Here is a 57671-nt window from a genome sequence, read left to right on the forward strand (position 1 = left end):
AACTGATACACACTTCACTCACAAAGCATGGCACGACCACTCTGAAGCAATCAGCAAAATCGAGTACATCATGATTGGCGATCCATCTCAAAGACTTACTCGCAACTTCGATGTATTGAATGAAGAAGATGGTCTTGCAGAGCGCGGAACTTTCATCATCGATCCAGACGGCGTTATCCAGACTGTTGAAATCAACGCAGGCGGAATCGGCCGTGACGCTAGCCAGGTAGTTAACAAGCTGAAAGCAGCACAATATGTACGCAACAACCCAGGCGAAGTTTGCCCTGCTAAATGGAAAGAAGGCGGCGAAACTCTTAAGCCAAGCCTTGATCTTGTAGGAAAGATTTAAGGGGAACACTCCCATGTTATTAGATGCAGAAATTAAGGCACAATTAGCCCAATATCTTCAAATGATGGAGGGCGATGTGCTGCTTAAAGTTAGCGCAGGATCGGATGATGTATCACGAGACATGCTGGCTTTAGTCGATGAATTGGCAACAATGTCATCCCATATTAAAGTGGAGCATGCCGAATTAAATAGAACACCTAGCTTTAGTGTCAACCGTGTCGGTGAAGACACTGGAGTGACTTTTGCGGGCATTCCTTTAGGACATGAATTCACTTCATTAGTCCTTGCCCTGCTCCAGGTCAGCGGCAGAGCGCCAAAAGTTGATCAGAAAGTCATTGACCAAATTAAAGCGATCAAGGACGAATATCGTTTTGAGACATATGTCAGCCTTAGCTGCCACAATTGCCCTGATGTAGTACAAGCCTTGAACGTGATGAGCACTTTGAATCCTGGCATTTCACATACCATGATTGATGGTGCAGCGTACAAGGAAGAAGTTGAAAGCAAGGATATCATGGCCGTACCAACGGTATTCCTGAATGGCGAGCCATTCGGAAGCGGACGTATGTCCCTTGAGGAGATTCTTGCAAAATTGGGTTCTGGTCCAGATGCTTCCGAATTGGCGGACAAAGATCCTTATGATGTCCTTGTTGTTGGCGGCGGACCAGCTGGTTCAAGTGCAGCCATCTATGCAGCGCGAAAAGGCATCCGTACAGGGATCGTTGCTGAGCGCTTCGGTGGCCAGGTAATGGATACTTTAGGCATCGAGAACTTCATCAGTGTCAAGCACACTGAAGGCCCTAAGCTTGTTGCCAGCCTTGAAGAGCATGTGAAAGAGTATGGCGTCGATATCATGAACCTTCAGCGTGCCACACGCCTGGAGAAAAAAGACCTTATCGAGCTGGAACTTGAAAATGGTGCAGTCCTGAAGAGTAAAACTGTCATCATTTCGACTGGTGCCCGCTGGCGCAATGTCAACGTACCAGGAGAAGCTGAATTCAAGAACAAAGGCGTTGCCTACTGCCCTCACTGTGATGGACCATTGTTCGAAGGAAAAGATGTAGCTGTCATCGGCGGAGGAAACTCTGGCGTTGAAGCAGCAATCGACCTTGCAGGTATCGTAAAGCATGTAACAGTGATCGAGTTCAATCCTGAACTCAAAGCTGATGCTGTTCTACAAGATCGCCTGCACAGCCTTCCAAACGTCACAGTAGTGACAAACGCACAAACAAGCGAAATTACCGGAACTGACAAAGTGAACGGTATTACGTACATTGACCGTGCATCAGGCGAAGAACACCATGTTGAATTACAAGGGGTATTCGTACAAATCGGTCTCGTACCAAACACAGAATGGCTCGGTGACACGCTTGAACGCACTCGCTTCGGTGAGATTGTCGTAGACAAGCAAGGTGCCACAGACCTGCCTGGCGTTTTCGCTGCTGGCGATTGCACGGACAGTGCATACAAACAAATCATCATTTCAATGGGATCAGGTGCAACCGCAGCATTAGGTGCGTTTGATTACTTGATTCGTAACTAATAGGAAGCCGCTTTACTGCCTGGATTGATGGCAGTGGAGCGGTTTTTTTGTGGGCTGACAGGTTTTCTTGACAGCTTTACGCTCGCCACCCGCAAACCTGTCTAAATACCGAGGGTTTCTTGACAACTTTACGCTCGCCACCTGCAAACCTGTCTAAATAACGAGGGTTTCTTGACAACTTTACGCTCTTCACCCACAAACCTGTCAAAATAACGACCGTTTCTTGACAGCTTTACTCTCTTCACCCACAAACCTGTCAAAATAACGACGCTTTCTTGACAACTTTACTCTCTACACCTGCAAACCTGTCAAAATAACGAGGGTTTCTTGACAACTTTACGATCTTCACCCGCAAACCTGTCAAAATAACGAGGGTTTCTTGACAACTTTACGATCTTCACCCGCAAACCTGTCAAAATAACGACGCTTTCTTGACAACTATCCGCTCATCACCCGCAAACCTGTCAAAATAACGAGGGTTTCTTGACAACTTTACTCTCTACACCTGCAAACCTGTCAAAATAACGAGGGTTTCTTGACAACTTTACTCTCTTCACCCGCAAACCTGGCAAAATAACGAGGGTTTCTTGACAACTTTACGCTCGCCACCCGCAAACCTGTCAAAATAACGACGGATTCTTGACAGCTTTCCGCTCATCAACTGCAAACCTGTCAAAATAACGAGGGTTTCTTGACAACTTTACGATCTTCACCCGCAAACCTGTCAAAATAACGACCGTTTCTTGACAGCTTTCCGCTCATCAACTGCAAACCTGTCAAAATAACGAGGGTTTCTTGACAACTTTACTCTCTTCACCCGCAAACCTGTCAAAATAACGACCGTTTCTTGACAGCTTTACTCTCTTCACCCGCAAACCTGTCAAGATAACGACGGATTCTTGACAGCTTTCCGCTCATCAACTGCAAACCTGTCAAGATAACGACGCTTTCTTGACAACTTTCCGCCCATCACCCACAAACCTGTCAAAATAACGAACGCATATCCCAATTATCCCCCCTCCCAGGCAAATGCCTGATTAATTTCTAACCAACAAAAAAACCTCCAATCCCACCCTGGATTGAAGGTTTTGATTTATTATCCATTTAAAATAAATCAGCTGTAAACTCGCTCTTTATCGCTCAATCCCAGCGTTTGTGCTGTGGATTCATGGATTTCATGGAATAGTTCGGGATTGGCCGCTAAAGATACTCCATACGAAGGGACCATTTCCTTAATTTTATCTTTCCATTCGAACATTTTTTCTGGGAAGCATTTTTCCAGCACTTCAAGCATGACGTTTACAGCAGTTGATGCACCAGGGGATGCTCCCAGTAATGCAGCAACAGAGCCATCCGAAGCACTTACGACCTCTGTGCCGAATTGTAGTGTGCCTTTGCCGGAATCTGTGTCTTTGATGACTTGTACACGTTGTCCCGCGACTACGACTCCCCAGTCCTCGTTCTTGGCGTTCGGAATGAATTCGCGCAGTTCTTCCATGCGCTTTTCATGGGAAAGCATCACTTGTTCAATCAGGTATTTCGTCAAAGCCATCTCCTTCATTCCTGCAGCAAGCATAGTCATGACGTTATTCGGTTTTACAGAAGCAATCAAATCCAAATTAGATCCTGTCTTCAGGAATTTAGGCGAGAAGCCTGCAAAAGGTCCAAACAGCAAGGACTTTTTGTTATCGATGAATCTTGTGTCCAGGTGCGGCACAGACATCGGTGGTGCTCCCACCTTCGCTTTTCCATAAACTTTTGCGTGGTGTCGCTCGACAACTTCAGGGTTGTTGCAAACCAAGAATAAGCCGCTCACAGGGAATCCGCCAATCTGCTTTGATTCAGGAATGCCTGTTTTTTGCAGCAATGGCAGGCTTCCTCCACCGCCTCCGATGAAGACGAACTTGGTTTTATGGAGTTCCTCTTTGCCGCTATCAAGGTTTTTCACCTTGACTTCCCATGTCCCATCGCTGGCACGTTTGATATCTTTCACACTATGCTTATAGTTAATCTCAACATTCTTGCTCTCCAAATGCTCAAATAACATCCGCGTCAAGGCGCCAAAGTTAACATCTGTTCCCGAGTCAATTTTGGTTGCTGCAATCGGGTCATTAGATGTGCGGCCCTCCATGACTAAAGGAATCCACTCCTTGAGCTTCTCTGGGTCCTCTGAGTACTCCATTCCCTCAAACATCGGAATAGCTGAAAGCGCTTTAAATCGTTTTTTCAAGAAGGTAACATTTTTCTCGCCTTCTACCAGGCTCATATGTGGCAGCGGCCTAATGAAATCCTGGGGATTGCGAATTAAATTGCTCTTTACAAGATAAGACCAAAATTGTCTTGTAAGCTGAAATTGTTCATTTACATTGATGGCCTTAGTTATATCGATCGATCCATCAGGTTTTTCAGGTGTATAGTTCAACTCACAAAGGGCTGCATGTCCAGTACCCGCGTTATTCCACTCATTGGAGCTCTCTTCACCTGCTGAAGGAAGTTTTTCGAAAACTTTGATTTCCCACTCTGGTGCTAACTCTTTCAGTAATGACCCCAACGTCGCACTCATGACTCCGGCACCAATTAAGATAACGTCTGTAGCTTTCTGTACGTTGCTCATTTTATCCTTCCTTGTCCCATATATTTGAGTAGGCGCGTCGGATTGGGACACACCTTCTGCCTTTGTTAAAACCGTAACATAATCTATTATAATGATTTGAGGATTAAAATTTCTACTATTTACTGATAATTATAAACTATTTTGCCACTGTAAAAAAGTGTGAAGTCTTCCCAACGGTTTTATTGGCCGCCAAAGCCCGATAAATCCCCGTTTACACAAAGGGAATTTTAAGAGCCTATATTGAAATAACAGAACTATAGTTAGAGCTCCAAAAAGCATAAGGGTATAGATTACAGCGATTACTTGGTCAGGAAAAAACATTTTGGTTTTATACAAAGAAAAGGCCGAACTTATATAAAATAGTTCAGCTAGTTTAATTTATCCTGTTTGAAAACAGAAATCGTAAAATTGAATTGGTTTATAACAACAGGTTTATGTATTCCATTATCTGCTCCCACTGCCCTTCCGTGAATTTCCCAGGGGATTGTCCGATTATATTAAAAGGACGGATTCGTAAGAGAACCGGCCTTTCTGCTAGAGGTTGTAGTTGGATTAACTCCTCGTTCATTTATCCCTGAATTTCAGCATAAACTTTGTAAACCAATAAGCAGTGTACGCAATAGCGATGTCTATAAGAAAAATATAAAATTGATGCATGCCTCTCTCGATTTTCACCAAACCCATATACTTTTCGAAAGAAGCAAAGACAAATGCAAAAACAGCGCTTAGCAACGCGGAATAAACATAAAAATTCTTATGATGATTCGTACAATATTGATATACAAGCAAAAAACCCACTGGCAATGCAGAGGCTGTCATACTAAGAGCTGGAGGGAACCAGGGCGAGAGAAAGTATGTATGAATAAAATGACTGTAATTTGCAAGGACCTGTTCGACGTATGTCCATAGGATATGAACCGTATAACCAAAGAAAAAAATCTCAAATAATCTTTTTCGATCGAGTAAAAAATACAATAAGATCAATGGCAGCAGCAAAAAAGCCAAAACCATCCAGAACTGCCAGTTCCCCATATCGGAGTATTGATGCCAATATGAGGAGATTAACTTTGTCATCTCATCATTTTTTTCAGTTATTTGCTTCCAATAATCCTGGTAACTCAATGAAATAACCCCCAAATCATACAGGCAATAGTCCTCTTTTAGTAAGTTTCCGCTAAAGATGGAGGTTATATACCAAGCGCTGACATAATTCGACGTAATCTAACGGACCCGGCAGGTATGATGATTATAAAAGCAATTGTCTCCATATAGCCTACTCCTTCTTCGCCTTAAAAATGGCAAAAAAAGTTAAAGATACTGTTTTGACACAGTATCTCTTCTATAGTTTATATTCAATACTGTGGTTTTTCTCGAAACCATAGGGTCGCAATCCATTTCTCTCCAGCTATTAAAGGACGGGATCCATGCTTTGAGAGTAAATGGACTTGATTTGTTTCTTTACTAAAATTTTCAAAAACCAATAAGTTTCCCTGGATTGGGGTAATATCGAGAGAAAGAGCAGGAAAGAACGTTTCTCCTCCAGCATCCACACTATTTAAGTAAAGAAGTGCTGTATAGGTTCGTTGCCCACCTTTAAGTAAGTACTCTCTCCCAAGTTTGCCAGAGGATTTAAAAGTATCCAAATGCGTATTGAACTTACCACCAGGTTGATATCTGACAATTTGCAGCTTCTCCGCATAATTAAGTGGCTGCCCTACAATGGAAGCAATCCGCTCAGATATGTGCAGAACATTTTCGTTGATATTGTGATGTAACCAGGCATGTTCTGACTTCCGTGCACTTGAAAATGACTTTTTCGAGTCTCCGACAACAGCTGACGGTTTTAGTTTTCCTTTGGCTAAATCTATCAGTTCTTTACATTCTTCCTCGTTTACCACATTTTCATAATAAGCTATAAAGGGGCTTTTATCATGGTACATAATAGTCGGCTCCTTCATTAAATTCACCTCCATTGTAATTAATCTATTCTTTAAATTATGTAGTGGAAGTGTTTAATGTGAATAACTTAATGAACCATCCCTATAACTCAATAAAAAGAGAGCAGTACAATTACTACTCTCTTGTCCAGTAACGATATTCATACCCACATTGCTGACCGAATCAATATCTAATATCCATTTACAAAGTCGGTGATTGTTTCTATTTCATCTTCTGTAAGTTCCCTTTTCACATGCTTTTCGTATTCTTCAATGATTTTTTGCTGATCACCAAGGCAATTATCTGTATATTGGGCAATGGTTCTTAGCTTAGCTGCTTCCTTATTAAATTCATCTTTCGAAATCGCCCTTTGATGTGAAAGTATATATGTTTCTGCATCAAAAGCTTCTAATTCATTCAACAGCCGCAGCGTTTCATTGATTGTGTAGTTTTGTTTTTCGGAAAAAATATCTGGATAAATACAATCACCAAGAAAGAGAATTTTTTCTTCTTTAACATACACGATCACAGAATCTGAAGCGTGATCTCCTCCAACGTGCTGCACGACGCAAGTTACACCGCCAAGGTCGATTTCAACGCGTTTTTCAAACGTTAAATCCGGCAAGACAATGGTGATATCCCTGTGATCTGGGAATTCCTCCTTGATTGCTTTCGCACAAAATTCAATTTCCGATCCTTCCCTAACTCGTGCATCTAATGCTTCATCTGACCATGAAAGCGGGATTAGCTTCTCCATTTCTTGTTTCGTTTCTTTGGAAGCAATAGAAACTATTTTAGGGAATGCTGAAAGCCCAAAAATATGATCCCAATGCCAGTGAGTAAGAACGACCATATCAGGATCAGGGATTCCCCTTTTTAAAAGTTCTTCCAGAAAATAATTTGCATGGTCCTCCGAGTTGCCTGCATCAATCATTAAGGTCTTTTTCTTGCCCACAACCATCCCTAAAATTGGCCGGTCGGTCAGCGAAACTGGAGTGATATACCAAAAACTATTGCCTATCTTGTTTATTGAATGCATATAGGATTCCTACCTTCTTTATTTTATATTTAGTGAATTTTCCCTAGCCCATTTGTGACATTCAGCAACTACACTTTTTTTAAAAATAAAACTCCAATCCTTTATGGTATAGTTCACTGCAAACTACTACATGAGGTTATATAATTTAAAACTCATCCCATTTTCTATAATACATAAATGTTAAGCAAATACTAAATGCAACTTGTTTTTCATGGAGTGATTTGAATGTCACATAAAATGAATAGTTCTTCGATTCATTTTTTCTTGTTATTGGTTGTTTTACTTGTACTTATTTGGTCCCTGATTAAACCGGAAGAAGGATATATGGTTTTGTTGGTGGAGGTTTTACCTTCAATATTGGCAATACTGTTTTTAGTATTAACATATAATCTGTTTCGCCTCACCACTGTTTCCTATGTCATCATTACCTTTCTTGTCATTTTGACGTTTGTAGGGGGGCATTATTCTTATTCAAAAGTTCCACTCTTTACATGGATCAAAGATTATTTTGATTTACAGAGAAACCACTACGATCGGTTTGGTCATTTTCTTAAGGGGTCTATTGTGATAGTGATAATAGAGATATTATTAAGGAAAACGGCTTTATCGAAAAGTAAAACCACAAATTTTATTGCTTTATGTATAACCCTAGCAATCGGGGCTTTCTACGAAATCATTGAGTGGGCAAGTGCAAAAATAGGGAAAGAAGGGAAAGTCACAAAAGATTTTTTAGGGATGCAGGGAGACATATGGGATGCCCAGTGGGATATGGCACTTTTACTTGTAGGTTCCATTCTTTCGCTATTTATTATAAAAATCCTTTATAAAGAATTAGAAAGATCCAGATAATGGGTTGATATCTATTTAAAATAACCCAGGTACAACATTTGAGCAACAAGATAGATGGCCAAATAAACCGAGTTATTATTCATAACTTGGCTTTTTGGGCATTGTTACTATTTTATACATCTAGACCTCAACTACTTATGGTAAGGTTCACCCTAACATGGCTAAAGGCGGTTTTTATACAGCACTTCAAGATAAAACCAACGAAGCTTCAGCTTCATTTGCAGCTAGCTAGTCTTCATATGCGCGTTATCTAAAGCATTGTCGTAGGCTAATGGATTTTCAACTTGAACACTAATCAGTATATGCACAGGGCCTGGAACAATGGTTTTATAAATGAAATCATTTAAAATGGATATAATAGGTCAAGGAAGGTGTATTCAAATTATGGAGCATTATAATAATCATGGGCAACAACAAAGCGAAAATAACAATCGAAAAGTAATCATGTGGACGTTTTTACTTATTACATCATTTATGATTGTTGAAGTTATTGGCGGGTTTATGACAAATAGCCTGGCACTTTTATCAGATGCAGGGCATATGCTGAGTGATTCTGCGGCATTAGGGCTTAGCTATGCAGCACTTATTATTGGTCAACGTGCTGTATCAGGGCAAAAAACATTTGGATACCGACGCTTTGAAATATTTGCAGCATTTATAAACGGTTTAACGTTAATTGCAATTTCTATCTATATTTTTTTTGAAGCTGTAAAACGTTTTTCAGCACCTCCAACTGTTGCGAGTACAGGCATGCTAATAGTAGCTGTTCTCGGTCTAGTGGTAAATATTGCGGCGGCATTTATTTTAAATCAAGGCGATAATGAAAATTTAAATGTAAAGAGTGCATTTTTACATGTTATTGGTGATATTCTTGGCTCTGTTGGCGCGATTACAGCTGCATTACTTATTTTATTTTTCCAATGGAATCTAGCCGATCCAATTGCTAGTATCATTGTGGCTATTTTAATTATTATTAGTGGATATCGCGTAACGCGCGACTCTATTCATATTTTAATGGAAGGTGCTCCAGAAGATTTAAATAAAGACAAAATTGAAGAAAAATTATTATCTATAAAAGAAGTAATAAGAGTAACGGACCTTCATATTTGGTCTATTACATCTGATTTTCCATCATTAACATGTCACGTAAGCGTAGGACAAGATGTAGATGAACAGGTCGTATTGCGTAAAATTCAAACATTACTTCATGATGAATTTAACGTGCATCATATGACAATTCAAATTGAAAAGTGGTAGAAATAGAAAGTGAACTGCCTAATTGAAACCTGTATAGCTGTAGTTAGGACACTTGAAAAAGGATGTTGAGCTGCAGGTATCATATGTACTCTTGAATTACTTTTTTATGTCGACCGAAATTCATCGGGCTACTCTTTCCTTTTAAATAACCCTTAAAAGCAAATACAATTTACTTCGATAGAATACTTACCAAACATATGTATGTGATCTGGACATACAGTTGCCTCACTTATTTCTATATAATTCGTATATAAACTTCCGATGTATATAAATTTTCGTTTAAAAAGGGATTTAACAAAAAATGCAGAAATAGCGAAAGCAGAAACGTTGTTTTAACAACATTTCTGCTTTTCAATTTCGCATAAATTCACTTCAAAAAGGCTTATTGGACAGCTCTTAAAAAACCTCATTTACTTATGGTACGGTTCACCCCGATTAATCCGAAATGCCCGATAAATCTGTTCCACTAATATCAGCCTCATCAGCTGGTGTGGAAAGGTCATTTTTGAAAAAGATAACTGTTCATCCGCCCTTTTCAACACTTCATCGCTCAGTCCCAGAGACCCGCCGATAACAAAGGCGATTTTACTTTTCCCATAGGTGGCGAGTTTGTCCATGCTGTCTGCAAGTTCTTCGGAGGATTTCAGCTTGCCGTTAATGGCCAGGGCGATGACATAGGTATCCTGGCCAATCTTAGAGAGGATTCGCTCTCCTTCTTTTTGTTTGACCTGGACCATTTCGGTATCACTTAATTCCTCCGGTGCTTTTTCATCTGGTACTTCGAAAACTTCTACTTTTGCGTAGCTTCCGAGTCGTTTAAGATATTCTTCTATTCCCTGTTTGAGGTATTTTTCTTTCAATTTGCCAACCGTCACGATTGAGATATTCACAGGCATCCCCACTTTACAAACAGATTACAAACAGTTTACAAACAATCTATCCACAAGAGTTATCCACATATTCACATCGATATCCACATTTAGTAGGCGATCATTCGTTCGCCACAATATATACAGCAGGTTGTCCACAGTATCCACAGACAAACCCCGACTTATCAACAGCCTCTATCTTCGTTAATTGAGGCGCAACTTCAAACTCATCAACTGCCTCATCCAGTGCCAACTCTACATGTTCAGCGCAGCAATACTTCATTTTTCTCTTCCTTTCAGCTTCTTTTTATAAAATTATCATTTGCTTAAATTCATTATTAAATTTATCCACAAGGACCATTTTAACACAAAAAACAGGAAGCTTTCCGCCTCCTGTTTTTATTGACAACGACTATAAAGTTTCTCCACCCAGCTTCATTGTTGTTTCTTGCAGCTGGCCGTTTCGGTAGTACTTGACCTGCATATCGTCGCCGACCTTCTTTTTGTTATACAGATGCTTTCGCAAATCGACGACATCGCGAATTTCCTCGCCGTCCATTTCGACAATGACATCATATTCCTTCAGGCCAGCCTTGTCTGCCGGGGAATTCGGCTCAACGCCTCTGATTGCAACACCATAATTCACTTCCTTAGGAAGCTTCAATGTATTCTGTTGATGATAGGATGAAATCTCATTAACAGAAGCCAATTCGACGCCCATGAAAGGTCTTTTCACTTCACCTGTCTTCTCAAGGTCATCAATGATGGGAGCGGCGTAATTGATAGGAATCGATAATCCGATTCCTTCTACAGCACTCTGGGCAATTTTCATCGAGTTGATGCCAATGACCTGTCCCTCGATATTGATCAAGGCTCCTCCACTATTGCCAGGATTGATGGCTGCATCTGTCTGAAGCACTTCAGCCTGCCAGTCAGGTGTCCCGTCCTGGTTGACGTCGACCGGAATGGCACGCTCCAGGCCTGAGATAATTCCCTGAGTAACGGATCCTGAAAAAGTAAGGCCCAGCGGATTTCCGATGGCGATGACGGGTTCACCAGGCTTCAGCTTCTCAGAATTCCCAAACTCAGCTACGACCTTTATTTGTTCCGCAGGCACTTCCAACACCGCCAGATCCGTCCAGATATCGCTTCCTAAAAGTTTGGCTGGGATTTTTGTCCCATCGCTAAGGCTGACCTCAAGCTCAGAAGCCTCTGCTACTACATGGTGATTCGTGACAATATAGGCTTTGTCTCCTGCCTTTTTATAAACCACGCCGGACCCTGTTCCGCCTGCTTCCTGGGTTTGTCCCCAGAAGTTTGTGCTTTCCTGGATATTCGTGATGCCTACAACCGCATCTCCGGCCTTGTCGACAGCATCGGTAATCTGGGAATAAACATCAATCGAAACATTCTTTTTCGCAGTAATATCTTCTTTATCGTCTTCAGACTTCTGTTCATCTGTTACGGCTGATTGATTATTTGGTTGAATCTTATATGGCAGCACATCCAAGTTCGATAACAGGGGAATCGAGAAAATCACCAATAACGCCCCAATGACTGCGCCTGCCAGGCTGGCCCAGAAAAAGCCGCCTTTCCTGCCGTTTTGCGGTTTATACCTGCCTTGATAATCCTGATCATCGTAATAACCCAATGTCCACCAACCCTTTCATTGACCAATAGATACAATCATTTTTATACAAAATATTATACTACCTGTCATGATAATTTCTAAATCATAAGCCTTTTTAAGAATTGAAAAAGGAGTAAAGACGTTGTTCATGCCTTTACTCCTTTACCTATAAATCTATTTACATAAACGCTTTAAATGGCTGTTAGAGGCGTCGGAGTCTTTGGATCCGTGTCAATCAAATCGAACTGTTCGCCTACAAGGATTCCCTTGCCCTCTAATGTTTGTGCGACTGACATCCTTGCAAGGTCCTTCATATTATTATCCTTGCTCAAATGGGCAAGATAAATCCGTTTAGTTTGATCTCCTGCTACTTCGCTCATTGCGACTGCGGCATCCTCATTCGAAACATGGCCGTAATCACTCAGGATCCGCCGCTTGACGCTCCATGGATACCTTCCCATCCGCAGCATCTGGACATCATGGTTGCTCTCGAACACATACGCATCAGCATTCGAGATGATTCCCTTCATCCTGTCACTGACATAGCCTGTATCAGTAATCAGCACCAATTTTTTGCCGTCTTTATGGAATACATAGAACATCGGCTCTGCTGCGTCATGTGAAACACCAAAAGATTCGATGTCCAATCCGCCGAATGATTTGACACTTTCCATGTTAAAAGAAAACTTCTGGTCCAGCGGGACTTCCCCAATCAATCCGTCCATCGCTTTCCACGTTTTTTCATTCGCATAGATTGGCAGTTTATATTTACGGGCAACGATTCCTATGCCTTTTATATGATCGCTATGTTCATGCGTCACTAATATACCAGAGAGGTCTTTCATGTCGCGGCCGATTTGCTTGAATAAAGCCTCCATCTGTTTGCCGCTCAATCCGGCATCTACCAAAAAGGATTGGCCCTCCGTCTCCACATAGATCGCATTTCCCGTACTCCCGCTGGCGAGAACACTAAAATGCAAACTCATATCTCTTCACTCCGTCGTTTTATTTTCTCCGTCTGTCAACGGGATGACCCGACCTTCGAATGCATGTACAAACAGGTTTTCCTTGCCGTTGACTTCAATTCTCCATGTCGGTGTTACTACAAGGGATGTTGGCAATGGAACAAGCGTGGAGTATCCCAATTTAACATCGGTAATCTTGCTCTTTGGCTTGATCAAGCCTTTTTTATATAAAGTTTCCAGCGCCCTTAATGGCGGCAGCAATTCCTCTGCATCCGACAGTTCATCGATGATTTCCAAATACGTCTGTTTATACGAAGTCACTTCATTATCTTTATTGAAAAAGAAAGTTAATTTTGCATTGCTGTTATAGTAAAACGTTTTGCTGTCATATTCCTGGTAATACGTAATTGTCCCGTCCTCATCATTTTTGCTCCAGAACTTATACTGTTCACCAGCAAAGATATTCTCTTTCATAAAGGCAGACAGTTCGGCTGGCTGGAACTTGGTCGTCAGTTTCACTTGCTTTTCGAGTTTGGCTTCAATTGATGTACCATCCCCGAGATTTATGGATTGTCCCTTGATCTTCGCCATTTCCTCCGTCGTGAATACCTTGGTTCTTACACTTAGATACTGTTCTTTCTTTTTCGTCTCAGGGAGTTCACCATAAGTGATATCATCATTCTTCAACTTTTCCTCAAGTGTCGCTTCCTTGGGTATTTCATACTGGGCAGCATCCCTAGTATTCATGAACTGATATACAAGGTAAACATCAAGGACGAGGAATGTCAGAATAAAGATGGTTTTGATCCTACTCCAATCCATTATTCAATTCCTCCTCCCATATCAGCTGCCGCCATTCCTGATCGTATAAGTAAAACCATCCCGGTTCCAGCAGAATCACTTGATCCCCCGGCCCTTGTGTCATATAGTAACCCGGCATCATATTCTGCAGCAAAGCTGGTTTAAAATCTTTTTTTCGCTGAAGATAATCAAGTGCCTGATAACCAGATGGCAGTGTTTTCGTTACGACTTCCGGATTTAAAGGGAGCTCCAGGTGGAATCCAGGGCGTACATATCGGCTGATTTCCGATTGCCTCCACTGCTGGTAAATCTCCGACATGCCGATCTGATTGAACACAGGATATCCTTCCTTGCTGTACAGACGAAAAAGGACATTCTGGCTAAAATCGTCCTTATACACGTAACGGTACGATTCCGTCCAGCCGCCATGCTCGTTAACAAACTCAATGCTTTTCTGTAAAACATTGTTCGTACCGATGACCGAATCCCCACTCCGGACAGGATTCACATAGTTAATCATATTTGTTTGCGTATCCACAATCATTTTGCTGGCATCATCGGTATATTCCTCAATGCCATCTACCACGCTTCGCTGTACAAAGCTTGGATCCGTGAAAAGAGCTTCTTTGAACAGGTCTGAATCCAGAGGATTTTGATAATAAGTGTGCATGACCATCTCAACTTTTTCAGTTGGTAAATAGATCTTCTTGATATCAGATACCGTATAAAGGAAATACGGAGTCAGCCTTCTGGCAGACTCATAGAATTTGTCAGTAAAATCATTTATATAGGTCGGACTGACATTGCTGACATAGACTTCCTGGTTTTTTTGCGAATAAAAGTAGACAATTCCTTCCTGCTTTTGCTGTGTCTCGGAATTGATGATAATGCGGTCGAAATCAAATTTCGGGATATCCTTTTCGTTAATATTCAATACCCTTTTATAGAGTTCGATAGGCACCTCATCTGGAAAAATTATTTCGGTGTTGTCCCCCTGGACGATTTTCTCATTAAATTCAGTGACCCGTCCAGGATACTTTTCGACATCAAAATACTTCCACTTTGCAATAACACCAATAACCCCATCAATATAAGCATTATCCACAGAACCAAACTGCTTGCCGCCCACATGATAAATAACCTGATGTGGCTTGACTATTTTCTTCAGTTCCTTCTGAGTGGCTATATTCACTTCTTCTACCGTCCTTTGATTATTGACTAGCTCATAGGCCGGCTGATAAGTCCAGATATTCCATGTTAAAAAACCACTTAATGCTACGAGAAATGTTAAAATAACAGTTTTTATATTTTCATATGTCATGACCAATCATCCTCTGCACTCCGGTCATAAGGAAGAGTGAACTGAACGGTTGTTCCTTTCCCTTCCACACTGTCCGCCCATATCTTTCCTCCGTGGGCATTGACCATTTCCTTGGCAATCGCCAGTCCAAGACCGGTTCCGCCAAGTTTTCGTGTCCTGGCCTTATCGACTCGGTAGAAACGATCAAAAATCTTATCAAGATTATCCTTAGGAATGCCGACACCTTCATCTGAGATACTTGCGACAATCTGATCATCCAGTTCTTTTACCTTGAATGTAATCGTCCCGCCCTCTGGTGAGTATTTCATTGCATTGGAAATGATATTGTCCAGTACCTGGGTGATTTTGTCTTCGTCTATTTCTACGAAAATGGCTTCACTGGGTAATTCCCTTACAAAGGCTACATTTTGTTCCTTTGTCATTTCAAACCGATCAATGATTCGGTTAAAGAACACCGGAAAGTCCACCCACTCTTTTGAAAGACGGTAATCCACACTGTCCAGCTTGGAAAGCTGCAGCAAATCGTTAACCAGACGGATCATCCGCTCTGTTTCTCCTCTGGTGGTCTCCAGGAAGTTCGGGGCAATCTCCTCATCACGCCATGCACCATCAGCCAATGCCTCCAAATAACTGCGCATAGTTGTCAGCGGAGTCCGCAATTCATGGGATACATTCGCAACGAATTCCCGTCTTTCCATATCGATTTTTTCTTGTTCAGTAACATCATAAAGAACCGCAATCAATCCATTTACAAAGCCGCTTTCCTTCTGGATAACCGAAAAATTCGCACGAAGGATAAATGGTTTACGTTTCGTACTGTAATCAAGGATGATAGAGTCTTTTTCCTGAAGCAAATCTTCAAAGCTATAATTTTCATCCAATCCAAGTACGGAAACCAAAGGCTGTGAAAGCACTGTTTCACGTGAAACACCCAGCATTTGCTCAGCAGGATCATTGATCAGGATGATCCGCCCTTTGCGGTCCGTTGAAATGACGCCATCCGTCATATAGGAAATAACGGAGCTGAGCTTTCTTTTCTCGCCTTCCGTAGTGGCCTGAGCCTCCTGCAGCTTCTTCGTCAGATTGTTAAAAGTAATCGCGAGTTGACCAATTTCATCGTAGCCATAAACTTTAACCTTCCTGGAAAAATTACCGCGTGTCATCGCCAGTGCCTGCTTGCGCATATCGGATATCGGCCTGGTGATTGTTTGTGCCAGTAAGATTCCCAGAATAGCTGTGAAAATCAGAGCGATCGCCGTTCCGGTAGCAAGGATTTTATTGATATCATTCATCTGTTTAAAAATATTATCAATCCTCGCCACAAGGTAGACCGCACCAATTGCTTCACTGTTATGCATGATAGGTGTGGATAGTACCCAAACTCTCTTATTCGATTTTGGGTCCCACTGGATGACATCTTCATCTTCTTCAAAGATGATCGAACGCTTAATCTTGACATCAGGTGTTCTTTGGCCAACCAGCCCCTGATTGCTAGTGCTTGATGTTCCAAGTATTTTGAAACTGCTGCCGTCAATTACCCGGATTTCAGAAATATCATTGGTCTTATTATAATCACTTAATATTTGCCTAATTGCTTCCTCTTTCGTGGGATCTTCCTTCCCGCGTTCCTTGACCATTTCCTCCTGGAGATCATAGACCAGCAGGTCCACTCGGGATTTTACAGATTCCTGGTAATTGGTCATTAAGGTCGTCTCGAGCTTGCGGACAAAATAAACTCCGATGATCTGCATCGCCACGAGAATAAGCAGGACATATATAAGCACAAATTTAAGGTGTATGGAGCGAAAAAAACCGACTTTTTTCATCCCTGTTCTTACTCCTGCTCAGAGTTTCTTAAATAGTAGCCTACTCCTCGTCTTGTCACGATCCACGTTGGATGACTAGGATTATCTTCGATTTTTTCACGAAGACGTCTTACAGTAACGTCAACGGTACGAACGTCGCCATAATAATCATAACCCCAAACCGTTTGAAGAAGATGCTCCCTCGTCATGACTTGTCCAATATGCTTGGCAAGATAATGGAGCAGTTCGAATTCACGATGCGTCAATTCAATTGTTTCTCCTCGTTTGGAAACAACGTAAGCATCAGGATGGATCGTCAAAGAACCGACACTAATTTCATTTGATTCCTCTTGCTCATCCTCTTTGACTGCATTCGCCTGGTGGCGGCGAAGATTCGCTTTTACCCTTGCAATCAATTCTCTCGTGCTGAACGGCTTCGTGACATAATCATCCGCTCCAAGCTCAAGGCCGAGAACCTTATCGATCTCTGAATCCTTGGCCGTCAACATGATAATTGGCATCTCATACTTCTTGCGGACTTCGCGGCAGACTTCCATGCCATCGCGCAAAGGCAGCATGATATCAAGCAGGATCAAATCAGGCTGTACTTCCTCGACCATTTCAACTGCCTGATTTCCATCATATGCACAGTAAACATCGTAACCTTCCTTTTTTAAATTGAACTGCAGGATATCTGCAATTGGTTTCTCATCATCTACAACCAGAATTTTCTTCTCCATACCAATTCTCCTTTTAAAAACATATTATCATTCGTATATGAAAAATCTTCTCTTTTTTAAAAATGCTATCTTATCTATTTTACTGTAAAACAGAGAAAAACTGAATTTTTCTGTTATACAACTTCTATTCTTCTCTTCCCAATTGTACCAATCCTGCCCATAACATTAAAATAACTGGCTTATATCCGTACTATACCAAAGAGGGACCTGTAATAAAAAAAGTCTCTAGTTTGGCTAGAGACTTTTTTATGTTTCAATTTTATCTGCTTAATTTAGACAACGGGTCAATAATCCTGCCGTTTTGATAAACTTCAAAATGAAGATGGATACCAGTGGAGTTTCCGGTTCTTCCCATAACACCGATTTGTGAACCGCGAGCAACTGTCTGACCTACGTTTACAGAGATGGATGCAAGGTGAGCATACATAGTACGGTAGCCGTTATTGTGATCGACAATGATTTTATTGCCATATCCATCGCCCTTGTTACCAGCATATACTACGGTTCCGTTATCCGCTGCCTTGATTGTGTAATTACTCGGCCTAGCGATATCGATACCTTTGTGCATCCTGCTCCAGCGGTAACCCTGACGGCTTGAGATGTAACCGCCATTCGTCGGCCATGCAAATGTACCGTCTCCACGGGAAGGCATAACCTTGGTTCCTTTGACGATAACTTCCTTCACAGGCTCCTCAAGTACAGATTCTTTGATGACTTCCTTCTTGATTACCCTGCCATTTTGTTCAGTCAGTGAGTAGGTGATGCCCTTCATACCAACTTTGCCTTCCTGCTTCTTCTTAGTATCACCCTTAGGCATTGCAGGATCTTCAATGACTTCTTTTTCGAAAGCCACTTCTTCCTTAGCATATACCTGACGGTCGACAACCACTTCAACGAAAGGCTTTAAAACAGTTACATTCAGCTCTTGACCAGGCTTAAGGACGGAATTTTCATCCAACCCTTTATTTAATGAAAGCAACTGGGCAAGCTCCAGATTGTGGTCACTTGCAATGCTTCCCAATACATCTCCTTCTTTAACCCGATACTTCTGTTCTTCAAGAGTACCTTTTTTAAGTAGCTCTACAGCTTCCTTAACAGAAAGTATCTTCTCAGGAGCAACTTTTTCTTTTGATTGTGAAACTTCCTGGGTAAAACTAGCGTCTAATAAACGAGTTTCATTTTCTTTTACTTCGGGTAATGGTAGATTAGGAGAATTTTTTTTACTCTCCACTTCAGCCAACTCTTCTTTGGTAATGTATTCAAGCATTAAGGTTTTGAGTACTTCATCAGCTGCTTCCTGGTCTTTTAGATAAGCAACAGGTTTGTCACCAATCACTAAAGCTGAAGCATCTGCCTGGACATTAATCTGGCTCTTAAGTTCAGCCAATACTTCACTTGTATTGGAGTCTTTTGCAGAACTGAACACTTGCTCAGGAATATAAGATACATCTACCCCTAGATCGACATCCAGGTCCGCATAATCCTTCTTGGCAGCTGCTAACTCAGCTTCAACCAGTTTCTCCACTTGCGTTTTGTCTGCTACAGTTCCTACAAATTTATCATTTACATATACGTAAAATACGGTCGTTGTTGTTAATTTAGATTCTGCCGCATGTGCCGCATTTCCCGCACCAAAAGACAATGCAGCTACAGTAACCGCAGCCATGATTGACTTTTTTATTGCTGGCTTCATCTCTTTAGATGTTTTGCCGGCAAGATTGGACAGCCTATGTTTTAAATTATTCATCCTGATCCTCCTACAACGGTCAAACACTATTAGTCTAGTTCTATATAACTATTATCTGATAATTGTACCTTTATACTTTACCATATAATGTCTCGCAGGGAAGATTAGTCTTCATTATGTAACAAAAATGTATAATAGCTGACATTTTATTACGTTTTTTGTCAGATAAATGCCATTTTGTATCGATCTATTTTCCTATCTTCCACGCGCAAAATAAGCCAAAAACCTAGTAATATCGGGGTATTCCCCTACTTTTGAATGAAAGTTTTTGAACCTTCTTGTTAAATCCAATACAAACATGTTAATAATAGGAAGATTACCGACTTTATTACAAAAGTATTACAAAAAAAGAGAGCATGTCTTTAGACACGCTCCCTTTTTTAATGGCTCAGGACGGAATCGAACCGCCGACACAAGGATTTTCAGTCCTTTGCTCTACCGACTGAGCTACTGAGCCAAGATGATATTATGTTCCCTAAACTATGTGTTGATTAAGTCCTTTGCTCGAATGACCTTCCGGTCTTTCTCGCAGGTTGCCGCTGGAGCTTAGTCGAGGATGTGAGCAACCTGCTCTACCGACTGAGCTACTGAGCCATAATACTATTCAATTAAATATGTAATAAGGTGACCCCTACGGGATTCGAACCCGTGTTACCGCCGTGAAAGGGCGGTGTCTTAACCGCTTGACCAAGGGGCCATATAAAAATAGCAACCAAAATGATTGACCTGAAAAAGCAATGGTGAGCCATGAAGGACTCGAACCTTCGACCCTCTGATTAAAAGTCAGATGCTCTACCGACTGAGCTAATGGCTCGCTATATAATCTTACTCCCATAACTGGGTTGGAGGTGGAACCTGTGCTCAAAAGACCTTCGGTATTTCTCGCAGGTTGCCGCTGAAGCATTTTCAGTGAAGTTAGCAACCCTCTACCGACTAAGCTAATGGCTCCTATAAATGTTTATCATTTTTTGTCGAATTAGTGACAACGTTGTTTATATTACCATAGCAATTTGTCTTTTGTATATATTTTTTATAAACTTTTTTTACTTTTTTCTTTTATCCTGCAATTCCCCTTCGAATTCAGTAGTAATTCTTCTGAATTTGAATTTTTCTTGCTCGAAAATTACATAGTTACTGGCTAATTCCGCGAACATATGGACTATTCCCGCGAGTCAGACTGGCATTCCCGCGGAATCACACATTAATTCCGTGAATTCAACCCATAATTCCGCGACTTGGAAAACGGCTGGAAAACCGGCCGCAACAATAAAATAAGCCCCCGATCTCCATGATCAGGGGCTTATTTTTAGCTAAATTATGATCTCCAAGGGCTACGCACGACGTTTGTCTGGGTGCGGTCTGGACCGACTGAGAAAATAGATAATGGAATACCTGTCAGCTGTGAAATGCGTTCGAGATAGTGTCTTGCATTTTCCGGCAGTTCATCGAGTGACTTCACGCCTGTGATGTCTTCGGTCCAGCCTGGCAGTTCTTCGTAGACTGGTTCGCATTCAGCGAGTGCCTTCAGGCTTGCAGGGAACTCTTCGATCAATTCACCTTTATAGCGATAGGCCACACAAATTTTAAGCGTTTCAATCCCAGTCAGAACATCGATGGAATTCAAGGATAGGTCCGTGATTCCGCTGACTCGGCGGGCATGGCGGACGACGACGCTGTCGAACCAGCCAACGCGGCGCGGGCGGCCTGTCGTTGTCCCGTACTCGCGGCCTACTTCACGAATCTGGTTTCCAATTTCATTGTCCAGTTCAGTTGGGAACGGACCATCACCTACGCGAGTCGTATAGGCTTTGGAAACACCTACAATATGAGTGATTTTCGTTGGCCCTACTCCAGACCCGATTGTCACTCCGCCAGCAACTGGATTGGAAGAGGTAACAAAGGGATATGTACCCTGGTCTATATCAAGCATTACTCCCTGTGCGCCTTCAAACAGCACTCGGCGGCCTTCGTCCAATGCATCATTTAAAACGACGGAAGTATCAACAACATAATGCTTAATTTGTTGGCCATATTCATAATACTCATCCAGAATGTCCTCAATCTTGAATCCTTCTGTCTCATAGATGCGTTCAAGCAGACGATTTTTTTCTTCAAGATTGCGGGTAAGCTTTTCTTCAAATACTTCACGATCCAGTAAGTCAGCAATCCTGATTCCTATACGGGCAGCCTTGTCCATATACGCTGGGCCGATCCCCTTTTTTGTCGTGCCAATCTTATTTGCACCCTTGCTTGCTTCTTCCACTTCATCCAGCTTCAGATGATATGGCAGGATAACATGGGCGCGGTTGCTGATTCGAAGATTGTCAGTGGAGACGTCCTTATCGTGAAGATAGGCAAGTTCCTTTACAAGTGCTTTTGGATCGACAACCATTCCGTTTCCGATGACGCTGATTTTCTCTTTATAAAAAATTCCTGATGGAATCAAATGCAGTTTATATGTTTCACCATTGAACTTGATTGTATGGCCTGCGTTGTTTCCCCCCTGATAACGGGCAATCACTTCGGCATTTTCTGAAAGGAAATCTGTGATTTTTCCCTTTCCTTCGTCTCCCCATTGTGTTCCAACTACTACTACGGATGACATATAAAAAGCACCTCCAAAGGTAATACGGTTATTTTTCCGTTTGAAACATATAAAGTTTACCAGTAATCATGGGGGTAAGTCAATAAAACACGAACATTAAATTTATATAACAATTCTTTCGTTCGTAAAATTAACTTGAATAATTGATTAAAGATAAAAAAAAGAGAATTAACCAAACTGGTCAATTCTCATTATGCCCCGGGTGGAGCGTACGATTCGTCATATCGGTTTTCAATGTTGACGAATTTATTGTATTCTTTTACAAAGGCTAGCTTCACGGTTCCTGTCGGGCCGTTACGCTGCTTGGCAATGATGATTTCGATGATATTCTTGTCTTCGGATTCCTTATCATAGTAATCATCACGATACAGGAACGCAACGATATCGGCATCCTGCTCGATTGATCCGGATTCACGGATATCGGACATCATCGGACGCTTGTCCTGACGTTGTTCCACGCCACGGGACAGCTGCGACAAGGCGATGACTGGAACCTGCAGTTCACGTGCCAGCTGCTTGAGGGAACGTGAGATTTCCGATACTTCCTGCTGGCGGTTTTCGCCAGCACGGCCGCTTCCAAGGATCAGCTGCAAGTAGTCGATCATGATCATGCCAAGACCTTGTTCCTGCTTTAGACGGCGGCATTTGGAACGGATATCAGTAATCCTGACACCCGGGGTATCATCAATGAAAATCCCTGCATTGGACAGGCTGCCCATTGCCATCGTCAGCTTGCCCCAGTCTTCATCATTTAGGGATCCAGTACGCAGTCTCTGGGCATCAATATTTCCCTCAGCACAGAGTACACGCATGACAAGCTGTTCCGCACCCATCTCCAAACTGAAAATCGCGACATTCTCCCCTGTCTTTTTCGCAACATTCTGGGCGATGTTCAGGGCGAACGCTGTTTTACCAACAGAAGGACGGGCACCCACTATGATCAGGTCATTCCGCTGGAAACCGGCGGTCATACGGTCAAGCTCAGCAAAACCAGTTTCCAGCCCGGTGATATCCCCTTTACGGTTATGCATTTCCTCGATATTATCATAAGTCCGGACAAGGACATCTTTTATATTGTGGAACGCCCCGCCGCCTTTGCGCTGGGCAACCTCCATGATGTTCTTTTCTGCCTCGGCCAGCAATGCTTCAACTTCATCTTCACGCATATAGCCATCTTCAGCAATGCCTGAAGCAGTGCGGATCAGCCTTCTCAGCAGCGATTTTTCTTCTACGATTCTAGCATAATACTCTATGTTTGCTGCAGTCGGCACGGACGCAGCCAATTCACTTAGATAGCTGACCCCTCCAACATCCTCAATCAGCTTGGAAGATGCCAGGTTCTCCGTGACGGTCACGAGGTCGATTGCTTTCCCTTTATCATTCAAATCCAGCATGACGCTGAATATTTTCTGGTGTGCCACACGATAAAAATCATCTGGTAACAGGATTTCTGAAGCAAGAGTTAAAGCTGATGGCTCTAAAAAAATTGCACCAAGTACGGCTTGTTCCGCTTCCATATTTTGCGGCGGAAGTCGATCCGCGAATAATTCACTCATCTGCCAGCCCCCTTACAAAATTACTGTAATTGAAAAAAAGTGATCAGCTGAACCGATCACCTATTTCTGTAACTATATTATTTTATCATGTTTAAGACTATATGGAACTGTAAATTATTTTCCTTCTTTTACATGGACATTCAATGTTGCCTGAACTTCTTTATGAAGCTTTACAGGAACTTTTGTGTATCCTAGTGTGCGGATAGCATCCTGCATCTCGATTTTACGCTTATCAAGCTTGATTTTATGCGCTTTTTGCAGTTCATCAGCAATCTGCTTACTTGTGATTGAACCAAAAAGACGGCCGTCTTCACCGGACTTTGCAGATAGTTCAACCGTAACTTTTTCCAGCTTTTCCTTCAATGCCTTCGCATCCTCAAGTTCCTGCTGGGCCATTTTCTCTTCTTTCTTCTGCTGTGCGCTCAGGGAACTCATTGCGGCCTGATTGGCTTCTACAGCAAGCCCCTGCTTTATCAGGAAGTTATGAGCATAGCCGTCTGCCACATTTTTGATTTCGCCTTTTTTGCCTTTTCCTTTAACGTCCTTCAAAAAGATTACTTTCATTCTTTTTGTCCCCCTTCTAAATAATCATCTATCGCATTTTGTAAAAGTGTTTCTGCCTCGTCCGTTGAAAGATCATACATTTGTGTTGCTGCATTGGTCAAATGCCCGCCGCCTTCGAGATTTTCCATGATGACCTGGACATTGACTTCACCTAATGATCTTGCGCTGATGCCAATCGTGGCTTCGGCTCTCCGGGATATAACAAATGACGCCTGTACACCATCCATAGTCAAAAGGGTGTCTGCTGCCTGTGCAATCAGGACATGGTCACAATAAATATCATCCGATCCTTTTGCAATGACAATGCCGTCACGGTAAAAATAAACATTTTCAATGATTCTTGCTCTTTTAATATAGGTATTAATATCTTCTTTTAAGAACTTCTGGACCAGAACAGTATCCGCCCCATGGCTTCGGAGGTAGGAAGCAGCATCGAATGTCCGTGCACCAGTCCTTAAAGTAAAGCTTTTTGTATCGACGATAATCCCAGCCAGTAAAGCAGTGGCCTCAAGCATCTGGATTCTTCCATTTTTCGGCTGGTATTCAAGCAATTCCGTAACGAGCTCTGCCGTCGAGGAAGCATAGGGCTCCATGTAGACAAGCAGCGGATTTTTGATAAACTCCTCGCCCCTGCGATGGTGGTCGATGACGATGACATTCTCAATCTTGTTCAATAGCTTTTCATCGATCACCAGTGACGGCTTATGCGTATCGACGACGACCAGCAAAGTGTCATCTGAGGCGATTTCATACGCCTGTTCCGGTGTGATGAAACGGGAGTAGAGATCTTCGTTTTGTTTAATCTCATCCATCAGGCGTTGCACACCTGTATCAATCTCGTTTTTATTATAGATAATGAACCCTTCACGCTTGTTCAGTTGGGCAACTTTAAGGATTCCGATTGCCGAACCGATCGCGTCCATATCCGGGTTCTTATGGCCCATGATCAAGACCTTGTCACTCTCGATGACGAGTTCCTTCAGTGCGTGGGAAATGACTCGTGCCCTTACCCTTGTACGCTTTTCAACAGGATTGGTCTTGCCTCCATAAAACTTCACTTTTCCATTAGGCTGCTTGATTGCCACCTGGTCACCGCCACGCCCCAAAGCAAGGTCCAAACTGGATTGTGCCTGTGTACCTAGCTCAGGAAGAGAAGAATATCCAGTGCCAACCCCAATACTTAAAGTTAAAGGAACGTTTTGCTTTGATGTCGTCTCCCTTACCTCATCAAGGATGGTGAATTTGCCTTTTTCCAGCAGCCGGAGGATATGCTCATTGAATACCGCGATAAAGCGCTCTGATGATACCCTTTTTAGGAAAACCCCATTATTGGTCGCCCATTTATTCAAAATCGAGGTCACCAAACTGTTCAGACTGCTTTTTGTCTGATCATCCATCCCCTGGGTCACTTCTTCATAATTATCAAGATAAATGATCGAGATGACTGTCCGTTCATCATGATACATTTTTTCAATTTCGGTCTGCTCGGTCACATCGAAAAAGTAGAGCAACCGCTCCTCAGGTTTATGGATGATCCTGAATTTGCGATCGTGAAGAGTGATGATTTCCGTTTCGACCTCTTGCTTGATCAATGGAATGACGGCATCGGCTACATCATACAGTGACTTTCCGACAAGCGAGTCTTCATTGAAACAGGAGGCAATGAAAGGGTTCGTCCACTCAATATAATAGTCATCATTGATTAGCATGATCCCGATCGGCATTTCCATCAAAGCCTCTTCGCCGACCTTTTTCACGCGGTAAGAAAGGGTGGAAATATACTCTTCCGTTTCTTCCTTTATTTTATGATTCACTTGAAAAATCAAATATACCAACAGGCCAGTGAGAATGAACCCTGCAGCCCCTATAATCCAGTTATAGAAAGACAGAAATCCAATTAGCACCAGTGTTACGGCCATCAATCCATACAATGGATAACGTATTTGCCGCCTCTCTAAATAAGAAGGCATGTGCTCAGCTCCTAAAGCGTTAGTTTCTGATTACTTCTTCTCTCCTAGACGTTTTCTTAAATCAAATCCTAAATCAATTATACCTAATATCCTCACAATATAAAGAACAAATGGCAGGAGGAACATCAGGACTATCACGATAATGGGGACAGCTTTCGTGTACCCTTTTATATGCGTGAAATAAAAAACGAACGCGATACCTTGAAGAACCATCAGCATTTGCAGGATGAACGAAAGATTGGATATCACCCAGAACCAATACGTCCCTTGTTCAGGCTGCATGACCAATGCAACGATCATCGTGATCAGATAGTACCATAGAATGCTTTTTGGAAGATTCAATTCCCTGAACGGACGCCATACAGGCACCTTGATGCCAAACCGTTTCATGAACGGAAATGAAGCAAGCTGAAGCAGGAACACAATTAAAAAGGAAGACATCACGAACATGCTTGGCACAAGTACTTCAATCATATCGACCATTGTTTCAAATTGTTTGATAAGCTTCTCATCAGGTGTCTGGCCCATTTGTTCAAGCATATTGATTGCCTGATCAACAGAGGAACGGAATACCGTCACCATTTCATCAATGAAATTGATGTTAAATAAAACGATCGACAAAGCATATTGTGCCACTAAATTCACTAGAAACACGACGGAACCGGCGATATAAACAGCAAACCTGCTTTTCCCTTCCCTCACCATATACCCCATGACTGCTCCTGTCGTTCCAAAAGCTAGAGCCAGTGGCATCGCCAGGAACGAACCAAGAATCATCGATAGCAAAACAGCCGCGAGTGTAAAGACAGCGGTGCTTTTCCAGTCATGCTTAGCCCCGAACATCAGGAACGGCAAGGAAAGAAAGAAATTCACGACCATTCCCAATCCGGGAATATACAAAGTAATTAACAACAAAACAGCAAAAATCGCCAACAGGATGGCACCCTCTGTCAGCTTGTATGTATTTTTCATATTTCACCTCATCTAAAAGCGTAAGCGCCTTGGATAGCCCTGACAAGCGTTCAAAGCGTATGCATCCTGATTATGCCCGACATCATCTCCAGACTGAAGACTTCCGGGCATGGCCACATCTAAAATAACCGATAAGAACTATTTTATCCTGTAAATTACGGACAAGCAACCAAAGCGGTATTATAGCTGGAAGAAAGGCAAAAGTAATATAAAAGGCAGCGGGAAGCCCCGCTGCCTTTTAAAACCGATCATTATTCGCCTGAAACGTATGGCAGTAATGCCATTTGACGAGAACGTTTGATTGCAACTGTCAATTTACGCTGATATTTAGCGCTAGTTCCAGTTACACGGCGTGGTAAAATTTTACCGCGCTCAGAGATGAATTTCTTAAGAAGATCAACATCTTTATAATCAATTTTAGTGATTCCGTTTGCTGTGAAGTAGCAAACTTTACGGCGTTTTGCACGTCCGCCTCTGCGTCCACCCATTGCCATGGTCATTTCCCTCCTTGTGTATTATATTTCATGTCCGAGTTATATTAGAATGGAAGATCATCATCTGAAATGTCGATCTGGCCGCCACCTGCAAATGGATCTTCATCTACTTTTGTATAACCTTGGTTCTGGCGTTGATTCTGATTCCCAAACGGGGAACCTTGATCATTTTGACGGGAATAACCGCTATCCCCTCTGTCTGAAGACTGTCCTTTTGGCTCAAGGAACTGAACACTCTCAGCAAGAACTTCTGTAACGTATACACGCTTACCATCTTGTCCTTCATAGCTGCGAGTCTGGACACGTCCGTCTACACCTGCAAGGCTGCCTTTCTTCAAGAAGTTAGCAACGTTTTCAGCTGGACGGCGCCATACCACACAGTTAATGAAGTCTGCTTCTCTTTCCCCCTGCTGGTTGGTAAATGAACGATTTACCGCAAGCGTGAAAGTAGCAACTGCAACCCCATTAGGTGTGAAACGTAATTCAGGATCCTTGGTCAAACGGCCGACAAGAACGACACGATTCATCATCAGAATCAACTCCTTCCCCCCAGCATGGATGTTCCATGTGAAACACCTTCCGCTGAAAGTTTCTATTTATATCATTTATTATTCTTCTTCTTTAATTACGATGTGGCGAAGGATATCTTCGTTGATCTTAGCAAGACGAGAGAATTCCTCAACTGCTGCCGGAGTAGCGTTTACCTTAACAAGCTGGTAGTAGCCATCACGGAAATCATTGATTTCATAAGCTAGGCGGCGTTTGCCCCATTCCTTAGCTTCTGCAACTTCCGCACCGTTGTCTGTAAGGATTGTGCTGAAACGCTCAGTAAGAGCCTTTTTAGCTTCCTCTTCAATGTTTGGGCGGATGATGTACATAATTTCGTACTTTCTCATCACTGTCACCTCCTTTTGGTCTAAACGGCCCCATTACAGGGCAAGGAGTAATTGTTTAATTACTCACAAGATGAAATTATATCACAGAACCTATTCAAAAGCAACGCAATATGAAATGAAACTGCTTTTGCTTTTGCTTTTGCTGTGTCATAGAATTCTATAAGAAAATACTAACATATGTTCGTATTTTTGTCCAAGCTAATTTTAGCTAATTTTAGCTAATTTTAGCTAATTTTAGCTAATTTTAAAAAATCAGCCCTGCATCTCGGCAGGACTGACTTTGATTATACATTAAAGCGGAAGTGGATGATGTCTCCGTCTTTCACTTCATACTCTTTACCCTCAAGGCGGACCTTTCCGGCTTCCTTGGCAGCTGTCATTGACCCCGCTGCAAGAAGGTCATCGTAGTGGACTGTTTCTGCGCGGATGAATCCTCGCTCGAAGTCAGAGTGGATGACGCCGGCACATTGAGGTGCCTTCATGCCGCGGCGGAATGTCCATGCGCGTACTTCCTGGACGCCAGCTGTGAAGTAGGTAGCCAGTCCCAGCAGGCTGTATGCCGCACGGATCAACTGGTCCAAACCTGATTCTTCAATTCCCAGCTCCTCAAGGAACATTTCCTTTTCTTCGCCTTCTAGCTCAGCAATCTCTTCCTCGATTTTCGCACTGATGACAATAACTTCCGCATTGTCCTTTTCAGCGAATTCGCGGACTTTCTGCACATACTCATTGCCGCTAGGGTCTGTGACATCTTCCTCGCCAACGTTGGCAACGTAAAGCATTGGCTTGATTGTCAATAAGTGAAGCTGCTTGACGATTTTCATTTCTTCTTCAGTGAATTCCACTGCGCGAGCTGGCTGTTCAGCTTCAAATGCTTCACGCAAACGTGCCAGAATCGGAAACTCAATAGAAGCTTCCTTATCTTTTTGTTTAGCCAATTTCTCAACACGGCTGATTCTTTTTTCAACAGATTCCATGTCAGCCAGAATCAATTCCAGGTTAATAACCTCAATATCAGATATTGGGTCTACTTTACCTGCAACGTGAGTAATATTGTCATCCGCAAAACAGCGGACAACCTGACAGATTGCATCTACCTGGCGGATATGTGAAAGGAACTTGTTACCCAGTCCTTCACCCTTGCTCGCACCTTTAACGATGCCGGCAATGTCAGTGAATTCAAAAGCAGTCGGCACCGTCTTTTTCGGCTGGACCAGCTCAGTCAATTTAGTTAAACGATGATCAGGAACCTCGACGATTCCGACATTCGGGTCAATCGTACAGAACGGATAGTTGGCTGATTCAGCACCAGCCTGTGTGATCGCATTAAACAATGTTGACTTCCCGACGTTAGGAAGCCCAACAATACCTGCTGTTAAAGCCATCCATGTCACTCCTCTATTTAAAAATGTATCTATTCAAGCAAGAATCACCTAAACGATTTTTTCCTCTCACAATTATAGAGATTACAGGGGGAAAAGACAAGCTTGTAAAAAAGAGCAAGCCTCTTGGTGCCCTATTGAAGGGGAAATGTATGTCCTTTCCGCCTGAATGGTGACCTTATAGTGCTGAATTCGTCTGCATAAGGGTATCTTTTCGCTTGAATGGTGACCTTATGGAGATGAAATTGACTGCATAAGGGTATCTTTCTGATTGAATGGTGACCTTATGGAGGTGGAATTGACTGCATAAGGGTATCTTTTCGCTTGAATGATACCCTTATAGAGATGGATTCGCCCACATAAGGGTATCTTTCCGCTTGAATGGTACCCTTATAGAGATGGATTCGCCCACATAAGGGTATCTTTCCGCTTGAATGGTACCCTTATAGAGATGGATTTGCCCACATAAGGGTATCTTTCCGCTTGAATGGTACCCTTATAGAGATGGATTTGCCCACATAAGGGTTTCTTTCCGCTTGAATGGTACCCTTATAGAGATGAAATTGACTGCATAAGGGTATCTTTCTGATTGAATGGTGACCTTATGGAGGTGGAATTGACTGCATAAGGGAATCTTTTCGCTTGAATGATACCCTTATAGAGATGGATTCGCCCACATAAGGGTATCTTTCCGCTTGAATGGTACCCTTATAGAGATGGATTCGCCCACATAAGGGTATCTTTCCGCTTGAATGGTACACTTATAGAGATGGATTTGCCCACATAAGGGTATCTTTCCGCTTGAATGGTACCCTTATAGAGATGGATTTGCCCACATAAGGGTTTCTTTCCGCTTGAATGGTACCCTTATAGAGATGAAATTGTCTGCATAAGGGTATCTTTCTGATTGAATGGTGACCTTATGGAGGTGGAATTGACTGCATAAGGGTATCTTTTCGCTTGAATGGTGACCTTATGGAGGTGGAATTGACTGCATAAGGGTATCTTTCCGCTTGAATGGTACACTTATAGAGATAGATTTGCGCACATAAGGGTATCTTTCCACTCGAATGGTGTCCTCATGAAATTGGGATTGCTATCCTCTCCACCCAAATTAAAAAAACCGCACTCTCTATTAAAGTGCGGCAACCAATCCATCATCCTTTTTCCACTTTTTCAATATTGACCAGGCAATCATAAAGGGTGCTGCCGAGGCCGTTGTCTGATTCTCGGCTGGATGTCAGCTGGTTGACTGAGCCGCCGAAACGGGCGCTCAAGCCTTCATCGATATTAACCGTTCCCGGATGGGCCATTTTAAAAATGGAAACCGTCCCTTTCACTTCTCCTCTGTCGTTCCATACCCGCACATAATCCTGATCTTTCAAGCCTTTTTCGGCAGCGACGCTTTCGGCGATTTCCACTTTCACATATGGTTCTGGCTGGAACAGGTGGAAATGTTGCGAATGGTTTGAACGCAGCGGATGAATCGTCAGCAATGTATAAGGGTATTTTTCAGCTAGCTCGGAATTGGTCCATTTTGTTTCGGTTGGCAGCGACAGCTTGATTTTTCCGTCCGCAACGGCGGATGAAGTGAATTCATACTTGCCGCTTGGCGTTTTGAAACTCCTGTCTGCCCAGGGAATTTTATCAACGGGAAGCTCAGCGAACTTTTCCACACGGATTTTATCAAGACTGATGCCCTTTTCAGTCAAAGCTGCAAGCCCCATGCCGATGAATTCTTCTCTGGTAAAATTAAATTCGTCCCCAAACCCTAATCTTGTTGCTAGTTCTTCCCAGATCCAGGCGTCTGGCTTGGCCTCACCCGGCGGTTCTACAAGTTTTGGGCCATGGTTCACATAATGATGGTACATCGACGAATAATATACATCCTCCACTTCAAAAGCGGTCGCGGCTGGTAGAACATAATCAGCAAGTTCGGCTGTATCTGTCATGAACTGGTCAATCACGACGAGAGTTTCGAGCGATTCAAATGCCTTCCGAACCCGATTTGTGTCAGGAACCTGCGTCAGCGGGTTGCCGCAGGTGACGATCCCCATTTTGATTTCTGGATCCACAGCGCTAAGAATCCCCTCGGCCTGCCTCATCATCGTGAACGTGCGTGAAGCCTTCTTTTGTTCAGGCATCGCCATGTTCTGATAATCAAAGCTCTGCCCTACCTGTTTGTTGGCATAATTGGCTCCGCCGCCCGCAATTCCAATATTGCCGCTGACAGCGACCAGTGCGTCAAGAAGTCTAATCGTGTTGCCGCCATTTTCATAGCGCTGCATTCCAAGGCCCATGATCGTGGAAACCGGGCGGTCAGCATAAACCCCTGCAAGAAGGGTAATGATTTCGGCCGGAACCTCTGTCACTTGACTGATATATTCTAACGTCACGCTATCCAGCAGAGTCTTCAAGTCCTCGAACCCTACCGTCTGATTTGCCAAAAACTCAACGTCCTGCAGCTCCATCCGGAGCAACTCTTTCATGATGCCCGCCGCTAACAGCCCATCGAAGCCAGGCTTAATGGAGATATATTCATTCGCCAGCTTGGCAGTTGCATTATAAATAGGGTCAATTACATATATCTTCGTGCCATTTTTTTTCACAGCCTGGAGGTTCTGAAAAAGGTGCATATTCGTCCGGGCGACATTCCTGCCCCAGATGACGACATGTTTGCTATTTTCCAAATCCTCAGGTGCATGGCTGTACGCGTCACCGAAATCCCAGTTCTGTGCCTCAATACCAGAGCCCCAGCAGATTGAACCTGTCAATTCAGTCACTCCGCCATAAAGATTGAAAAAGCGGCTGTCTAAATTGGAAAGCAAACCACTGTTGGAGTAATCGTGGCTGTGTAAAACGGAAATGGTACCAAAATTATCTTTATAATAGGCCAGTTTTTCAGCAATTTCACCTAACGCCTGCTCCCAGGAAATCTGCTGGAATCTGCCCTCGATTTTTTTCAGTGGATAGAGCAGGCGATCTTCTGAGTTCGCCCTGTTCTCAAGCATCCTGCCGCGGCCGCAAATTTTGCCCTGGGTAATAGGGTGCTCGGGGTTGCCTTCTACCTTTGTTACTTTTCCGTCCTCCACGGTAACAAGGAACCCGCAGCTGTCCCAGCAATTCAACGGACAGGCTGAATGATGTACTGTTGCCATTTCCTCATCTCCCCACTTCTTCTCTATATCGTTCATTAATTTTAATACTAAGGATAATACAATATTGATAAAAAAAGAAGCAGGATTATTCTCCCTGCTTCGATAAAACCTTCTTCACTTTTCGTGTGAACTCTTTTCTTGGAATTAAGACACTGTGCTCGCAGCCTTCACATTTGATTCGGATATCCATGCCAAGACGGATGATTTTCCACTTGTTGGTGCCGCAAGGATGTGGTTTTTTCATTTCAACAACATCATTCAGTTGAAACTCGTGCTCCAATTTCAAAACCTCCTTGTTTATTTACCGAATTCTTTCTGCTCTCCGCCTTCCTGGCGTGAGTACATGACCATACGAGGAAATGGAATTTCAATTCCATTTTCATCAAGAACTAGTTTGATGTCCTTGCGCATCTTTCTTCCAATATACCAATGCTTCATCGGAAGAGTTTCCGCAACAATCCGCAGGATGACTTCAGACGCTGCGAATTGCTGAACCCCTAAAAGCTCTGGCGTCTTGACGAGTTCAGGATATTTCTCAGTCGTTGTCTCGAGGTACTCCTGGATGACTTTTTCTGCGTGATCTATATCCCCTTCATAAGCAATGCCGATATCCAGGACAGCGACACTGTTATAAAGCGAAAAATTGGTGACTTCCACGATACTTCCGTTGGGCAAAATATTCATTTCCCCTGTAAAGTTTTTAATCTTCGTCGTCCGCAGCCCGATTTCCTCCACAGTTCCTTCAAATTGGCCAATTCTTACATAATCTCCTACCGAGAATTGGTCTTCGAAAATAATGAAGAAGCCGGTGATGATGTCTTTCACGAGACTTTGTGCACCGAAGCCGACTGCCAAACCGACAATCCCGGCACCGGCAAGCATCGCCTTTACATCAATTGTCAGCGCTGCAAGAATGGACATAATCGCAATAAAATAGACAACATATGATAGCACATTTTCCAGCAATTTCATTAAGGTAGCTTCACGCCGTTCCGTAATCCGGAGAGGTCCTCTCGTCCTGACCTTAAAGAAGTTGCGGATTGCAATCTTTCCGACTCGGATAAACAAGCCAGTTATGATCAGGATTGCAATGATTTTCAAAACACCTTCCCCAATTGCAAACCAAAGCTTATCGTCCGTGAGTTGATTGCTTATATTATTTAAAACTTTCTGCGTCCTTGTCAGACTCTCTTCTGCTTTCGTCATTTTTTTCACCTGCCCGTAAAATTCATCCATCTATCAAACGTTATGTAACAAAGTAGAAGATTTCATACAAACACATCCATTTTAACAAGTTTTATAATGTAGTTAAAGAAGAGTGTTTGTCCAGTAACACAACAACCGTTTAGAAGAAGTTGCCGTTCTATCGTTTCATTATATTAATATAACATCAACACTTTTTAAAAGGGCCCATAACATCAAAAACCTTCGCTGGTAAAAATAAGACCTTATACCTCTATAAAAGATTCACTGCTCCAAAAGACCCTGTTTAAATCTTTCTGTTTACAGGTATGTATAGATTACAAAAAAAGTCCGTATACTGATAGTACGAATTTTAAGGAGTTGATCCAATGAATCTCAAAAACCATTTTTTCGAGCGGAAAAACAGTGTGGCGAAAATCAATCATGAGGATGAGCTGGCGGCCGAAAAGCTGGCTTCTGAAATCCTGGACCTTCTTCCTAACTTCAGTGCCAGGCCCATTGTTTTTGTCTGCATTGGAACTGACCGCTCCACCGGTGATTCATTGGGTCCGCTGATCGGAACACTGCTGGAAGAAAAGGATATCGCTCCATATCATGTGTATGGGACGCTCGATGATCCGATACATGCTGTCAATATGGATGCCAAGCTGACGGAAATCAAGCAAAAGCACTTTAATCCATTCATAATCGGCATAGACGCATGTCTTGGACGTTTGAAAAGCGTCGGCTCGATCCAGGTTGCCAATGGGCCTGTCAAGCCAGGTGCCGGTGTGAACAAGGAACTGCCGGAAGTCGGGGATATGCATATTACAGGAATTGTCAATGTGAGCGGTTTTATGGAGTTCTTCGTCTTACAGAACACAAGATTGAATCTCGTGCTAAAAATGGCCAAAACGATTGCGAACGGCATTTTCGAGAGCAGCCAGCAACGACCCAGGAAACAGGATTGGCCAAAGCTGAATTGGGACCTTGAAGCTGAACAGCCTACAGTTGTGGAATGACGATGGTGTAAAACGCCGGGAGATGATCTCCCGGCGTAATTTCATGCCAAAATGGCAATCCTCAACCTTTAAGAGCGTGACATTCAATAGAGCATACAGAGTTTAGCGGCGCGCGCGCCTCAAACTCCGATCATATAGTGCGAAATCATGACAAGTATAGCCGTCACCAGTATGCCGGGCAGGAGGTTCGCCACCCTGATTTTAGTCAGGCCAATCATGTTCAAGCCGATGGCAAAAATCATCACCCCTCCTGTGGCGGTCAGCTCAAGGATGAAGCTGTCCATCAATGCCTGCGGAATCAGCTTATCGATTTGCGTTGCAAATAATGCGATGGTTCCCTGATAGATCACGACTGGTATCGCTGAAAAAAGCACCCCAATACCAAGTGTGGTAGTGAGGATTAGTGCCGTGAAGCCGTCAATGATCGCTTTGGTATATAAGACGTCATGGTCGCCTCGAATCCCGCTGTCAAGTGCCCCGATAATCGCCATTGCCCCAATGACAAAAATCAACGTCGCGGTGACGAACCCCTGGGAAATGCTGCCCTCTCCTTTTGAGCCTATCTTACTTTCAAGCCAGTCCCCGACTGCATTCAGCTTATCCTCAAGCTTCCATGCCTCCCCAAGCACTGCACCGATTACCAGACTTAAGATGACGATCAGGAAATTGGCGCTCTTAAAGCCCATCTGCAGGCCCAGCACCATAACGGCAAGCCCGATGGCATGCATGACGGTGGCTTTCATATTTTCAGGTATTTTCGTCAGCAGCCTGCCCAATAAGGTTCCGATGATGATCAATAAACCATTCACCATGGTGCCAAGTAAAAACATATTGTTCACCCATTTTCAGTTTTAGTCATGTAAGGCTTTTTTCGCAGTAAGTGTTGCTATGCAACTCCGTGATGAATAGTTGAAAGCAATAAGGGTGGGTGAAAGCAACAAAACGCACGAAAAGCCTATGTAAAAAAAGAAGCCATCGAAATGATAGCTTAGGAATTTTGCTTGTCTAATAATTCAAGGATTCGTTCCAGATCATCCTTAGAGAAGAACTCTATTTCAATTTTCCCTTTGTTTTTGGATTGCTTGATGTTAACCGTAGTGCCGAAGCGTTCACGAAGCGAGGTTTCCCGCTCGCGGATGAATACGTCCTTGGTCACTTTTTCGGTTTTTGTTTCACGTGGAACGACCCCGTTCATTTGCTGGATCAGCTGTTCAAGCTGGCGTACATTCATGCCTTCTTTAAGGATTTTATCGACAAGGACAGAAAGCTTGTCCTTCTTTCTTAACCCAAGAAGCGCACGGCCGTGCCCCATTGAGATTTTCCCTTCTGAAATAAGCTGCTGGATTTTTGGCGGCAGCGACAGCAACCGGATATGGTTTGCCAGATGCGGCCGGCTTTTGCCCAGTCTTTTCGCCAGCTCTTCCTGTGTGAGCTTCAGCTTCTCAATCAAAGTTTGATAGGCAATTCCCTCTTCGATCGGATTCAAATCTTCACGTTGAAGGTTTTCCAGCACCGCAAGCTCCATCATTTGCTGCTCATTCAGCTCACGCACGACTGCCGGTACGGTTTCCAGTCTGGCTTCTTTCGCAGCACGATAACGCCTTTCCCCAACTACGATTTCATAGCCTTTAATCGTTTTCCTGACGATGATTGGCTGGAGGATTCCATGCTCCTGAATTGAAAGCTTCAATTCCTCAATCGCTTCTGGTTCAAAAACTTTTCGTGGTTGATATGGATTTGGTCTGATTTCCTTGATGCTTATTTCCTGGACCTTTTCTTCCTTTTCGGCCTCCATATTGAAGAAAGCATTCAATCCCTTACCTAAGCCTTTAGCCATTTGCAACCACTTCCTTTGCAAGATCTAAATAAACCTCTGCTCCGCGGGATTTCGGATCATAAATGATAATTGGCTCTCCATGGCTGGGAGCTTCACTCAGACGGACGTTCCTGGGAATGATCGTCTGGTAAACCTTGTCCTGGAAGTACTTCTTCACTTCCTCAATCACTTGCAGACCAAGATTCGTACGTGCATCCAGCATCGTCAGCAAGACACCTTCAATCTTCAAATCCTGGTTCAAATGCTTCTGCACCAGACGAACCGTATTCAGTAGCTGGCTCAGTCCTTCAAGCGCATAATACTCGCATTGTACAGGAATGATGACCGCATCAGAAGCTGTCAAAGCATTCAGGGTCAATAGTCCAAGTGATGGCGGACAGTCTATGATAATATAATCAAATCGGTCTTTTACTTCCTCAAGAGCCCGCTTCAAGCGAACTTCCCTCGAAATGGTAGGTACAAGCTCAATTTCCGCCCCAGCCAGCTGGATAGTTGCGGGAATCGTATATAGATTCTCAACCGCGGTAGGATGGATTACCTTGCCCGCTTCCACATCATCTACGAGCACATCATAAATGCATTGTTCAACATCCGCTTTTTCTATGCCTACACCGCTCGTCGCATTTCCCTGAGGATCTGTATCGACAAGCAGCACTTTTTTCCCTATGTATGCCAGGCATGCACCGAGATTCACCGATGTCGTCGTCTTGCCGACTCCACCCTTTTGATTCGCAATCGCAATGATTTTTCCCACATTGTCACCTTCTTTCAAACCCATAAAAATCCTATTCAGCTTTTCCAAGCACATACGTAAAATAAGGCTTTTTCCAGCACCATGCCGAAAAAAGCAATCATGTATTCTATTTTATCATGAATTCTGACAGTTGATAGAATTTTTATGAAAAAGTAATACCACTGTGAAAATAGTAAACTAGTATTGGATTCCAGAGTGTTATCGTTATGTGAACGGGATGAAGGGCTTTCTGCTAAAAAACAAAAAAGCAGGAGACAGCTTATCTCCCACTTTCAATAGTTATTTCTTCTTTGGAATGCGGATTGTGAATTGGTAAAACTCTTCAAACTCTTCTTCTTCCGAGTCGAGATTGATGCCGCTGTCAGAAACCATGCTCAGCGATTGGCGGATTGTATTGACGGCAATCCTCATGTCCTTGCTGAATGCTTTCCGCTTTGGTTTTGGTTTTTCTTCCCCTTGACTAAGGAGCTTGACGACACGTTCTTCCGTTTGCTTGACATTGAGAGATTTCTCGATGACCTCAGCCAGCACCTGTACCTGCAATTCAGGGTTTTTCAATGGAATGAGTGAACGTGCATGCCGCTCTGTGATCAATTTATTTAAAAGTGCATCCTGGACTTCCTGGGGAAGCTTCAGCAACCGCAGCTTATTTGCAACTGTCGATTGTCCTTTCCCAAGCCTTTGGGCCAGTGCTTCCTGTGTGAGGTTATGAATTTCCAGCAATTTCCCATAGGCCATCGCCTCTTCAATCGGTGACAGTTCCTCCCGCTGAAGATTCTCTATCAAAGCCACAGATGCCGTTTCGGAATCAGACAGGTTATTAACGATCGCCGGAACTTCTTCCCACTCAAGCTTTTTCATTGCCCGCCAGCGGCGTTCCCCGGCAATGATTTCAAATCGATCCTGGTCGTATTCCCGTACGACGATTGGCTGGATTACTCCATGTATGTGAATGGTACGGGCCAATTCTTCAATCTTTTCATCATCAAAAACAGTCCTTGGCTGGTATCTGTTTGGAATAATATGGTCAATCGGAATTTTTTTAATTTCTTCGTTTTCTATGTTGTCAATATCCTCAACCGTTTGTTCTTCCATTTGGTTCGCTTCTTCCACTTGGTTCCGTTCTTTTTCCTTTTCTCCAAGGCCAAAAAAGCGCGAAAAAGAAGGCTTCATCACCCTACACCACCTTTATGAACTCCCTATTACATATTCTCTATAAAAATGACAAGTTCCTGCTTATAGACTCTATTATAAACTAAAATCATTTTTCAAAATAGGACAAAAAGCGCAAGCAAGCACGTTTGATATCTGTATTTCGATAAACTCTGCGCTCCTGACCGGCGTCCGAGATGCACGATCAGGAACAGCATTGTTATTCGATTGGCGTTTTATTCGGAGTCCCTGGTTTTCTCGGGTACTTCTTAGGTGTTGGCTTTTGTTTTTTTATGATTAAAATATTTCGCTCACTCTCTTCCACCGGCAATGTGAAAGAATGCGAAGATTCAAGTTTCCCTCCAAGAACGGAGATCGCTTTTTCGCCAGCCTGGAGTTCTTCTCCAGCCTGATTGCCCTTCATGGCGACGAATGTCCCGCCTACTTTCGCAAGAGGAAGACATAGTTCGCTAAGTACAGACATTCTTGCAACAGCCCTCGCCATCACCACTTCATATTTTTCACGATATGCAGGGTTTTGACCGAAAGTTTCGGCACGGTCATGGATGAAGGTTGTCCCCTCGAGACCCAGTTGCTTGGAAAGCTGTTCAAGAAACGTGATTCGCTTGTTCAGGGAGTCCACGATCGTGACCTTGATTTCCGGAAAAGCAATTTTAATCGGAATGCTCGGGAAGCCGGCACCTGCACCAACATCGCATAAATCGAGCGGCTTATTGAAATCAAAATAGAAAGCGGCTGAAACGGAATCATAAAAATGCTTCAAGTACACATCCGGCTTTTCCGTAATCGCAGTTAAATTCATTTTTTCATTCCACTCGACGAGCATTTCGTAATAGGTTTCATATTGCTCCATTTGCCTCTGGGAAAGCTCAATCCCCTTTTCAGCGAGCAACGCTTTAAATTGATCTGTATTCATAAGCCAACCCTTTCTGATGGTTACTACTTGATCTTCGCAATGCGTCCCTGCTCCAGATAGACGAGCAGGATGGAAATATCCGCAGGGTTCACCCCTGAGATTCTCGATGCCTGCGCCAATGTCAATGGCTGGACCTCTTTCAGTTTTTGGCGTGCTTCTGTCGCCAGTCCTGAGATCGCCTCATAATCAATATTTTCCGGGATTTTCTTATCTTCCATCTTTTTCAGCCTATCAACCTGCTGAAGCGATTTTTCGATATATCCCTCATATTTAATTTGGATTTCTGTTTGTTCTTCTATTTCGAACTCGAGCTCTCCATCCGCAGGCACGAGCTGCTTGATATGCTCATATGAAACTTCCGGACGCTTCAGGAGGTCTGAAGCACGGATTCCATCCTTCAACTCACTGCCGCCCAGCGAACGGATTAATTCCTGGACCTCGGCTGAAGGTTTGATGATGATGGATTGAAGTCGTTTCTTCTCCGCATCGATTGCATCTTTTTTCGCCAGGAACTTCTGGTATCGTTCTTCTGTGATCAGACCAATTTCATAACCCTTTTCGGTTAAGCGAAGATCTGCATTGTCGTGCCGCAGAAGCAGACGGTACTCCGCTCTCGATGTCAGCAGACGGTACGGTTCATTCGTTCCTTTTGTCACGAGATCATCAATCAATACGCCAATATAGGCATCGGCACGGCTGAGGATGACTTCTTCCTTGTCCAGAGCCTTTCTGCCGGCATTGATTCCGGCCATGATTCCCTGTCCGGCAGCCTCTTCATAACCTGAAGTTCCATTGATTTGGCCAGCAGTATAAAGATTTTTGATCAATTTAGTTTCCAATGTCGGCCATAGCTGCGTCGGTACAACCGCATCATACTCAATTGCATAGCCGGCACGCATCATCTGGACTTTCTCAAGACCAGGGATTGTCTGTAGGATTTTGTGCTGGACCTCTTCTGGCAAGCTGGTTGATAGTCCCTGCACATACACTTCCTGAGTGTTCCTTCCTTCTGGCTCCAGGAAAATCTGGTGGCGCGGCTTATCATTGAAGCGGACGACCTTATCCTCGATGGATGGGCAATAGCGCGGCCCAGTCCCCTTGATCATTCCGGAATACATCGGTGAGCGGTGCAAATTGTCATCAATCAGCTGATGTGTACGCTCATTCGTATATGTCAGCCAGCAAGGAAGCTGGTCCGTAATGTATTTCGTCGTTTCATAGGAAAAAGCACGGTGGACATCATCACCAGGCTGTATTTCTGTTTTAGAATAATCAATAGTGTCGCTGTGAACCCGCGGCGGCGTGCCAGTCTTAAAACGGACAAGGTCAAAGCCAAGCTCTTCAAGATGCTCCGAAAGCTTGATTGACGGCTGCTGGTTATTCGGGCCGCTTGAATATTTCAACTCACCAAGGATGATTTCCCCGCGCATATACGTCCCCGTCGTGATGACGACTGTTTTCGCACGGTAAATGGCTCCAGTCTGAGTAATGACCCCTTTACATTCACCATCTTCTACAATCAGGCGCTCCACCATGCCCTGTATCAATGTGAGGTTTTTCTGGTTTTCAAGCGTCTTCTTCATTTCATTCTGATAATCAAATTTATCGGCCTGTGCCCGCAATGCACGTACGGCAGGTCCCTTACCGGTATTCAACATCCTCATCTGGATGTAGGTTTTATCAATATTGCGTCCCATTTCGCCGCCAAGAGCGTCAATTTCGCGCACAACGATTCCCTTTGCAGGTCCGCCGATTGACGGATTGCACGGCATGAACGCAATCATATCTAGATTGATGGTAATCATCGCTGTTTTTGCACCCATCCGCGCCGGCGCAAGAGCTGCCTCAACACCCGCATGGCCGGCACCCACTACAACCACATCAAAATTCCCGGCTTCATAACCCATCCTGCTGCCTCCTTTTATGCTGCTTATAAGCTAGCCACTTTAAAAATCCATAGTCATATTGTTCTATGAAAAAATTTACTGTTTTCCAGTAACGTACTATATAGAAAATTTTCGTGAAATAATTTCCTTATTTGCTCTTAAAAATTACTTTCCTAGACAGAACTGGGAAAATAACTGGTCAATCAAGCTTTCATGAACACTTTCACCAATGATTTCGCCAAGAAGCTCCCATGCACGGGTCAAGTCAATCTGGACGATATCGATAGGCGTTCCCATTTCCACGCCGCTGATCGCTTCTTCAATCGAATGTGCAGCCTGGTTGAGCAATGCGATATGACGGCTGTTGGATACATAAGTCAGATCCCCTGACTCAATCGCACCTGAAAAGAACAGTGTTGAAATTGCTTCTTCAAGCTGGTCCACACCCTGATCTTCCAGCAGCGAGGTCGTAACAAGTGAATATGGCTTCGCAAGCTCCCTCACTTCATCCATATTGATTTTCTGCGGGAGATCCGTTTTGTTGACGATGACGATGACATCCATGCCTTCGACAGCTTTAAAGATGTTCTGATCCTCTTCCGAAAGCTCATCCGAATAGTTCAGAACGAGCAAGATCAAATCCGCTTCTTTCAGAACCTGTCGGGAACGCTCGACACCAATTCGTTCGACGATATCCTCCGTCTCACGGATCCCTGCTGTATCAAGAAGTCTTAATGGAACACCGCGTACATTGACATACTCTTCGATGACATCACGAGTAGTACCTGGAATATCTGTAACGATCGCCTTATTTTCATGAACAAGGCTATTCAATAAAGAGGATTTCCCTACATTAGGCCGGCCTACAATGACAGTGGAAAGCCCTTCCCTGAGGATTTTCCCCTGCTGCGAGGTTTGCAAAAGCTTTTCAAGCTCAGCTTTTACATAGTTCGCTTTTTCCAGAAGCATATGATGAGTCATTTCCTCGACATCGTCATACTCCGGATAGTCGATATTCACTTCGACATGCGCTAGAATTTCGAGAATTTCCTGGCGCAGCTTCTGGATCAGTCTTGAAAGGCGCCCTTCCATCTGGCCAAGTGCCATATTCATCGCCCGATCCGTTTTCGCCCTGATCAAGTCGATGACTGCCTCTGCCTGGGAAAGATCGATCCGTCCATTTAAAAAAGCCCGTTTTGTAAATTCTCCTGGCTCCGCAAGTCTCGCACCCTGATTCAGGACAAGCTGGAGCACACGGTTTACAGAAACAAGACCCCCATGGCAGTTGATTTCGACTACATCTTCTTTCGTGAACGTTTTCGGCCCCCTCATGACGGAGACCATTACTTCTTCAGCAACTTGGCCAGTTTTCGGTTCGATCAGATGGCCATAATGAATCGTATGCGTAGCCGCCTCGCTAAGCCTCTTGCTTCCAACCCCTCTGAACAATCGGTCTGCTATTTCGAATGCCTGATCCCCGCTCAAACGGACAATCGCAATCGCACCTTCACCCATCGGCGTAGAGATCGCCGCAATCGTATCAAATTCCACATGCTTCACCCCACTTTTTTAAAAAAATAATATATATATAAAGATTGAAGTTTGTTTTCTACAAATTACTAGAATAACACATCAGTTTAGCGAAAAAAAGAAAGGAATCTTCTCTATCGCCAAATTATCCACAATAAATAAAATAAACTCTTTTAATTTTAACTTATCCACATGTGAATAACAATAAAACCAGGAGAGGAAATTTCGCATTGTGGAAAAACTCACAGGGAAATTCATAAGGATTTTCTGCCATTCAAAAAACTGGTAAAAATCGCGGCAAATTTCCAAGTCGCCAATAAAAACTGATTTTCGCTAGAAAACAGCTCATAATCGCCAATATAATTAAATTTTCGCCAATAAACATATTAGGCAGATCATAATCGTGATCTAAACATGATTATTCAAGTCAGATTAAGCTGCCAGGGTTCATTTTTTCATAAAATAACAACAAAAAAACCCGAACCTGGACCAGGTTCGGGTTACATTTCTTTATTTAGACGGTGCGATCACAATATGCCTGTGCGGCTCTGTGCCGTCTGAAAAAGTTTTGATTTTCTTGTTTGACATCAATGCAGTATGAATCACTTTGCGTTCATACGAAGGCATCGGTTCAAGCGCGACGTTTTGTCCGGTTCTTACTGCTTTTTGTGCCAGGCGTTCAGCCAGCTGGACGAGTGTATCGTTCCGGCGCTGACGGTAATCCTCCGCATCAAGTACCACAGTAGCGTACTGATCAGAATATCGGTTTACCACGAGCTGCGTTAAAAATTGCAGCGAATTCAGTGTTTGGCCTCTTTTTCCGATCAGCAAAGCGATTTTTTCACCTGACATCGTCAATAGGACTGTTTTTCCTTCTTTTTTCACATCCACGTCAATGGATGCACCCATTTTTTCGCCAACCGATTTCAAATAATTTACGGCTTCTTCAACAGCATCGATTTTGACTGTCACTTTGACAACAGCCGGGCGTGTGCCGAAAAGTCCGAAAATCCCCTTTTTGCCTTCATCAATTACATCAATTTCTGTGCGGTCTTTGGTTGTCTTTAATTGAGCTAAAGCGGATTCTACTGCTTCGTCGACATTTTGTCCTGTAGCAGTTACCTGTTTCACTTTTTTGCTCCTCCCGCATTGCCGGCAGCCTTTGCTTTTTTAAGATCCGGCCCTTTAATAAAGTACGTTTGACCAATCATGAATAAGTTACCTACTACCCAGTACAGTGAAAGTGCTGCTGGGAAGTTGATCGCGAATACAACGATCATGATTGGCATCAGCCAAAGCATCATCGCCATTTGCGGATTGCCTTCCTGGCCAGCCATCATCATTTTTTGCTGAATGAAAGTAGTGATACCTGCAACAATCGGCAGAATATAAAACGGATCCGGTGCACCAAGATCGAACCATAAGAAGTTATGCTCGGCAATTTCCCTGGTTCTTGAAATCGCGTGGTAGAAACCAATCAAGATTGGCATCTGGACAATCAGCGGGAAACAGCCTGCAAGCGGATTGACACCATGCTGCTGGAAAAGTGCCATCGTTTCCTGCTGAAGCTTTTGCTGTGTCTTCTGGTCCTTTGAGCTGTATTTTTCCTTCAGCTTCTGCATTTCCGGCTGCAATGCCTGCATCGCTTTCGAGCTTTTCGTTTGCTTGATCATAAGCGGCAGGATCGCAAAACGGATCAGCAAAGTAACAGCAATAATCGATAGTCCGAAGTTTCCACCGAGCCATTCGGCCATCTTGATGATTAACAGGGATAAGGGATAGACAATATATTCGTTCCAGAAACCCTTACTCTCTGGAGTGATCGGCTGGTTATACTCTGTACAGCCTGTCAGCAATGACACCACTAACACCAAGCCCAATATCAATAATATTCTTTTTTTCAAGCTTCATTTCCTCCTAACTTCCCGATACGTTCATTTATTTTCAAAAGTTTGTCCCAAATTTTATGTACATTTCCCTTTGGCTGCATAATGCAATCAAAAGTATTTTAACATCTTTTATAGGGAAGCGCTTTTAAAAAATGCAATTCGGCAAATATTTTTGCCTCAATCATTATCTCCAGTTTTCGGCTTCTTCAAAACTTTTCCGACCTTCATAACATGCTCAAGGCTTTTCTTGACCTCATGCATGTCCATTTCGGCAGTCGGCTTCCGGGCAATAATGATATAATCGTTGCCGTTGTGAACCCGGTCCTGCAATTCATGGAAAGATTGCCGGATATAACGTTTTATCTGATTTCGCATGACGGCATTGCCGATTTTTTTGCTGACTGATAGTCCGATGCGGAAATTCTCCTGCTCCGGTTTTTTCAAAATATAGACGACAAATTGCCGGTTAGCGACAGATCTTCCTTTTTTAAAAGCCTCTTGGAATTCTTTATTTTTTTTCACTCTGTAATCTTTTTTCATCTATAACACCTTCAATTCTCTATGGATCCTGTTATGTAAACTTCGCTGGAATGGCTATAAGGATTTAAAGGCTGTGTAAATCAGACTGTTGATTTTCGTTCCAGGCGCTTCGCTTTCCACTACAATCAACAGGATTTTAAAAAAGAAGTGGTACATTCACACAGCCTCTTAAAGTATATCCAAAAATAAATCCCTAAAGCCCATTTCTCAGTAAGCCCAACCCAAAATAGTATTGCCCAAAGAGAAAAAAGACCACTGACATTTCAGTGGCCTAAGCTGATAATACTTTTCTTCCTTTTTGACGACGGCGAGCAAGAACCTTACGGCCATTTGCACTGCTCATGCGAGCACGGAATCCGTGAACTTTACTGTGTTTACGTTTATTTGGTTGATAAGTGCGTTTCATATATGTTACACCTCCCTGAGGAATAGCTGTTACAGACAGTCTTTGTAATTATAAAGAGGGGCAGCATAAATTGTCAAGTGCCTATTCGGAAAAGAACCTTATTACCATATAGTAATAATTTGAATTCCCCGCCAGCTCTTTTGAAATCCTCGATGGATTTTTTCACCTGGCTTACAGATTGAAAAAAAGTATCAGGTTTCTGAAACAGTTGTTTTTCATTCCACTTAAATTTTTGAAGTAAAAGAATATTTTTTCACCAAAAGAAAATCTTATTTTATATATTTTACTTTTTTAAATTTCACTGTTTCGGAAGACCTGTGGACAAAAATCGACACCATTTTTATTATCCACATCCCTTTTTGACAGCTTTTACACAAGCCAGATGGCTGTGGACAATTATTCTCCACAGAGAGGGTGTATTGTGGATAATGTATGAAAAAGCGTTGCACCATGCTAGATTATCTGATATTATATTTGTGTTTTCACTCTTAATAATTCGATGGCAGAAATATAATTATCCACAAAATGTGGATAAACTGTGGATAGGTTATTCAGGGCTGTTGTAAAAGTTTGTCCACAGAAAGTGGATATTGTCGAAAAGCTTCTTTTCTTCCTTATTATATATTTTTCCACATTAATAGTTTTGTATATTTATTAATCAGGGGTTGTACAACGTGTATAACCTTTCGTTTTATGCTTTTCGAACAGATCTGATGCATATGGCCAAACGGCTAAATGTGAAGATCAGCCAGACATAGAGATAAAACTTACGAGAAAAGGAGGGAAAATTGTTGGAGAATATTGCAGATCTCTGGAATAATGCTCTCGCTAAAATCGAGAAAAAGATCAGTAAGCCCAGTTTTGATACATGGCTAAAATCAACCAAAGCACATTCGCTCCAGGGTGATGTCCTTACGATTACAGCACCGAACGAGTTTGCCCGCGATTGGCTGGAAGAGCGCTATTCCCAGCTCATCAGCGGCATTTTGTATGAAATTACTGGTGAAGAGCTTGCTGTTAAATTCATCATTCCCCAAAACCAGAATCAAGAAGATCTTGATATTCCCTTGCCGCCCAGAAGGGTCAAGAAGGAAGAAGACACGCCCGATTTGCCAGTCAGCATGCTGAATCCAAAGTATACATTCGATACTTTTGTCATTGGATCAGGCAATCGTTTCGCCCACGCGGCATCGCTTGCAGTAGCTGAAGCGCCGGCAAAAGCCTATAACCCTTTATTCATCTACGGGGGCGTAGGACTTGGTAAAACCCACTTGATGCATGCAATTGGGCACTATGTCCAGGATCATAATCCGAATGCGAAAGTGGTTTATTTGTCATCTGAAAAATTCACAAATGAATTTATTAATTCAATCAGGGACAACAAAGCAGGAGATTTCCGCGATAAATATCGTAATGTTGATGTACTGCTTATTGATGATATTCAGTTCCTGGCGGGGAAAGAACAAACGCAAGAAGAATTTTTCCATACATTCAATACTTTGCATGAAGAAAGCAAGCAGATTGTCATCTCCAGTGACCGTCCGCCAAAAGAAATTCCGACTCTTGAGGACAGGCTGAGATCCCGTTTCGAATGGGGTTTGATCACTGATATTACGCCGCCTGACTTGGAAACAAGAATCGCGATCCTGCGCAAAAAAGCGAAAGCAGAAGGATTGGATATTCCTAATGAGGTCATGCTTTATATCGCGAACCAGATCGACTCCAACATCCGTGAACTTGAGGGAGCCTTGATCCGTGTGGTCGCGTACTCTTCACTCATCAATAAGGATATCAATGCAGACCTGGCTGCCGAGGCATTGAAGGATATTATTCCGAGCTCGAAGCCAAAGGTGATTACAATCCTGGATATCCAAAGAGTCGTTGGGCAGCATTTCAATGTTAAGCTCGAGGATTTCAAAGCTAAGAAACGGACAAAATCCGTCGCTTATCCAAGGCAAATCGCCATGTACTTATCAAGGGAGCTGACAGATTTCTCTCTTCCAAAGATCGGGGAAGAATTCGGAGGACGTGACCATACAACCGTCATCCATGCTCATGAGAAAATTTCTAAAATGATTTCAACTGATACAAATCTGCAAAGGCAGTTAAAAGATATAAATGAACAATTAAGGGTTTAGGATAATGTGAATAACTCGTCATTGGTTACGCACAGTCTGTCCACATGTGGATAGGCTGTCTTTCCTTTGATCAAATCACTTATCCACAAATCCACAGGCCCTACTAGTACTTCTATTACTTTTTAAAACATATTAATATATGCATTTAAGAAAAAAATATTCCAAAACGGAGGCCAAAAAATGAGATTTATTATCCAGCGCGATTTTCTGCTGCAAAGCGTCCAGGACGTCATGAAGGCAGTAACAAGCAGAACGACAATCCCTATTTTGACTGGTATCAAGATTGTTGCAAATGAAGAGGGAGTAACTCTTACAGGCAGCGATTCCGATATTTCCATTGAATCTTTCATTCCTAAAGAAGAAGCAGGGGATGAAATCGTTGAAATCAAACAGCCAGGATCCATTGTTCTGCAGGCGCGTTTCTTTAGTGAGATCGTTAAAAAGCTTCCGACAGACACAGTGGAAATCGAAGTCCATAATAATCTGCAGACGATCATCCGTTCTGGAAAATCCGAATTCAACCTTAATGGCCTTGATGCAGAAGAATATCCACACCTTCCGCAAATTTCGGAAGAGCATGTATTCAAGATTCCGACAGACTTATTAAAAGGGCTGATCCGCCAGACTGTCTTTTCAGTGTCCACCTCAGAAACACGCCCGATCTTGACAGGTGTAAACTGGAAGGTCGAAAACAATGAACTGATCTGTATTGCAACAGACAGCCACAGACTGGCATTGCGAAAGGCAAGGCTAGAGGCTGACAATACCGAGAACTACAACGTGGTAATTCCAGGAAAAAGCTTGACTGAGTTGAGCAAAATCCTCGATGACAGCTCTGATTCAGTCGATATCGTCATTACCGAAAACCAGGTTTTATTCAAAGCCAAGCATCTGTTATTCTTCTCAAGATTGCTTGAAGGAAACTATCCTGACACAGGACGGCTGATTCCGACTGAAAGCAAAACAGATGTTGTCGTGAATACAAAAGAATTCCTGCATGCTATTGATCGTGCTTCATTGCTCGCTAGAGAGGGACGAAACAATGTCGTCAAGTTTTCCACAATCGAAGGCGGAGCCATCGAAGTTTCTTCCAACACACCAGAAATCGGTACTGTTGTCGAAGAAATCCAGAGCCAGTCTATCGATGGTGAAGAACTGAAAATCTCTTTCAGCGCCAAATATATGATGGACGCCTTAAAAGCACTAGAGGGAACAGAAATCCAGATCAGCTTCACAGGCGCGATGAGACCATTCGTCATCCGTCCGCTTCATGATGATTCCATCCTGCAGCTGATCCTGCCTGTAAGAACTTACTAATTCCATAACGCCACCAGTTTTATTGCTGGTGGTTTTTTTTATAAATGAAAAATAGACTTTATTTTAGACAAAAATGATATTTAGCACCTGTTGATTGCAGTGGAAGGCGCGAAGACTCCTCGAAATTGCTAACGCATTTCCTTCGTGCGTGGGCCGGTTCAAGCGAAGCCAAATCAATGTCCTGCGGGATCAGCTGGATAGGAGAGACCTAGGTGAAATGATTCACGTGAGGAATCATTTGCACCCCGCAGACGCCAAAGGCGGCGAGGAGGCTCAGCGCCAGTTAGGAAGAATTGCCTTTTGAAAAAGCCGGCAGTTGGACTTTTTCATTATTCTTCCAGCAGAAAGCGAAGCGCCTGGAACGAAAATCAAAAGGCCAAGGTTATAGGCAAAAAATAAGAAAATTTGTTTCTATGGAAAATATTTAGTAAAATAAAGTATTAAGTCCTTTTGGAAGAAAAGGGTGAGAATCGTGAATGAGGAAATAAAAATCGATACCGAATACATTACGCTTGGCCAGTTCCTTAAATTAGCCGATGTGATCCAATCCGGCGGAATGGCAAAGTGGTTTTTAAGTGAACACGATGTTTTTATCAATGGTGAACAAGATCAGCGAAGAGGAAGAAAGCTTCGTTCCGGAGACCAGGTTGCAATACCTGGATTTGGCGAGTTCGTCATAATGCAATAATCCAGAGGATGAACTGTTCATGTATATAGAGGAACTGCAATTAAGGAATTACCGCAATTACCAGGGGCTCGAGGCGACATTTGAAAATAAGGTGAATGTCATCCTTGGCGAAAATGCCCAGGGGAAAACAAATGTCATGGAATCCATCTATGTGCTTGCAATGGCAAAATCACATCGGACCTCAAATGATAAAGATTTGATTCGCTGGGACGAGGAATATGCTAAAATAGAGGGACGGATTAAAAAAACAAACGGATCGCTGCCCATGCAGCTTGTCATTTCCAAAAAAGGCAAAAAGGCAAAAGTCAACCATCTGGAGCAGCGCAAGCTAAGCCAGTATGTTGGCAACATGAATGTCGTCATGTTTGCACCAGAGGACCTGAACCTTGTAAAAGGTAGCCCTCAGGTAAGAAGACGATTTGTCGATATGGAAATAGGACAGGTATCGGCAGTCTATTTGCATGACATCAGCCAGTACAATAAAATCCTCCAGCAGCGGAATCATTATCTCAAGCAGCTGCAGATCAAAAAAGCGACAGACCAGACGATGCTTGATATCCTGACTGAACAATTTATCCAGGCGGCCGCGAGGATCATTCTTAAGCGGTTTGAGTTCCTGAATTTGCTCGAACAATGGGCATTGCCCATCCATCAGGGAATTTCAAGAGGGCTGGAAGACCTGAAAATCATCTATAAACCCTCTGCAGAGGTATCAGAAGGTGATGATTTGTCGAAAATGATAGCAGTGTATGAAGAAAAATTTGCTAAAATAAAGACAAGAGAGATTGACCGGGGAACGACGATGTTCGGTCCGCACCGGGACGATCTGCAATTTTTCGTCAACGGCCGGGATGTCCAGACTTTCGGATCCCAGGGACAGCAGCGGACGACTGCGCTTTCGGTGAAACTGGCTGAAATCGAATTGATCAATGCGGAGATCGGTGAGTATCCAATCCTCCTGCTTGATGATGTCCTGTCTGAGCTGGATGATTATCGCCAATCCCATTTATTGAATACCATCCAGGGGAAAGTTCAAACCTTTGTCACCACCACCAGTGTGGATGGGATTGACCATCAGACATTAAGGGAAGCGGCCACATATAACGTGAAGACCGGCGAAATGTCAAGAATCCAATGAGGTGGACACGATGTATTTGCATGTTGGTGAAGAGGTCCTTGTCAGGACGAAAGATATCATAGCGATATTAGACATTGAAAGCGCCGGTGCTTCTCCTTTCATGGAGGAATTCATCGCGCGGCAGGACAGGGAGATTGTCCAGCTGGCCAAAGGGTCGGCCAAATCAATCGTCGTAACAGGCAATCATATATATTATTCCCCACTGGCATCAGGGACTTTGAAGAAACGCTCACAAAAATTATCCGTTCAGGAGTTTTAATAGATCGGCTTATCCGCAAAAAATGTCGGAAAACACGATGTGTGCGGAAATGCCCACTTGAAATGATTGTAGCTGGGAAATTTTCAGTAAATCCGCTGTTTTATTTTACAGAACCGATTTAGAAAAAAGATGAGTGAAATTGAAAGTGTAGGTGATCGATATGGCAATGGAGGAACAACAATCCATGCAGGGACAAGCGTATGATGAAAACCAGATACAAGTGCTCGAAGGCCTGGAAGCGGTACGCAAACGTCCAGGAATGTATATCGGATCAACGAGTGGAAAAGGTCTGCACCATCTTGTATGGGAAATCGTTGATAATAGTATAGACGAAGCTCTTGCAGGCTACTGTGATGAAATAAACGTCATAATCGAAGAAGATAACAGTATCACTGTAAAGGATAATGGCCGCGGAATCCCTGTCGGTATCCACGAGAAAATGGGACGTCCTGCGGTTGAGGTCATCATGACAGTCCTTCACGCCGGCGGTAAATTCGGCGGCGGAGGCTATAAGGTATCCGGAGGACTCCACGGCGTTGGTGCATCTGTTGTCAATGCCCTGTCTACGTATCTGGAAGTATTTGTCCACCGTGATGGCAAAGTCCATTACCAAAAATTCGAACGAGGTGCTGTCGGTGATCCGTTGAAGATCATTGACGAAACGGACCATACGGGAACAACTGTCCACTTTAAGCCTGACCCGGAAATATTCACTGAAACATTGGAATATGACTATGATACGCTAGCAAACCGCCTGCGCGAGCTTGCCTTCCTGAACAGGGCAATCAAGATTACGATTGAGGATAAGCGCGGCGAAGGCAAAAAGAATGAGTATTACTACGAAGGCGGAATTAAATCGTATGTTGAGCATTTAAACCGCACGCGGGAAGTACTCCATGAAGATCCAATCTATATTGAGGGTGAAAAGGAAGGCATCACTGTCGAGGTCGCTCTCCAATATAACGACAGCTACACTGGCAACATCTATTCTTTCGCGAATAATATCCACACGTATGAAGGTGGAACGCATGAATCAGGCTTTAAGACAGCTTTGACTCGTGTCATCAATGACTATGCCCGTAAGCATGGCATCTTCAAGGAAAGTGACTCCAATCTTTCCGGAGATGATGTTCGTGAAGGCCTGACGGCAATCGTGTCAGTCAAGCACCCTGACCCTCAGTTCGAAGGCCAGACGAAAACAAAACTTGGTAATTCGGAAGTCCGTACGGTAACAGACACGCTGTTTTCCGACCACTTCGAAAAATTCATGCTTGAAAACCCGAATGTCGCAAGGAAGATTGTCGACAAAGGCTTAATGGCAGCAAGAGCCAGACTCGCTGCGAAAAAGGCGCGTGAACTGACCAGAAGAAAGAGTGCGCTCGAAATTTCAAGTTTGCCGGGCAAACTGGCTGACTGTTCTTCAAAGGATCCGTCAATCAGTGAAATATATGTCGTAGAGGGTGACTCTGCGGGTGGTTCCGCCAAGCAGGGCCGTGACCGCCACTTCCAGGCAATCCTGCCATTGCGCGGGAAAATCCTGAACGTTGAAAAGTCACGTCTGGATAAAATCTTATCCAATAACGAGGTAAGAGCAATCATTACGGCAATCGGAACAGGAATCGGCGAAGATTTCGACCTTTCCAAAGCCCGTTACCAAAAAATCGTCATTATGACTGATGCCGATGTCGATGGCGCTCATATCCGTACTTTATTATTGACGTTCTTCTACCGTTATATGAGAAAAATTCTTGAAGCTGGTTACATTTATATTGCCCAGCCGCCATTATATAAAATCCAGCAGGGTAAAAAAATCGAGTATGCTTACAACGACAAGCAGCTTGAACAGATTCTCGCAGAGCTTCCGCAGCAGCCAAAACCGGGCATCCAGCGCTATAAGGGTCTTGGCGAAATGAATCCAGAACAGCTTTGGGAGACGACAATGAACCCTGAGACACGGACCTTGCTCCAGGTAAACCTTGAGGACGCAATCGAGTCGGATGAAACCTTCGAAATCCTCATGGGAGACAAGGTAGAGCCGCGACGCAATTTCATCGAGCAGAATGCACTTTATGTAAAGAACCTGGATATTTAATAAGGCTCTTTTTGAAAAGTACGATTCTTTTTCCAGGATAGAAGGTACGGCCTCTATCCTGATTTTTCTTGAAAAAGGCTGCATTGAACCGGGGTGCGAAGCCCCTGTCTTCTTATGGAATAATGATATGTAATTTGATTACTAGATTAGTGACTGGCATTCGCGCTAAACCTAAGCGCCTTTGCTTTTCGTCTAAAGGAGGTTTCTCTTAAATGGCTGAGACACCAAACTCTCGTGTGAAAGAGATTAATATTAGCCAGGAAATGCGTTCATCCTTCCTGGATTATGCCATGAGTGTAATCGTAGCTCGTGCGCTTCCGGATGTCCGTGACGGCTTAAAGCCCGTACATAGAAGGATTCTATATGCAATGCATGATCTCGGCATGCATTCAGACAAGGCCTATAAAAAATCGGCGAGGATCGTCGGTGAAGTAATTGGTAAGTATCATCCGCATGGTGACTCTGCTGTATACGACACAATGGTCCGTATGGCGCAGGATTTCAACTATCGCTATATGCTAGTCGATGGACATGGAAACTTTGGATCTGTCGATGGCGATGCTGCAGCGGCAATGCGTTACACAGAAGCACGTATGTCCAAAATTTCGATGGAGCTTTTGCGTGACATCAATAAAGATACAATCGACTATCAGGATAACTATGACGGTTCTGAAAGAGAGCCGATTGTCATGCCTTCAAGGTTCCCGAACCTGCTTGTCAACGGTACTTCCGGCATCGCGGTCGGCATGGCAACTAACATCCCGCCGCATCAGCTTGGCGAGGTTATTGATGGCGTATTGGCCATCAGTAAAGATCCTGACATGACCATCATGGAATTGATGGAAATTATCACAGGGCCTGACTTCCCGACAGCAGGATTGATTTTAGGGCGCAGCGGAATCCGTAAAGCTTATGAGACTGGCCGCGGTTCGATTACCCTGCGAGCGAAGGTTGAAATCGAACAGAAATCAAATGGCAAGGAAGTCATTATCGTCAGGGAACTTCCATACCAGGTCAATAAAGCCAAGCTGATTGAGAAAATCGCTGAATTAGTCCGCGACAAGAGGCTTGACGGCATCACAGACTTACGGGATGAATCTGACCGTAAGGGTATGAGGATTGTAATTGAAGTTCGCAAGGATGCGAATGCCAATGTCCTTTTAAATAACCTTTATAAACAAACTGCCTTGCAGACAAGCTTTGGTATCAACCTTCTTGCTTTAGTCGATGGACAGCCGAAGGTTCTTAACCTGAAGCAATGTCTGACATACTATCTTGACCACCAGGTAGTCGTCATTCGACGCCGCACGGAGTTTGAACTCAGGAAGGCAGAAGCCCGTGCCCACATTCTCGAAGGGTTGCGAATCGCACTTGATAATCTTGATGCGGTCATCAGCCTGATCAGAAGCTCACGCACGACAGATATCGCAAGAGAAGGATTGATGACACAGTTCAATCTATCCGAAAAGCAAGCACAGGCCATTCTTGATATGCGTCTGCAGAGGCTTACAGGCCTGGAACGCGAAAAGATCGAAGAAGAGTTCCAGAACCTTATGCAGCTGATCGCAGAATTGAAAGCAATTCTTGCTGACAATGAAAAGGTACTTGAAATCATCCGTGAAGAGCTTCTTGAAATCAAAGAGCGCTTCAATGATGAGCGCCGCACGGAGATTGTCTCAGGCGGTCTTGAAATGATCGAGGACGAGGATCTGATTCCTCGTGAAAATATTGTCATCACTCTTACCCATAACGGCTACGTAAAACGCCTGCCAGTATCGACATATAGGGCACAGCGCCGCGGCGGCCGCGGAATCCAGGGGATGGGTACGAATGAAGATGATTTCGTTGAACACTTAATCACGACCTCCACTCACGATACAATTCTTTTCTTTACAAACAAAGGAAAGGTATATCGTTCGAAGGGTTACGAAATCCCTGAATTCAGCCGTACAGCGAAGGGAATTCCAATCATCAACCTATTGGAAATCGAGAAAGGTGAATGGGTTAACGCCATCATTCCTGTTTCAGAATTTGTGGATGACTGGTTCCTGTTCTTCACAACCAAAGAAGGAATTTCAAAACGTTCACCACTTTCATCATTTGCGAATATCCGCAACAATGGACTGATTGCCCTTAACCTGCGTGAAGGCGATGAATTGATTTCCGTTCGTCTGACAGATGGAAGCAAAGAAATGATCATCGGCACAAAAGATGGCTTACTGATCCGCTTCCCTGAAACAGATGTGCGTTCCATGGGCCGTACAGCCACTGGGGTAAAAGGAATCACCCTGTCTGAAGGTGACGAAGTTGTCGGCATGGAAGTCCTTGAAGAAAGTGCCGAAATCCTTGTTGTCACCAAGAACGGTTACGGCAAGAGGACACCTTCCGAAGAATACAGAAGGCAAGGGCGCGGCGGTAAAGGAATCAAGACATGCAATATCACCGATAAGAATGGTGACCTTGTCACGATGAAGGTTGTGACAGGTGAGGAAGACCTGATGCTGATCACAACAGGGGGCGTGCTGATCCGAATTCCTGTAAGCTCGATTTCCATGACAGGTCGTAATACACAAGGTGTTAAACTCATCAGTCTGAACAAAGCAGAAAATGAGTATGTTGCGACAGTCGCGAAGGTCGACAAGGAAGAAGATAAGCCGGAAGAACTGGAAGAGGATGAGAATGCAGAAGCAATCGTCGACCCAGAAGAGGTTGGCAGTGAAGAAGCAGAATCAGCCGAAACAGCAGAAACACCAAACGAATCAGAAGAAGAATAAACTTTTTAAGAGGAACACAAAAATGTGTTCCTCTTTTTTGGCAAAATAAAGTAAAATAATTGTAAGAAAATTAAAATTCCGGAGTGGATAGCCTTGCGCGTACTAGTAGACAACCTAAAAGAGGGCTGTATCCTTACTGAAGATGTTCTAAGTAAAACGAATAGACCCATCATGAGCAAGAAAACAGTCTTATCAGAGCAACTAATCGATATTCTGAAAGTCTTTCTGGTCAAGGAAGTAGAAGTAGAGAAAACGCTGGTGAATGGATTGCCATGCACAGCCCCTTCGACTGGAAAAGATAAGAATCTTTCATTGAATTCCGACAGGACCGAACGTACTTTTGTTGAGTTGTTTTTACAGGCCAAACAGGAGTTCAAGAAAGAATTCATTTCCTGGCAATCAGGAATGCAGATTGATATTGCCAAACTAAGGTCGATCATTGTCCCGCTTATTGAGCAAACTGACATGAGTTCGTCGGATATATTCAACCTTCATCATTATTCTACCAAGACTGAATATCTCTATGACCATCCATTGGCGGTAGGGGTTATCAGTGCTTTCATCGCAAAAAAATTAAATTACAGCAAAGGGGAAGTGACCCAAATTGCGCTTGCTGGATGTCTTTCTGATTGCGGCATGGCAAAAATCAGCCCGAGCATCCTCAACAAAAATACAACTTTAACGGTTGAGGAATTCGAGGAAATCAAAAATCATCCAACATTTAGCTATCAGATGGTCAGGAACAGCCCATTGCTGAAGGATGCTACGAAGATTGCCATTCTTCATCATCATGAAAGAATGGACGGAAGCGGCTATCCATTCGGCGAAAAGGCAAGCAGGATCCATCCACTTGCAAAAATCCTTGCGGTGGCCGATTCATTCCACGCAATGACCTCCGAAAGGATCTACAAACCAAAGCACTCGCCATTCAAAGTGCTGGAAATGATCAATGAGGAGTTATTCGGAGAGTTTGATATAACGGCATTGAAGGCATTAAGTTCAGCGATTATGAATTATTCCGTAGGCACCAAAATCCGTCTGTCGGATGGCCAGGCTGCAGAAATCA

General features: G+C 43.3%; 50 protein-coding genes and 3 tRNA genes (2 of these 53 running past the window's edge). 13 read left to right on the top strand and 40 right to left on the bottom strand.

What is annotated here, in order from left to right:
• Both ahpC and ahpF read left to right on the top strand, forming a co-directional pair.
• Nucleotides 1–349: the 3' portion of an alkyl hydroperoxide reductase subunit C gene (ahpC, locus tag FS736_RS16855; RefSeq protein ID WP_144479379.1), read on the top strand. Its footprint begins 215 nt before the window's first position; 349 of the gene's 564 nt are visible here — the last part of the coding sequence; its start codon lies off the left edge, out of view; its stop codon occupies nt 347–349.
• Nucleotides 350–362: 13 nt separating this feature from the next.
• The gene (ahpF, locus tag FS736_RS16860) at nt 363–1892 is read left to right on the top strand and encodes an alkyl hydroperoxide reductase subunit F (protein ID WP_144479381.1); all 1530 of its coding nucleotides are present in this window, start codon (nt 363–365) and stop codon (nt 1890–1892) included.
• An 880-nt stretch (nt 1893–2772) separates the two neighbouring features.
• On the opposite strand, the gene FS736_RS25225 is transcribed toward ahpF, so the two are convergent.
• From FS736_RS25225 to FS736_RS16880, 5 genes are all read right to left on the bottom strand, one after another.
• Complete coding sequence (locus FS736_RS25225) at nt 2773–2901, bottom strand: hypothetical protein (RefSeq protein WP_260983635.1); 129 nt, start codon at nt 2899–2901, stop codon at nt 2773–2775.
• Nucleotides 2902–3006: 105 nt separating this feature from the next.
• Nucleotides 3007–4506: a malate:quinone oxidoreductase gene (locus tag FS736_RS16865; protein WP_144479383.1), complete on the bottom strand. Its 1500-nt coding sequence runs from the start codon at nt 4504–4506 to the stop codon at nt 3007–3009.
• Between the two features lie 564 nt (nt 4507–5070).
• A complete protein-coding gene (locus FS736_RS16870; protein ID WP_144479385.1) occupies nt 5071–5628 on the bottom strand; it encodes a hypothetical protein in 558 nt (185 codons plus the stop codon).
• Nucleotides 5629–5858: 230 nt separating this feature from the next.
• Nucleotides 5859–6464, bottom strand: coding sequence for a prolyl hydroxylase family protein (locus tag FS736_RS16875; RefSeq protein ID WP_144479387.1), 606 nt, complete (start codon nt 6462–6464; stop codon nt 5859–5861).
• A gap of 170 nt (nt 6465–6634) precedes the next feature.
• On the bottom strand, nt 6635–7483 hold the full coding sequence (locus tag FS736_RS16880) for an MBL fold metallo-hydrolase (protein WP_144479389.1): 849 nt from the start codon (nt 7481–7483) through the stop codon (nt 6635–6637).
• A gap of 225 nt (nt 7484–7708) precedes the next feature.
• On the opposite strand from FS736_RS16880, the gene FS736_RS16885 reads away from it, so the two are divergent.
• Nucleotides 7709–8332 carry a DUF2238 domain-containing protein gene (locus FS736_RS16885; protein WP_260983636.1) on the top strand — a complete coding sequence of 208 codons (624 nt, stop codon included), beginning with the start codon at nt 7709–7711 and terminating at the stop codon, nt 8330–8332.
• A gap of 384 nt (nt 8333–8716) precedes the next feature.
• The gene (locus FS736_RS16890; protein ID WP_144479391.1) at nt 8717–9589 is read left to right on the top strand and encodes a cation diffusion facilitator family transporter; all 873 of its coding nucleotides are present in this window, start codon (nt 8717–8719) and stop codon (nt 9587–9589) included.
• Between the two features lie 410 nt (nt 9590–9999).
• Here the strand turns inward: FS736_RS16890 and rlmH are convergent, their stop codons facing one another.
• From rlmH to FS736_RS17010, 24 genes are all read right to left on the bottom strand, one after another.
• Nucleotides 10000–10479 (bottom strand): 23S rRNA (pseudouridine(1915)-N(3))-methyltransferase RlmH, encoded by a 480-nt coding sequence (gene rlmH, locus FS736_RS16895; RefSeq protein WP_144479393.1) that lies wholly within the window; start codon nt 10477–10479, stop codon nt 10000–10002.
• A 100-nt stretch (nt 10480–10579) separates the two neighbouring features.
• Nucleotides 10580–10741, bottom strand: a complete 162-nt coding sequence (locus FS736_RS16900) for a CxxH/CxxC protein (RefSeq protein ID WP_144479395.1) — start codon at nt 10739–10741, stop codon at nt 10580–10582.
• Nucleotides 10742–10870: 129 nt separating this feature from the next.
• Nucleotides 10871–12109 carry a S1C family serine protease gene (locus FS736_RS16905; RefSeq protein WP_144479397.1) on the bottom strand — a complete coding sequence of 413 codons (1239 nt, stop codon included), beginning with the start codon at nt 12107–12109 and terminating at the stop codon, nt 10871–10873.
• Between the two features lie 170 nt (nt 12110–12279).
• Complete coding sequence (locus tag FS736_RS16910) at nt 12280–13074, bottom strand: MBL fold metallo-hydrolase (RefSeq protein WP_144479399.1); 795 nt, start codon at nt 13072–13074, stop codon at nt 12280–12282.
• A gap of 6 nt (nt 13075–13080) precedes the next feature.
• Nucleotides 13081–13875: a two-component system regulatory protein YycI gene (locus tag FS736_RS16915; RefSeq protein ID WP_144479401.1), complete on the bottom strand. Its 795-nt coding sequence runs from the start codon at nt 13873–13875 to the stop codon at nt 13081–13083.
• Nucleotides 13862–15175 carry a YycH family regulatory protein gene (locus FS736_RS16920; protein ID WP_144479403.1) on the bottom strand — a complete coding sequence of 438 codons (1314 nt, stop codon included), beginning with the start codon at nt 15173–15175 and terminating at the stop codon, nt 13862–13864. The genes FS736_RS16915 and FS736_RS16920 overlap by 14 nt, the downstream gene beginning before the upstream one ends.
• Nucleotides 15172–17001 carry a cell wall metabolism sensor histidine kinase WalK gene (gene walK / locus FS736_RS16925; RefSeq protein ID WP_144479405.1) on the bottom strand — a complete coding sequence of 610 codons (1830 nt, stop codon included), beginning with the start codon at nt 16999–17001 and terminating at the stop codon, nt 15172–15174. The genes FS736_RS16920 and walK overlap by 4 nt, the downstream gene beginning before the upstream one ends.
• A gap of 8 nt (nt 17002–17009) precedes the next feature.
• A complete protein-coding gene (gene yycF / locus FS736_RS16930; RefSeq protein ID WP_144479407.1) occupies nt 17010–17720 on the bottom strand; it encodes a response regulator YycF in 711 nt (236 codons plus the stop codon).
• A 259-nt stretch (nt 17721–17979) separates the two neighbouring features.
• Nucleotides 17980–19467, bottom strand: coding sequence for a peptidoglycan DD-metalloendopeptidase family protein (locus FS736_RS16935; protein WP_144479409.1), 1488 nt, complete (start codon nt 19465–19467; stop codon nt 17980–17982).
• 384 nt (nt 19468–19851) lie between these two features.
• Nucleotides 19852–19924 (bottom strand) — tRNA-Phe (locus FS736_RS16940).
• A gap of 168 nt (nt 19925–20092) precedes the next feature.
• Nucleotides 20093–20164 (bottom strand) — tRNA-Glu (locus FS736_RS16945).
• Nucleotides 20165–20205: 41 nt separating this feature from the next.
• Nucleotides 20206–20281 (bottom strand) — tRNA-Lys (locus FS736_RS16950).
• 501 nt (nt 20282–20782) lie between these two features.
• A complete protein-coding gene (locus FS736_RS16955; RefSeq protein WP_144479411.1) occupies nt 20783–22072 on the bottom strand; it encodes an adenylosuccinate synthase in 1290 nt (429 codons plus the stop codon).
• Between the two features lie 191 nt (nt 22073–22263).
• Nucleotides 22264–23628, bottom strand: a complete 1365-nt coding sequence (dnaB, locus tag FS736_RS16960; protein ID WP_144479413.1) for a replicative DNA helicase — start codon at nt 23626–23628, stop codon at nt 22264–22266.
• A gap of 114 nt (nt 23629–23742) precedes the next feature.
• Nucleotides 23743–24192, bottom strand: a complete 450-nt coding sequence (gene rplI / locus FS736_RS16965; protein ID WP_144479415.1) for a 50S ribosomal protein L9 — start codon at nt 24190–24192, stop codon at nt 23743–23745.
• Nucleotides 24189–26162: a DHH family phosphoesterase gene (locus FS736_RS16970; protein ID WP_144479417.1), complete on the bottom strand. Its 1974-nt coding sequence runs from the start codon at nt 26160–26162 to the stop codon at nt 24189–24191. Before FS736_RS16970 ends, rplI begins: the two co-directional genes overlap by 4 nt.
• Before the next feature lie 30 nt (nt 26163–26192).
• Entirely contained in the window at nt 26193–27134 is a 942-nt protein-coding gene (locus FS736_RS16975) for a YybS family protein (RefSeq protein WP_144479419.1), read from the bottom strand.
• A gap of 251 nt (nt 27135–27385) precedes the next feature.
• Entirely contained in the window at nt 27386–27622 is a 237-nt protein-coding gene (rpsR, locus tag FS736_RS16980; protein WP_079507585.1) for a 30S ribosomal protein S18, read from the bottom strand.
• 50 nt (nt 27623–27672) lie between these two features.
• Complete coding sequence (ssb, locus tag FS736_RS16985) at nt 27673–28158, bottom strand: single-stranded DNA-binding protein (RefSeq protein WP_144479421.1); 486 nt, start codon at nt 28156–28158, stop codon at nt 27673–27675.
• Nucleotides 28159–28236: 78 nt separating this feature from the next.
• Nucleotides 28237–28524: a 30S ribosomal protein S6 gene (rpsF, locus tag FS736_RS16990; protein WP_144479423.1), complete on the bottom strand. Its 288-nt coding sequence runs from the start codon at nt 28522–28524 to the stop codon at nt 28237–28239.
• A 284-nt stretch (nt 28525–28808) separates the two neighbouring features.
• Nucleotides 28809–29909, bottom strand: a complete 1101-nt coding sequence (ychF, locus tag FS736_RS16995) for a redox-regulated ATPase YchF (protein ID WP_144479425.1) — start codon at nt 29907–29909, stop codon at nt 28809–28811.
• 1154 nt (nt 29910–31063) lie between these two features.
• The gene (locus FS736_RS17000; protein ID WP_144479427.1) at nt 31064–33064 is read right to left on the bottom strand and encodes a molybdopterin-dependent oxidoreductase; all 2001 of its coding nucleotides are present in this window, start codon (nt 33062–33064) and stop codon (nt 31064–31066) included.
• Between the two features lie 85 nt (nt 33065–33149).
• Entirely contained in the window at nt 33150–33344 is a 195-nt protein-coding gene (locus FS736_RS17005) for a DUF951 domain-containing protein (RefSeq protein ID WP_079505969.1), read from the bottom strand.
• A gap of 17 nt (nt 33345–33361) precedes the next feature.
• Entirely contained in the window at nt 33362–34270 is a 909-nt protein-coding gene (locus tag FS736_RS17010; RefSeq protein WP_186326821.1) for a mechanosensitive ion channel family protein, read from the bottom strand.
• Between the two features lie 365 nt (nt 34271–34635).
• On the opposite strand from FS736_RS17010, the gene yyaC reads away from it, so the two are divergent.
• Complete coding sequence (gene yyaC, locus FS736_RS17015) at nt 34636–35268, top strand: spore protease YyaC (protein WP_144479431.1); 633 nt, start codon at nt 34636–34638, stop codon at nt 35266–35268.
• A 119-nt stretch (nt 35269–35387) separates the two neighbouring features.
• On the opposite strand, the gene FS736_RS17020 is transcribed toward yyaC, so the two are convergent.
• The 11 genes from FS736_RS17020 to rpmH form a co-directional block, all read right to left on the bottom strand.
• On the bottom strand, nt 35388–36098 hold the full coding sequence (locus tag FS736_RS17020; RefSeq protein ID WP_144479433.1) for a DUF554 domain-containing protein: 711 nt from the start codon (nt 36096–36098) through the stop codon (nt 35388–35390).
• A gap of 158 nt (nt 36099–36256) precedes the next feature.
• Entirely contained in the window at nt 36257–37105 is an 849-nt protein-coding gene (locus FS736_RS17025; RefSeq protein WP_144479435.1) for a ParB/RepB/Spo0J family partition protein, read from the bottom strand.
• Nucleotides 37098–37859: a ParA family protein gene (locus tag FS736_RS17030; protein WP_144479437.1), complete on the bottom strand. Its 762-nt coding sequence runs from the start codon at nt 37857–37859 to the stop codon at nt 37098–37100. The genes FS736_RS17025 and FS736_RS17030 overlap by 8 nt, the downstream gene beginning before the upstream one ends.
• Before the next feature lie 279 nt (nt 37860–38138).
• Nucleotides 38139–39032 carry a nucleoid occlusion protein gene (gene noc / locus FS736_RS17035; RefSeq protein ID WP_144479494.1) on the bottom strand — a complete coding sequence of 298 codons (894 nt, stop codon included), beginning with the start codon at nt 39030–39032 and terminating at the stop codon, nt 38139–38141.
• Between the two features lie 199 nt (nt 39033–39231).
• Complete coding sequence (gene rsmG / locus FS736_RS17040) at nt 39232–39948, bottom strand: 16S rRNA (guanine(527)-N(7))-methyltransferase RsmG (protein WP_144479440.1); 717 nt, start codon at nt 39946–39948, stop codon at nt 39232–39234.
• Nucleotides 39949–39971: 23 nt separating this feature from the next.
• Nucleotides 39972–41855: a tRNA uridine-5-carboxymethylaminomethyl(34) synthesis enzyme MnmG gene (gene mnmG / locus FS736_RS17045; protein WP_144479442.1), complete on the bottom strand. Its 1884-nt coding sequence runs from the start codon at nt 41853–41855 to the stop codon at nt 39972–39974.
• 144 nt (nt 41856–41999) lie between these two features.
• Nucleotides 42000–43385, bottom strand: a complete 1386-nt coding sequence (mnmE, locus tag FS736_RS17050; RefSeq protein WP_144479444.1) for a tRNA uridine-5-carboxymethylaminomethyl(34) synthesis GTPase MnmE — start codon at nt 43383–43385, stop codon at nt 42000–42002.
• Nucleotides 43386–43874: 489 nt separating this feature from the next.
• Nucleotides 43875–44495 (bottom strand): RNA-binding cell elongation regulator Jag/EloR, encoded by a 621-nt coding sequence (gene jag / locus FS736_RS17055; protein ID WP_144479446.1) that lies wholly within the window; start codon nt 44493–44495, stop codon nt 43875–43877.
• Complete coding sequence (gene spoIIIJ / locus FS736_RS17060) at nt 44492–45268, bottom strand: YidC family membrane integrase SpoIIIJ (protein ID WP_144479448.1); 777 nt, start codon at nt 45266–45268, stop codon at nt 44492–44494. The genes jag and spoIIIJ overlap by 4 nt, the downstream gene beginning before the upstream one ends.
• A gap of 162 nt (nt 45269–45430) precedes the next feature.
• A complete protein-coding gene (gene rnpA / locus FS736_RS17065) occupies nt 45431–45793 on the bottom strand; it encodes a ribonuclease P protein component (RefSeq protein WP_144479450.1) in 363 nt (120 codons plus the stop codon).
• Nucleotides 45794–46064: 271 nt separating this feature from the next.
• On the bottom strand, nt 46065–46199 hold the full coding sequence (rpmH, locus tag FS736_RS17070; RefSeq protein WP_144479452.1) for a 50S ribosomal protein L34: 135 nt from the start codon (nt 46197–46199) through the stop codon (nt 46065–46067).
• Between the two features lie 791 nt (nt 46200–46990).
• Here rpmH and dnaA point away from each other — a divergent pair.
• The 8 genes from dnaA to FS736_RS17110 all read left to right on the top strand — a co-directional run.
• Nucleotides 46991–48337: a chromosomal replication initiator protein DnaA gene (gene dnaA / locus FS736_RS17075; protein ID WP_144479454.1), complete on the top strand. Its 1347-nt coding sequence runs from the start codon at nt 46991–46993 to the stop codon at nt 48335–48337.
• Between the two features lie 180 nt (nt 48338–48517).
• Nucleotides 48518–49654 carry a DNA polymerase III subunit beta gene (gene dnaN, locus FS736_RS17080; protein ID WP_144479456.1) on the top strand — a complete coding sequence of 379 codons (1137 nt, stop codon included), beginning with the start codon at nt 48518–48520 and terminating at the stop codon, nt 49652–49654.
• A gap of 472 nt (nt 49655–50126) precedes the next feature.
• Nucleotides 50127–50342 (top strand): S4 domain-containing protein YaaA, encoded by a 216-nt coding sequence (gene yaaA / locus FS736_RS17085; protein WP_144479458.1) that lies wholly within the window; start codon nt 50127–50129, stop codon nt 50340–50342.
• 19 nt (nt 50343–50361) lie between these two features.
• Nucleotides 50362–51480: a DNA replication/repair protein RecF gene (gene recF / locus FS736_RS17090; RefSeq protein WP_144479460.1), complete on the top strand. Its 1119-nt coding sequence runs from the start codon at nt 50362–50364 to the stop codon at nt 51478–51480.
• A gap of 10 nt (nt 51481–51490) precedes the next feature.
• Entirely contained in the window at nt 51491–51739 is a 249-nt protein-coding gene (gene remB / locus FS736_RS17095) for an extracellular matrix regulator RemB (protein ID WP_144479462.1), read from the top strand.
• A gap of 160 nt (nt 51740–51899) precedes the next feature.
• Entirely contained in the window at nt 51900–53831 is a 1932-nt protein-coding gene (gene gyrB / locus FS736_RS17100) for a DNA topoisomerase (ATP-hydrolyzing) subunit B (protein ID WP_395883523.1), read from the top strand.
• Nucleotides 53832–54043: 212 nt separating this feature from the next.
• Nucleotides 54044–56605 carry a DNA gyrase subunit A gene (gene gyrA / locus FS736_RS17105; protein ID WP_144479464.1) on the top strand — a complete coding sequence of 854 codons (2562 nt, stop codon included), beginning with the start codon at nt 54044–54046 and terminating at the stop codon, nt 56603–56605.
• A gap of 93 nt (nt 56606–56698) precedes the next feature.
• On the top strand, nt 56699–57671 hold the 5' portion of the coding sequence (locus FS736_RS17110) for an HD-GYP domain-containing protein (protein ID WP_260983637.1). It continues 113 nt past the right edge of the window; only the first 973 of its 1086 coding nucleotides appear in the window; its start codon is at nt 56699–56701; its stop codon lies beyond the right edge, outside the window.

Origin of the sequence: Cytobacillus oceanisediminis 2691, from assembly GCF_007678455.1 — a bacterium.
Taxonomy (GTDB): Bacteria; Bacillota; Bacilli; order Bacillales; family Cytobacillaceae; genus Mesobacillus; species Mesobacillus oceanisediminis_A.

Bases quoted from the DNA above. Each gene is read 5' to 3' on its own strand.
- gyrB (WP_395883523.1), top strand. From the start codon at position 51,900: ATGGCAATGGAGGAACAACAATCCATGCAGGGACAAGCGTATGATGAA.
- noc (WP_144479494.1), bottom strand. From the start codon at position 39,032: ATGAAGCCTTCTTTTTCGCGCTTTTTTGGCCTTGGAGAAAAGGAAAAA.
- FS736_RS16910 (WP_144479399.1), bottom strand. From the start codon at position 13,074: ATGAGTTTGCATTTTAGTGTTCTCGCCAGCGGGAGTACGGGAAATGCG.
- FS736_RS17000 (WP_144479427.1), bottom strand. From the start codon at position 33,064: ATGGCAACAGTACATCATTCAGCCTGTCCGTTGAATTGCTGGGACAGC.
- FS736_RS16885 (WP_260983636.1), top strand. From the start codon at position 7,709: ATGTCACATAAAATGAATAGTTCTTCGATTCATTTTTTCTTGTTATTG.
- FS736_RS16970 (WP_144479417.1), bottom strand. From the start codon at position 26,162: ATGCCTTCTTATTTAGAGAGGCGGCAAATACGTTATCCATTGTATGGA.
- rsmG (WP_144479440.1), bottom strand. From the start codon at position 39,948: ATGAATACAGATCAATTTAAAGCGTTGCTCGCTGAAAAGGGGATTGAG.
- FS736_RS16890 (WP_144479391.1), top strand. From the start codon at position 8,717: ATGGAGCATTATAATAATCATGGGCAACAACAAAGCGAAAATAACAAT.
- FS736_RS17020 (WP_144479433.1), bottom strand. From the start codon at position 36,098: ATGTTTTTACTTGGCACCATGGTGAATGGTTTATTGATCATCATCGGA.
- ahpF (WP_144479381.1), top strand. From the start codon at position 363: ATGTTATTAGATGCAGAAATTAAGGCACAATTAGCCCAATATCTTCAA.
- FS736_RS16915 (WP_144479401.1), bottom strand. From the start codon at position 13,875: ATGGATTGGAGTAGGATCAAAACCATCTTTATTCTGACATTCCTCGTC.
- rpsR (WP_079507585.1), bottom strand. From the start codon at position 27,622: ATGGGTGGACGCAGAGGCGGACGTGCAAAACGCCGTAAAGTTTGCTAC.
- recF (WP_144479460.1), top strand. From the start codon at position 50,362: ATGTATATAGAGGAACTGCAATTAAGGAATTACCGCAATTACCAGGGG.
- yyaC (WP_144479431.1), top strand. From the start codon at position 34,636: ATGAATCTCAAAAACCATTTTTTCGAGCGGAAAAACAGTGTGGCGAAA.
- rplI (WP_144479415.1), bottom strand. From the start codon at position 24,192: ATGAAAGTAATCTTTTTGAAGGACGTTAAAGGAAAAGGCAAAAAAGGC.
- dnaN (WP_144479456.1), top strand. From the start codon at position 48,518: ATGAGATTTATTATCCAGCGCGATTTTCTGCTGCAAAGCGTCCAGGAC.
- rnpA (WP_144479450.1), bottom strand. From the start codon at position 45,793: ATGAAAAAAGATTACAGAGTGAAAAAAAATAAAGAATTCCAAGAGGCT.
- remB (WP_144479462.1), top strand. From the start codon at position 51,491: ATGTATTTGCATGTTGGTGAAGAGGTCCTTGTCAGGACGAAAGATATC.
- FS736_RS16880 (WP_144479389.1), bottom strand. From the start codon at position 7,483: ATGCATTCAATAAACAAGATAGGCAATAGTTTTTGGTATATCACTCCA.
- rpsF (WP_144479423.1), bottom strand. From the start codon at position 28,524: ATGAGAAAGTACGAAATTATGTACATCATCCGCCCAAACATTGAAGAG.
- gyrA (WP_144479464.1), top strand. From the start codon at position 54,044: ATGGCTGAGACACCAAACTCTCGTGTGAAAGAGATTAATATTAGCCAG.
- FS736_RS16875 (WP_144479387.1), bottom strand. From the start codon at position 6,464: ATGAAGGAGCCGACTATTATGTACCATGATAAAAGCCCCTTTATAGCT.
- ychF (WP_144479425.1), bottom strand. From the start codon at position 29,909: ATGGCTTTAACAGCAGGTATTGTTGGGCTTCCTAACGTCGGGAAGTCA.
- FS736_RS16935 (WP_144479409.1), bottom strand. From the start codon at position 19,467: ATGAATAATTTAAAACATAGGCTGTCCAATCTTGCCGGCAAAACATCT.
- FS736_RS16900 (WP_144479395.1), bottom strand. From the start codon at position 10,741: ATGAAGTATTGCTGCGCTGAACATGTAGAGTTGGCACTGGATGAGGCA.
- FS736_RS16975 (WP_144479419.1), bottom strand. From the start codon at position 27,134: ATGAAAAATACATACAAGCTGACAGAGGGTGCCATCCTGTTGGCGATT.
- FS736_RS17025 (WP_144479435.1), bottom strand. From the start codon at position 37,105: ATGGCTAAAGGCTTAGGTAAGGGATTGAATGCTTTCTTCAATATGGAG.
- walK (WP_144479405.1), bottom strand. From the start codon at position 17,001: ATGAAAAAAGTCGGTTTTTTTCGCTCCATACACCTTAAATTTGTGCTT.
- FS736_RS16865 (WP_144479383.1), bottom strand. From the start codon at position 4,506: ATGAGCAACGTACAGAAAGCTACAGACGTTATCTTAATTGGTGCCGGA.
- mnmG (WP_144479442.1), bottom strand. From the start codon at position 41,855: ATGGGTTATGAAGCCGGGAATTTTGATGTGGTTGTAGTGGGTGCCGGC.
- dnaB (WP_144479413.1), bottom strand. From the start codon at position 23,628: ATGAGTGAATTATTCGCGGATCGACTTCCGCCGCAAAATATGGAAGCG.
- ssb (WP_144479421.1), bottom strand. From the start codon at position 28,158: ATGATGAATCGTGTCGTTCTTGTCGGCCGTTTGACCAAGGATCCTGAA.
- FS736_RS17010 (WP_186326821.1), bottom strand. From the start codon at position 34,270: ATGACGAAAGCAGAAGAGAGTCTGACAAGGACGCAGAAAGTTTTAAAT.
- yycF (WP_144479407.1), bottom strand. From the start codon at position 17,720: ATGGAGAAGAAAATTCTGGTTGTAGATGATGAGAAACCAATTGCAGAT.
- FS736_RS16920 (WP_144479403.1), bottom strand. From the start codon at position 15,175: ATGACATATGAAAATATAAAAACTGTTATTTTAACATTTCTCGTAGCA.
- rpmH (WP_144479452.1), bottom strand. From the start codon at position 46,199: ATGAAACGCACTTATCAACCAAATAAACGTAAACACAGTAAAGTTCAC.
- FS736_RS16955 (WP_144479411.1), bottom strand. From the start codon at position 22,072: ATGTCATCCGTAGTAGTAGTTGGAACACAATGGGGAGACGAAGGAAAG.